General features: G+C 55.8%; 56 protein-coding genes, 2 tRNA genes and 1 pseudogene (2 of these 59 running past the window's edge). 30 read left to right on the forward strand and 29 right to left on the reverse strand.

All coding sequences use genetic code 11. The annotated features are described in order from the left end of the window. A protein-coding gene (locus DW133_RS02330; RefSeq protein ID WP_118274870.1) for a molybdopterin-dependent oxidoreductase crosses the window boundary here: on the reverse strand, positions 1–196 show its 5' portion. 2372 nt of this gene lie to the left of the window's left edge; 196 of the gene's 2568 nt are visible here — the first part of the coding sequence; it begins with the start codon at positions 194–196; the stop codon falls past the left edge of the window. A 302-nt stretch (positions 197–498) separates the two neighbouring features. Here DW133_RS02330 and DW133_RS02335 point away from each other — a divergent pair, with 302 nt between their 5' ends. Both DW133_RS02335 and DW133_RS02345 read left to right on the forward strand, forming a co-directional pair. Then, positions 499–957, forward strand: coding sequence for a helix-turn-helix domain-containing protein (locus DW133_RS02335; RefSeq protein WP_118274872.1), 459 nt, complete (start codon positions 499–501; stop codon positions 955–957). 446 nt (positions 958–1403) lie between these two features. Beyond that, a pseudogene (locus DW133_RS02345) lies at positions 1404–2546 on the forward strand (porin). Between the two features lie 326 nt (positions 2547–2872). Here the strand turns inward: DW133_RS02345 and DW133_RS02350 are convergent. Next, entirely contained in the window at positions 2873–4663 is a 1791-nt protein-coding gene (locus tag DW133_RS02350) for an aryl-sulfate sulfotransferase (protein WP_118274878.1), read from the reverse strand. Positions 4664–4879: 216 nt separating this feature from the next. Here DW133_RS02350 and DW133_RS02355 point away from each other — a divergent pair, with 216 nt between their 5' ends. Continuing rightward, on the forward strand, positions 4880–5833 hold the full coding sequence (locus DW133_RS02355; protein WP_118274880.1) for a LysR family transcriptional regulator: 954 nt from the start codon (positions 4880–4882) through the stop codon (positions 5831–5833). Between the two features lie 13 nt (positions 5834–5846). On the opposite strand, the gene dsbI is transcribed toward DW133_RS02355, so the two are convergent. The 3 genes from dsbI to DW133_RS02370 form a co-directional block, all read right to left on the reverse strand. Beyond that, positions 5847–6518 carry a protein-disulfide oxidoreductase DsbI gene (dsbI, locus tag DW133_RS02360; protein WP_118274882.1) on the reverse strand — a complete coding sequence of 224 codons (672 nt, stop codon included), beginning with the start codon at positions 6516–6518 and terminating at the stop codon, positions 5847–5849. A gap of 153 nt (positions 6519–6671) precedes the next feature. Continuing rightward, positions 6672–7322 carry a thiol:disulfide interchange protein DsbA/DsbL gene (locus tag DW133_RS02365; protein ID WP_118274883.1) on the reverse strand — a complete coding sequence of 217 codons (651 nt, stop codon included), beginning with the start codon at positions 7320–7322 and terminating at the stop codon, positions 6672–6674. Positions 7323–7559: 237 nt separating this feature from the next. After that, positions 7560–9401, reverse strand: coding sequence for an aryl-sulfate sulfotransferase (locus DW133_RS02370; protein WP_118274885.1), 1842 nt, complete (start codon positions 9399–9401; stop codon positions 7560–7562). A gap of 200 nt (positions 9402–9601) precedes the next feature. Here DW133_RS02370 and DW133_RS02375 point away from each other — a divergent pair, with 200 nt between their 5' ends. Beyond that, entirely contained in the window at positions 9602–10561 is a 960-nt protein-coding gene (locus DW133_RS02375) for a LysR family transcriptional regulator (RefSeq protein WP_118274887.1), read from the forward strand. A gap of 3 nt (positions 10562–10564) precedes the next feature. After that, positions 10565–11461, forward strand: a complete 897-nt coding sequence (locus DW133_RS02380) for a DMT family transporter (RefSeq protein WP_118274889.1) — start codon at positions 10565–10567, stop codon at positions 11459–11461. Here the strand turns inward: DW133_RS02380 and DW133_RS02385 are convergent. Further along, positions 11433–12188 carry a metallophosphoesterase gene (locus DW133_RS02385; RefSeq protein WP_158571094.1) on the reverse strand — a complete coding sequence of 252 codons (756 nt, stop codon included), beginning with the start codon at positions 12186–12188 and terminating at the stop codon, positions 11433–11435. The two genes, DW133_RS02380 and DW133_RS02385, sit on opposite strands and share 29 nt — an antisense overlap. A gap of 211 nt (positions 12189–12399) precedes the next feature. Between DW133_RS02385 and DW133_RS02390 the strand changes: the two genes are divergently transcribed. After that, entirely contained in the window at positions 12400–12663 is a 264-nt protein-coding gene (locus tag DW133_RS02390) for a hypothetical protein (RefSeq protein ID WP_147408842.1), read from the forward strand. Positions 12664–12858: 195 nt separating this feature from the next. Here DW133_RS02390 and DW133_RS02395 read toward each other — a convergent pair whose 3' ends face one another. Next, a complete protein-coding gene (locus DW133_RS02395; RefSeq protein WP_118275186.1) occupies positions 12859–14394 on the reverse strand; it encodes a disulfide bond formation protein B in 1536 nt (511 codons plus the stop codon). Between the two features lie 18 nt (positions 14395–14412). Next, complete coding sequence (locus DW133_RS02400) at positions 14413–14580, reverse strand: dihydroneopterin aldolase (protein ID WP_118274895.1); 168 nt, start codon at positions 14578–14580, stop codon at positions 14413–14415. 235 nt (positions 14581–14815) lie between these two features. Here DW133_RS02400 and DW133_RS02405 point away from each other — a divergent pair, with 235 nt between their 5' ends. Both DW133_RS02405 and DW133_RS02410 read left to right on the forward strand, forming a co-directional pair. Further along, a complete protein-coding gene (locus DW133_RS02405) occupies positions 14816–16651 on the forward strand; it encodes a sensor histidine kinase (protein WP_118274897.1) in 1836 nt (611 codons plus the stop codon). A 5-nt stretch (positions 16652–16656) separates the two neighbouring features. Beyond that, the gene (locus DW133_RS02410) at positions 16657–17238 is read left to right on the forward strand and encodes a response regulator transcription factor (protein ID WP_118274899.1); all 582 of its coding nucleotides are present in this window, start codon (positions 16657–16659) and stop codon (positions 17236–17238) included. Between the two features lie 243 nt (positions 17239–17481). Here DW133_RS02410 and DW133_RS02415 read toward each other — a convergent pair. Beyond that, a tRNA-Val gene (locus DW133_RS02415) sits at positions 17482–17556 on the reverse strand. 139 nt (positions 17557–17695) lie between these two features. On the opposite strand from DW133_RS02415, the gene ruvC reads away from it, so the two are divergent. The 3 genes from ruvC to ruvB are packed head-to-tail and all read left to right on the forward strand — an operon-like array spanning position 17696 to position 19935. After that, positions 17696–18292 (forward strand): crossover junction endodeoxyribonuclease RuvC, encoded by a 597-nt coding sequence (ruvC, locus tag DW133_RS02420; RefSeq protein WP_118274901.1) that lies wholly within the window; start codon positions 17696–17698, stop codon positions 18290–18292. Beyond that, positions 18289–18867: a Holliday junction branch migration protein RuvA gene (gene ruvA / locus DW133_RS02425; RefSeq protein ID WP_118274903.1), complete on the forward strand. Its 579-nt coding sequence runs from the start codon at positions 18289–18291 to the stop codon at positions 18865–18867. Before ruvC ends, ruvA begins: the two co-directional genes overlap by 4 nt. A gap of 27 nt (positions 18868–18894) precedes the next feature. Next, positions 18895–19935, forward strand: coding sequence for a Holliday junction branch migration DNA helicase RuvB (gene ruvB, locus DW133_RS02430; RefSeq protein WP_118274905.1), 1041 nt, complete (start codon positions 18895–18897; stop codon positions 19933–19935). A gap of 6 nt (positions 19936–19941) precedes the next feature. Here the strand turns inward: ruvB and DW133_RS02435 are convergent, their stop codons facing one another. Together DW133_RS02435 and DW133_RS02440 are read right to left on the reverse strand one after the other, a co-directional pair. Further along, the gene (locus DW133_RS02435) at positions 19942–20634 is read right to left on the reverse strand and encodes a LuxR C-terminal-related transcriptional regulator (RefSeq protein ID WP_118274907.1); all 693 of its coding nucleotides are present in this window, start codon (positions 20632–20634) and stop codon (positions 19942–19944) included. Between the two features lie 57 nt (positions 20635–20691). After that, positions 20692–21960 carry a Zn-dependent hydrolase gene (locus DW133_RS02440; protein WP_118274909.1) on the reverse strand — a complete coding sequence of 423 codons (1269 nt, stop codon included), beginning with the start codon at positions 21958–21960 and terminating at the stop codon, positions 20692–20694. Between the two features lie 400 nt (positions 21961–22360). Between DW133_RS02440 and DW133_RS02445 the strand changes: the two genes are divergently transcribed. Further along, the gene (locus tag DW133_RS02445) at positions 22361–23632 is read left to right on the forward strand and encodes an amidohydrolase (RefSeq protein ID WP_118274911.1); all 1272 of its coding nucleotides are present in this window, start codon (positions 22361–22363) and stop codon (positions 23630–23632) included. Positions 23633–23720: 88 nt separating this feature from the next. On the opposite strand, the gene DW133_RS02450 is transcribed toward DW133_RS02445, so the two are convergent. Further along, positions 23721–24683, reverse strand: a complete 963-nt coding sequence (locus tag DW133_RS02450; RefSeq protein ID WP_118274913.1) for an AEC family transporter — start codon at positions 24681–24683, stop codon at positions 23721–23723. A gap of 122 nt (positions 24684–24805) precedes the next feature. Continuing rightward, positions 24806–25417 carry a recombination mediator RecR gene (gene recR, locus DW133_RS02455; RefSeq protein ID WP_118274915.1) on the reverse strand — a complete coding sequence of 204 codons (612 nt, stop codon included), beginning with the start codon at positions 25415–25417 and terminating at the stop codon, positions 24806–24808. 111 nt (positions 25418–25528) lie between these two features. On the opposite strand from recR, the gene DW133_RS02460 reads away from it, so the two are divergent. Then, positions 25529–25816, forward strand: coding sequence for a KTSC domain-containing protein (locus DW133_RS02460; protein ID WP_118274917.1), 288 nt, complete (start codon positions 25529–25531; stop codon positions 25814–25816). A 33-nt stretch (positions 25817–25849) separates the two neighbouring features. Here DW133_RS02460 and DW133_RS02465 read toward each other — a convergent pair whose 3' ends face one another. The 7 genes from DW133_RS02465 to mpl all read right to left on the reverse strand — a co-directional run bounded on the left by DW133_RS02465 (position 25850) and on the right by mpl (position 33830). Next, positions 25850–26350, reverse strand: a complete 501-nt coding sequence (locus tag DW133_RS02465; protein WP_118274919.1) for a hypothetical protein — start codon at positions 26348–26350, stop codon at positions 25850–25852. Between the two features lie 18 nt (positions 26351–26368). Then, entirely contained in the window at positions 26369–26890 is a 522-nt protein-coding gene (locus DW133_RS02470) for a glycine zipper 2TM domain-containing protein (RefSeq protein ID WP_118275188.1), read from the reverse strand. A 200-nt stretch (positions 26891–27090) separates the two neighbouring features. Next, a complete protein-coding gene (mgtE, locus tag DW133_RS02475) occupies positions 27091–28542 on the reverse strand; it encodes a magnesium transporter (protein ID WP_369907912.1) in 1452 nt (483 codons plus the stop codon). 411 nt (positions 28543–28953) lie between these two features. Then, entirely contained in the window at positions 28954–29778 is an 825-nt protein-coding gene (gene aroE, locus DW133_RS02480) for a shikimate dehydrogenase (RefSeq protein ID WP_118274923.1), read from the reverse strand. A 61-nt stretch (positions 29779–29839) separates the two neighbouring features. Next, positions 29840–31855 carry a ribonuclease catalytic domain-containing protein gene (locus DW133_RS02485; RefSeq protein ID WP_118274925.1) on the reverse strand — a complete coding sequence of 672 codons (2016 nt, stop codon included), beginning with the start codon at positions 31853–31855 and terminating at the stop codon, positions 29840–29842. Positions 31856–31887: 32 nt separating this feature from the next. Next, positions 31888–32472 carry a YqiA/YcfP family alpha/beta fold hydrolase gene (locus DW133_RS02490; RefSeq protein ID WP_118274927.1) on the reverse strand — a complete coding sequence of 195 codons (585 nt, stop codon included), beginning with the start codon at positions 32470–32472 and terminating at the stop codon, positions 31888–31890. Next, the gene (mpl, locus tag DW133_RS02495) at positions 32472–33830 is read right to left on the reverse strand and encodes a UDP-N-acetylmuramate:L-alanyl-gamma-D-glutamyl-meso-diaminopimelate ligase (RefSeq protein ID WP_118274929.1); all 1359 of its coding nucleotides are present in this window, start codon (positions 33828–33830) and stop codon (positions 32472–32474) included. Before mpl ends, DW133_RS02490 begins: the two co-directional genes overlap by 1 nt. A 229-nt stretch (positions 33831–34059) precedes the next feature. Between mpl and DW133_RS02500 the strand changes: the two genes are divergently transcribed. The 6 genes from DW133_RS02500 (at position 34060) to DW133_RS02525 (ending at position 40077) form a co-directional block, all read left to right on the forward strand. Next, positions 34060–35202, forward strand: coding sequence for a DUF3426 domain-containing protein (locus DW133_RS02500; RefSeq protein ID WP_118275190.1), 1143 nt, complete (start codon positions 34060–34062; stop codon positions 35200–35202). 1 nt (position 35203) lies between these two features. Beyond that, positions 35204–35851 (forward strand): hypothetical protein, encoded by a 648-nt coding sequence (locus DW133_RS02505; protein WP_118274931.1) that lies wholly within the window; start codon positions 35204–35206, stop codon positions 35849–35851. 242 nt (positions 35852–36093) lie between these two features. Beyond that, the gene (gene accB, locus DW133_RS02510) at positions 36094–36567 is read left to right on the forward strand and encodes an acetyl-CoA carboxylase biotin carboxyl carrier protein (RefSeq protein ID WP_118274933.1); all 474 of its coding nucleotides are present in this window, start codon (positions 36094–36096) and stop codon (positions 36565–36567) included. Positions 36568–36592: 25 nt separating this feature from the next. Further along, positions 36593–37975 (forward strand): acetyl-CoA carboxylase biotin carboxylase subunit, encoded by a 1383-nt coding sequence (gene accC / locus DW133_RS02515; protein WP_118274935.1) that lies wholly within the window; start codon positions 36593–36595, stop codon positions 37973–37975. After that, the gene (gene prmA, locus DW133_RS02520; RefSeq protein WP_369907909.1) at positions 37965–38867 is read left to right on the forward strand and encodes a 50S ribosomal protein L11 methyltransferase; all 903 of its coding nucleotides are present in this window, start codon (positions 37965–37967) and stop codon (positions 38865–38867) included. The genes accC and prmA overlap by 11 nt, the downstream gene beginning before the upstream one ends. Positions 38868–39144: 277 nt before the next feature. Next, positions 39145–40077 (forward strand): carbohydrate kinase family protein, encoded by a 933-nt coding sequence (locus tag DW133_RS02525; RefSeq protein WP_158571096.1) that lies wholly within the window; start codon positions 39145–39147, stop codon positions 40075–40077. Between the two features lie 102 nt (positions 40078–40179). Here DW133_RS02525 and pstA read toward each other — a convergent pair whose 3' ends face one another. The 3 genes from pstA to DW133_RS02540 all read right to left on the reverse strand — a co-directional run bounded on the left by pstA (position 40180) and on the right by DW133_RS02540 (position 42887). Continuing rightward, positions 40180–41079, reverse strand: coding sequence for a phosphate ABC transporter permease PstA (pstA, locus tag DW133_RS02530; RefSeq protein WP_118274939.1), 900 nt, complete (start codon positions 41077–41079; stop codon positions 40180–40182). Positions 41080–41106: 27 nt separating this feature from the next. Then, positions 41107–41985 (reverse strand): phosphate ABC transporter permease subunit PstC, encoded by an 879-nt coding sequence (pstC, locus tag DW133_RS02535; protein ID WP_118274941.1) that lies wholly within the window; start codon positions 41983–41985, stop codon positions 41107–41109. A gap of 98 nt (positions 41986–42083) precedes the next feature. Then, positions 42084–42887, reverse strand: a complete 804-nt coding sequence (locus DW133_RS02540) for a phosphate ABC transporter substrate-binding protein (RefSeq protein WP_118275193.1) — start codon at positions 42885–42887, stop codon at positions 42084–42086. A 358-nt stretch (positions 42888–43245) separates the two neighbouring features. On the opposite strand from DW133_RS02540, the gene pstB reads away from it, so the two are divergent. Beyond that, a complete protein-coding gene (pstB, locus tag DW133_RS02545) occupies positions 43246–44022 on the forward strand; it encodes a phosphate ABC transporter ATP-binding protein PstB (protein ID WP_118274943.1) in 777 nt (258 codons plus the stop codon). 83 nt (positions 44023–44105) lie between these two features. Here pstB and DW133_RS02550 read toward each other — a convergent pair whose 3' ends face one another. From DW133_RS02550 to DW133_RS02570, 5 genes are all read right to left on the reverse strand, one after another. Continuing rightward, on the reverse strand, positions 44106–45521 hold the full coding sequence (locus tag DW133_RS02550) for a mechanosensitive ion channel family protein (RefSeq protein ID WP_118274945.1): 1416 nt from the start codon (positions 45519–45521) through the stop codon (positions 44106–44108). Positions 45522–45542: 21 nt separating this feature from the next. Next, the gene (locus DW133_RS02555) at positions 45543–46082 is read right to left on the reverse strand and encodes a YggT family protein (RefSeq protein WP_118274947.1); all 540 of its coding nucleotides are present in this window, start codon (positions 46080–46082) and stop codon (positions 45543–45545) included. Between the two features lie 66 nt (positions 46083–46148). Further along, the gene (gene ampD, locus DW133_RS02560) at positions 46149–46778 is read right to left on the reverse strand and encodes a 1,6-anhydro-N-acetylmuramyl-L-alanine amidase AmpD (protein WP_118274949.1); all 630 of its coding nucleotides are present in this window, start codon (positions 46776–46778) and stop codon (positions 46149–46151) included. Between the two features lies 1 nt (position 46779). Next, complete coding sequence (locus tag DW133_RS02565; protein ID WP_118274951.1) at positions 46780–47028, reverse strand: PP0621 family protein; 249 nt, start codon at positions 47026–47028, stop codon at positions 46780–46782. Positions 47029–47038: 10 nt separating this feature from the next. After that, a complete protein-coding gene (locus DW133_RS02570) occupies positions 47039–47854 on the reverse strand; it encodes an inner membrane protein YpjD (RefSeq protein WP_118274953.1) in 816 nt (271 codons plus the stop codon). Between the two features lie 290 nt (positions 47855–48144). On the opposite strand from DW133_RS02570, the gene ffh reads away from it, so the two are divergent. The 9 genes from ffh (at position 48145) to trmB (ending at position 55138) form a co-directional block, all read left to right on the forward strand. Then, positions 48145–49527, forward strand: a complete 1383-nt coding sequence (gene ffh, locus DW133_RS02575; protein WP_118274954.1) for a signal recognition particle protein — start codon at positions 48145–48147, stop codon at positions 49525–49527. A gap of 13 nt (positions 49528–49540) precedes the next feature. Further along, entirely contained in the window at positions 49541–50320 is a 780-nt protein-coding gene (locus DW133_RS02580) for a class I SAM-dependent methyltransferase (RefSeq protein ID WP_118274956.1), read from the forward strand. Beyond that, positions 50298–50744, forward strand: coding sequence for a ribonuclease HI (rnhA, locus tag DW133_RS02585; protein ID WP_118274958.1), 447 nt, complete (start codon positions 50298–50300; stop codon positions 50742–50744). Before DW133_RS02580 ends, rnhA begins: the two co-directional genes overlap by 23 nt. Before the next feature lie 18 nt (positions 50745–50762). Then, positions 50763–51488: a DNA polymerase III subunit epsilon gene (dnaQ, locus tag DW133_RS02590; RefSeq protein ID WP_118274960.1), complete on the forward strand. Its 726-nt coding sequence runs from the start codon at positions 50763–50765 to the stop codon at positions 51486–51488. Between the two features lie 127 nt (positions 51489–51615). After that, positions 51616–52665, forward strand: coding sequence for a methionine ABC transporter ATP-binding protein (locus DW133_RS02595; protein ID WP_118274962.1), 1050 nt, complete (start codon positions 51616–51618; stop codon positions 52663–52665). Next, complete coding sequence (locus DW133_RS02600) at positions 52655–53308, forward strand: methionine ABC transporter permease (protein WP_118274964.1); 654 nt, start codon at positions 52655–52657, stop codon at positions 53306–53308. Before DW133_RS02595 ends, DW133_RS02600 begins: the two co-directional genes overlap by 11 nt. 128 nt (positions 53309–53436) lie before the next feature. Beyond that, positions 53437–54198, forward strand: a complete 762-nt coding sequence (locus tag DW133_RS02605) for a 4Fe-4S binding protein (RefSeq protein ID WP_147408843.1) — start codon at positions 53437–53439, stop codon at positions 54196–54198. 74 nt (positions 54199–54272) lie between these two features. Then, a tRNA-Gly gene (locus DW133_RS02610) sits at positions 54273–54346 on the forward strand. A 69-nt stretch (positions 54347–54415) separates the two neighbouring features. After that, positions 54416–55138 (forward strand): tRNA (guanosine(46)-N7)-methyltransferase TrmB, encoded by a 723-nt coding sequence (trmB, locus tag DW133_RS02615; protein ID WP_118274968.1) that lies wholly within the window; start codon positions 54416–54418, stop codon positions 55136–55138. A 76-nt stretch (positions 55139–55214) separates the two neighbouring features. Here trmB and DW133_RS02620 read toward each other — a convergent pair whose 3' ends face one another. Then, complete coding sequence (locus DW133_RS02620; protein ID WP_233542086.1) at positions 55215–55658, reverse strand: Hsp20/alpha crystallin family protein; 444 nt, start codon at positions 55656–55658, stop codon at positions 55215–55217. Positions 55659–56297: 639 nt separating this feature from the next. On the opposite strand from DW133_RS02620, the gene DW133_RS02625 reads away from it, so the two are divergent. Further along, positions 56298–56387, forward strand: partial view of a flavocytochrome c gene (locus DW133_RS02625; RefSeq protein ID WP_118274970.1) — the beginning only. 1428 nt of this gene lie beyond the right edge of the window; the window shows 90 of its 1518 coding nt (coding positions 1–90); it begins with the start codon at positions 56298–56300; its stop codon lies off the right edge, out of view.

Raw genomic sequence — 56387 nt, forward strand, 5'->3', positions numbered from 1 at the left:
CCTTGTGCATGGCAAGCATGCCGCAGCGGGCGCCGCACATGCAGCAACCGACCGGATAGGCCTTCCAGCCTTTTTTCTTGAGAGTCTCTACCTCTTTCTTAACCGCCGCCCAGCCCATTGAGGAAGTTGCAGCAGTGGCCCCGGCCGCACCCAGCAGAGCGCGTCTGGAAATGTGAGGAAGTTTGACGTCTGCCATCTTCTTCTCCTGTTTCTTATCGTATATGCGGTGTTCCGATGCGTGTCTCCCGCACCGTTTCCGTCTCTTTATTCCTGGTGCCTCAGCGGGTCGTAGAGCTTGAAAAAAGCCGTGCCGAGACGACGGAAAGCGACACCTAGGTTCGATTGTATGAATTTGAAGAAAACAGCAAAGACCTTAAGTAAACAATGATTGACTAAGTAATTTCTGAGTAATTGCTCCTACGCCGTTTGATCTAATCTGGATTAGACAAAAATCGGGGGTTATACTTTTTGCAACTTTTTAGATTTTGTGTTTTCGTCATGTATCAACCTAAACTCCCCAAGGATTTGCGTTGCCCGTTGGAATTCGCTCTCGAATTCTTCAGCGGCCGCTGGAAGTCCCGCATTTTGTGCCTGCTCTATTCCGAAAACAGCGTCCGTTATAACGACATCAAAAAGGCGCTCGACAGCGTATCGGACACTGTCCTTGCCAACACTTTGAAGGAACTCATCGGCCACGGTTTGATCGAGCGACACCAGTTCCCGGAAATTCCTCCGCGCGTGGAATATTCCCTCACGGAAAAAGGTCGCAGTCTTGTTCCGTTCCTGCGCAACATCTGCCGCTGGTCCGGCCAGTACCACGATTTTGAACAGCTGTCGGAAGACGCGCTTGCTCACTGCAAAAACTGTGTGATCAGCAAGTATCACGCAACTGATCGCTCTTGCGACGAATGCTCGCAGCCTGCAACATGCAACTCCTGCGACCAAGCGTCGTCATAACAAACGGCGGTGATTGCTCTTTAGTGGAACTCCGGTCACAATCGGCACCTTGGCCCCCACCAAAAACGGGCTGAAAAGTCACTAAAAAACAGGGTTCTGAACACTCACGGATTGCTCAGTGAACTCAGTCAGGCGACCAACGGTTCAATCAATACCGGCGTCGCCTTTTTCTTTCAGCACCTCACTGTCTTCCTCAGCAAAGTTCGTTAACTCGCACCTTTGATTTTCAACGCTACCTATTCGACATCATTTCGCGAAAAACGAAAATAGCAAGTTGAGTGAAATGGTTAACTTGCATCGAAAATGCCCATGGACTGTTAGAAGGCCTGCCCATAGAATCGATTGCAGATCAATAGGATCGGCGATCTTGGAAGCTTCATGCAAGGCTTGTTCCGTGCGGTTGCTTGTCTGAGTGTCGAGCATTTCAACCAACCGGGCAAATACAAATGGACAGGAAACATTTACCGGCAGTCGCAGCAATCCTCTGCGCCACCATGACATGCACCGCCCAAGCGGCGGCAGACGTTAAAATCTACGGCAATGTAGCAACAGGCCTTTATTTCAGTCACCAAGAAGGCGGGAAGGATAGTCTGGCGGTTGCCGCTTTCAAACAAACTCCCATGGATACCTACTTTGGTCTCCAAACAAAGGAAACATTTGGAAACGGATGGTATGCGGGGGCCCAACTTGAAACGGGCTACCACGTTGATACCGGCAAGCTAACCGCAGAAGACGGAATTGCCGACCGCGTTGCCTGTGTATTCATCGGCAATGAAATTCTTGAAGTGTCAGCAGGTTGATTGCCTAACTTTACCTGCGCAACTGCCCCCTATTCTTTCTATGGGCGCATGCGTGCCAATCAGACCCGTTCCGGTATGCTGGGACCGGCTCCTGCTTTCATAAGCTACAACACTGGCAGCCTGGATAACACGATTGCGATGTCATCCAATAATTCTTCCGGTTTCGTTTACCAGGCCATGTACTCCAACGGCAACGAGGAAGAAGAAACTGCATACGATTGGGCTGACAACCGTCATGTCGGCCAAGTCGCTCTCGGCTGGGTTGGAGAACGTCTACGCCTCGGTACAGTGCTTTCCTATGAACGTTTCAGTCATGTGGTCGAAGGCAAAGACCGCAAAGACGATGCAATGGGTATTCACCTGATTGCCAGTTACGACATGTCTCCGCTCACGATTTCCGGCATTGTCTACCTGGCAACCAATGAACGCCGTATCGGCAACAAAACCGGGCTGGACGGGCTGCTGGACCTCGGTCCAAATCACAAGTTCGATGACAGATCCGAAGGCCTCGATATGCAAACCGTCTATCTGAGTGCCGGCTATACAATGGGGCCGCATTACTTCGCCGGCTCTATCGGGTGGCTAAACGCAGAACTTAACGGTTCGGCAGAAGGATATCCTCAAGACGATGGGGCTGCTTTTCTCGGGGCGTTGGTCTACTACTACAGTCTGAGTAAACGCACCCAGCTTTATGCCTTCACATCGTTTATGGACGGCAAACAACTTTTGGATGCCGGCACAGATTTCAATCAGACAACAGGTGGCTTTGGCCTGATGCATAAATTCTGAGGCCGACACTTACCGACACCATTGTTAGAAATTTTTGAGCCTTGGAGAATCCTGCATTTTTCTGACGGAAAGGTGCAGGATTCTTTGTTTTCACTAATCCAAAGCAGACTTCTCGATATACAGCTATTTCGCCTCAAATAATCGATAATCCCTGCATTCTTGATTTTGGATGTCCTGTTCTCAGGCTCAAGCATGACTTATTGGATTTGCTGAGAATAGAAAAACTCCCGGACTACCTTAATGATCCGGCAGACCGGGAGTTTGAGACACGAACAGGAGCGGCTGTGAACCGCTCCCGTTTTAATCGCTGTTAAACAACTATCTGATTACTTTCCGAAGGCTTGCTTGAGGTCAACAATGTGGCCCTGATAGTGCGGAGCAGAAGCCTTGTTGTTATAGACGTCAATTTCAACCTTCACGTCCTTGGTCTTGTAATCAACTTCCTGCAAGCGACCGATCGTACCCTTGGTCTGATCGAACAAGCCGACGGAGCCGTAGAAACCGAACATCGTGTCCTTGTCAGCCTGATAGGCGGCGTTGGACGTGATCGGAGCAAAGCTCTCGTAGCCGCGTTCCTTACCATATTCCCAAGTCTGCTGAACCGTCATCTTTTTCGGGTCAATCTTGTATTCGACCAAGCGAGAGTAGTTCATTTCGGGCAAAGCGGGCTGCTCGTAGTGGCGAACCTGGCCGTTATCAAAGACAACGATCGAGCCCTTCTTGGAAGCGCGCGGCCAAGCGGCGTGCTGCGTGTACGTGAAGTCAAAGCCGCCTTCGCAGTCGCCCGTGGGCGAGCACTTGATGGCCTTGCCGTTGGCGTCAACCGGCTTGAGCAGCTTCTTTTCCAGACCGTTCTTCCAGCCCACGGACGGAGCAAGAATCCACTTCACCTGCTTGTCGCGGCCGATCTTCATCACGCCCTGGTGGCGAGCGGAAATGATGATCGAATCATCCGTCGGATCGTATGCAACCGAGTTGACGTGCGCCCAGTTGCGGCCCGTACCGACGCCTGCAGCGTCACCGAACGGTGCGAGCGGTTCGGAACCCACACTCTGACCCTGAGCATCCAGGTCAACGTTCATGCAAACGGCGCCGAGGTCGAGATTCTTGATCAAAGCGTCGCGCGTCGGATCCAAAATGGTGTTCAGATCCCATTCGTCAATCACGTTGCCGGAACGGTCGACTTCGATGATGAAGTCGCGCACGGTCTGAACGACCTGACCGTCAGGACGATGGTAGCGGTACTTGGCAGCACGCAGCAACACATGACCGTTGGGCATTTCCCAGGAAGCATGGCTCAAATCAATATAGCCCGGCGGCAGTTCGTGCTTGGCCACGACGCGACCGGCCAGATTAAGTTCGATCCAGCGTTGGCCCTGAACGAACGTGTAGGTGCCGACCTTGGTCGGGAAGAAACCCATCGCGTAGCCGCGATCGGCAATGTTGTAGTTGATGCCGTCGTAGATGGCTTCGGGTTCGAGCCACCAACGGAATTCGCCCTGCGTGTCAACCACGTAATTCAGAGGAATCGTTTCGAAAGCGAGAGAACCGCCGGAGGGATTAGCCGCACTCTTACTCATCTTGGGCGTCTTGGGCATGATCCAGTTGACTTCGGAGCCCTTGGGAGGACGCGTGCCGGAGTTAACGAGATACAGACGGTTCTTGAACTTGGGATCAAGCTTGGTGACCTTGGGCTGCGGCAGAGCCGTGATGTTGCGGTTGTCCATGTAGGGCATCGTGAGCGCCGGCGTCAGGATGCTGTACGTGTCGGTAATCTTCTTGCCATCAAGCTTGTAGCTCACGACAACCGTGTTGCGATAGTCGGGATAGAGGCCAAACACGGGAATACCGTCGTTGGAAAGCAACGTCGAGCGACCGACGTCGTAGGTGATGTCGATGCCTCCGTTGGGCTTGCCCTTAACAGTCACTTTGATATCCGTCGGCTGCTTGGTGTTGCGATTGATAACAGCCGTCAAAGGCGAGTAGCCGTAGGGGTTGACGATCACATTGCCCAAATGCGTTCCTTTCGGAGTGGGAGCGGGCGCCATGGATTCGGCACTGGCAGCCATTGAGAAGGCAACAGCAGCGGCGGCAATCGTCAAGTGAAGAATCTTCATTTGTCTTTCTCCTCGTGGTCTAGTCGACGCACCGGCTCATTGTTTTTATTGAACCGGTTCCTTGCAAATCAGTCTATAGAGACTTGAATTTCAAGGAAATCGGCTCATACCCAGATTGGATCGCCACGGGTCGCAACGCGCGGTTGCAGGATTTGCAAAGACGCTTAAGATGGAAACTGTTCCTCCTCAAGAACGGCTAAAACAAGGCGGAGTTTTATGCACAATCAAAGCCACCACAATTACCCTGACAACACTGTTCTTCTGGTTCTCTCTTCGCTTTTTAAAACGATGAGTCTCACACTTACCGGAAACGAACTCGGTACTTCCACGGCCACCATCAGCCGTGCCCTGTCAACGGCACGCGAGTTTTTTGCCGACGAACTTTTTGTCAGAAGCGGACCGCGCATGGTACCCACGGCCCGCATGCGTGAGTTATTGCCCGACATTAACGATGTGTTGCGACGGCTCGAGAAGCTTTCGGCGCCGACCGTGTTCGATCCGGCTGATTTATCTCGAACCTTTCGAATTGCGGCAGCGGATAACGGCGTACTCGCCTTTCTTTTCCCTGCTTTCAAACGAATCTTGAAGCAAGCTCCACAAGTCAAGCTTGACGTCATCGGCCTCAACGGCGACCTTTTTGAGGATCTTCGCAACGGACGCCTTGATCTGGCCATGTTCCCGTTTGACCCGATTCCGCCCGAATGCCGCAGCGTTGTACTTGTTGACGAACCCGATGTGTTACTCGTTAAAAAAGGACATCCTTTGGTCGCCATCTACAAGGAAAAGGGAGAATTGTCGCTATCTGATATCCAGGCCTATCCAAAAGTCAAAATCAGCAACGTCACGCACAATTTCTCGGCAGCTGTCGTGCGTTACCATGCCAGCCTCATGGCACATGAAAGCGATGGAGCGAGCATCTCGATGCCCTACTTTTTGGCAGCCCCCTGGATGGTTTTGGAAACCGAAGCCACCGTGAAAATTCTCGAAAAAAACGGCAGGTTGCTTGCTCGCTACCTGCCGTTGGAGGTTTTACCGCTTCCGCCTAGCATTGCCGGCCATTATGAACGCCGCGTAATCTGGCACGAAAACGCTTCGGGCGATCCGGCTTTGAGATGGTTCATCGCCATGCTTCGAGCTTCGTGCCAAGAGCAGGCGCAGCAGTCAACATAACAACCGTCGGAAATTAGGCTTTTTTCACAAAATCACGCATCACCCAGCCGAAGATCATGGCGGCAAGGAAGATGGCCGCAACGATGCAAGCGAGCAGGCAGCAGGAAGCCATGTCCATGAACTTCCACTGCGGAATCAGGTACCAGCCGTCGGAAGACTGATAGAGCTCGATGAACCAGCGCTGCAGATCGCTCAATACGGCGCCGTCAGGAACGACGGGAGCGTCGTAGCCGCAGTCGCCTGTGGGCTGGAACCAGGCCGGAGCCCACTTTTCAAGCGGCAGACCAAACGGAAAGTGCGGTTCCGTCGAGCAACCCTGCATGCCGAACATGGCCATCGGATCGTCGGAATGCACGGCATCGTGAATGCCGATGAGCTTCCACGAGCACATGATTGTGTAAACGAGACCGTAGAGCGAAATCACGTAACCCACAACCTTGGCCCAGAGCGCCTTCGGGTTGATCATTGCGATGATGCAACCCAAGGCCATTACCAGATTGCCGTAGCGAATGTAGACACACTGCTCGCACGGCAGCATGTGCATCCAATCCTGAAACACGTAGTGAGCCAGCAGCACCATGGCGATCATGGCAAAGGCGATGATGCCCCAAGGCCAGCGCGAATCCTGCCAGTCGGCAAGCGTATTGACAGGATCTGTCTTCAGACCACTAAAAAATTTTTTCATCGCAAAAATCCCCCGCCTGCCGCGCTGAAAATTTGGCTTCGGGCTTCAGTGCCGGCTCGGTGTAGAAATCGAAAAAAATACCGGGAGAGACAACCGCGCTTGCAGCCTGCCGCCGTCCCTCCCGCTAGGAGAGAAACAAGAAACTTGTCGGAGTTACTTCATTTCCTTGAGTTCTTTGACCAGATTGACCATACCGTCGAAGTTGCGGATGCTCTTGGTCATGATCAGATACTTGCCGTTGACGACATAAGCCGGGATACCCTGGATCTTGGCCACGTCGTAGGAGGTCTTCCATTCGGCGCACAGAGCCTTGACTGCTTCGTCGTTCTTGGCCTTGTTGAATTCGTCAAGGCTAATGCCCGTTGCGTCCGTCAGGGTCTTCAGGAACGCGGCTTCACCGGACGTCCAGCGTTCGCCCTTCTTGTGATAAGCCTGATAGATGGCGTCCTTGGCCTTCTTAAAGAGCGAATCCTTGGATTCGATCGACACGCCGGCGGCCTTGTCCTTCAGCATGCACATGGCGAGGAATTCGCTCGCAACACGGCCGTACTTGCCCTTGGTTTCCAGATGCACCGGATTGAAAGCAAGGCCCAGTTCCTTTTCGATACGCGGCAGAACCTTCGGATCCACGCCGACGTCGTACTTGAAGCAGAACGGGCAGTCGTAACTGAAGATCTTGGTGAGCTTGCCTTCGGCGTTGACCATGGGCTTGTCGAGTTTCACATAGTCGGTACCTTCGGTAGCGGCCATCGCGGTGGCGGCGATAACCGAAAGACCGAGAGCAAACAAAGTCTTTTTGAACATTTTGAATTTCTCCTCGCTAACTTCAGCCGATGCCCAGTCAGAAAATCGTGCAGGCAATCGCGCTCAATTCTTAACACTCAGTTTAGAAACAAGATGCCTGCAGAACAATCGAGATTTGCCAAAGGGCACCTGCGTGTTCGTGCAATGTCTAGTTGCAGAAATTAAAAAATCCTTCCCGACCGGGCAAAAACAGCTGCAAAACGCCGCCGTTTTTGCCGGTCTCATGCCGTTACGGAGTTACTTGGAGAAAGCCTTGGCCACCGAAACCGGAAGCGCCTGGTAACCCATCGAACCCACGATCACGATCTCAACGGACGGTTCCTTTTCGCCCCACTTGAATTCGTTGATAACAGGCGAAGCGATGCCGGCCTTTTCACCGGGTTTCAGTTCGGACGGACGGCGTCCCATGCCGGCCGTAGCCGAGTAGACCATGATGGAGTTCTTGTCGGCCTCGTAGCGGGTAAGCGACGTCACCGGGCTGTACCACGCAAAGCCGCGTTCCTTGCCGTATTCCCAAACCTGTTCGGCCGTCATCTTCTTCTGGTCGATCTTGTAGACCACGGCGCGGCTGTACTTCATTTCAGGCAGGGCGGGCTGTTCCATACCGCGGGCGTCGCCGTTGTCGAACACCGTAATGTAGATGACGTTCTTGTCAGACTTTTCATCAATACGGAAGGCCGTATGCTGCGTCCACGAGAAGTCAAAGTCACCTTCTACCTGGCTACCTTCGATCTTGAGCTTCTTGCCGTTGGCGTCAACCGGAGCAAGGAGCTTGTCGGCCCAGGGCTTCTTCCAGCCTTCAGGCGAAGCGAGAATCCACTTCACCTTCTTGTCTCGACCGATCTTGATGATGGCCGACTGGTGACGGGACGACAAAATGATCGAGTCATCGGTCGGGTCGTAGTCAACAGAGTTAACGTGCGCCCAGTTGCGGCCCGGACCCGTGCCAACGATATCGCCGAAATGATCACTTGCGTCAAGCTTGGCCAATTCCTCGGCAGACAGCGTCTTACCGGCCTGACTTGCGTCAATGTTCAGGCACACCGCACCCTGATCGAGTACCTTCATCACGTTGTCGCGGTACGGATCGAGAATTTCCCACAGACGCCATTCATCGACCACCTGACCGTTGCCGTCAACTTCGACAATCACGTCGCGCACGGTGCGAACACGCTTGTTGTCGGCGCGACGCAAATCGGCGCTCGCCGCACGGATAAAGGTGTGGCCGTTCTGCGCGTTATCAAGCGAATGCGAGAAGTCGATGTAGCCCACCGGCAGACGGCGGTTGTAAATTTCGCGGCCCATCAGGTCGTACTTGACGTAACGCTGACCGTAACCCCAGGTGATGTTGCCGTCTTCATCCTGCTGGAAGCCCATCATCACGCCCGAGCGATACATCTGCTCGACGTCGTAGATCGGTTCAACGTGCATATACCAGCGCACTTCACCCTTGGTGTCAATGATGGCGTTCATCGGATAGAAGTTCCATTCCATCGCGCCGCCCATCGGGTTGTTCCAAACCATGCGAGTGGCCTTGGCGTACTGCTGCATCAAATTGTTGACAAGGTACAGACGGTCGGAGAACTTCGGATCCATCTTGACGACCTTGGTTTCGAACATATTGTGCGAAAGCGTCGGGTTGCCGCTCACTTCGTGATAAACGGGGGCGGTGTAGATCGAATAGGTTTCCGAAATCTTTTCGGTCTTGCCGTGGAACTTGCGCGTGTAGCTCACCTCAACCTTGTTGTTGTAGTCGGCATAAAGGCCGAAAACAGGAATGCCGGCGTGGGTGAGAAGCTGCTTGCGACCCACCTTGTATTTGATTTCTTGACCGTCTTTCTTGGGCACGATGCGCACTGTAGCTTCGGTGAGTTCGTAACCGCCGTTTTTGATGATGGCGGTAAGCGGAGCAATCTTGTACGGATTGACGACGATTTCGCCGAGCTTGCCTTGTGCGGCAAACGTCACGCGCGGGCCCGACGAGCCGCCGGCTGCGGCAGCCGTCCCCGAGAAAGTGCCCGCAACAAGTGCGGCAATGGTGCCCATGAACAAAGAACGACGACCGATGGTGACAGCCATGATTATCTCTCCCAACAAACAGTTCAAAAACCAAAAAGCCCGAATGAGCTTTCGCCTCTTTGTTCATCGTAAGCAAGGATCGTTTTTGCCGAAATGGCGATTTTCCTTTCCTTTTTCGACAAAAATGACATAAGCTTTTGTCGATAATCGAAAGTCAAACCAAAGAGAACGTCCCAATCATTCTCCGACGGTTCCTACGTATGCTTTCCTTGCGATTCAACCACTTGCTGGTCGTTCTCAAAATTTACGACACAGGGTCGCTTTCCGAAACGGCCCGGCAGCTGAATCTGACAATTTCGGCCGCGAGCCGCTCGCTTCGTAAGTGTCAGGAGGAGTTCGGCGACGAGCTTTTCGTGCGCAACTACCAAGGCATGGCCCCCACCGAAAAGTGTCGTGCGGTTGTACCCATCATCCGCAAGTTGCTGGCAAACTTCAACGATCTGACCGATACCAAAACATTTGCGCCGGCTGACATCACCCGCACGCTTTCGATTGCCGCCGCCGACAATGCCGTCGTGATGATCCTGCGTCCCGTACTGCGGGCGCTTTTGCGTGAAGCACCGCAAATGAACTTCCGCTTGTTGCCTTTGTCGGAGAATGTCTTTCGCGAGCTCGCCGAAGGCAGTGTTGATCTGGCACTTTTCCCGACCTCACTGGGCGAAACGCTTCCCGAACATTTCCACGGTCTCAAACTTTTCGACATTCATCGCGTCTGTTTGCTCCGCAAGGAGCACCCGCTTGCAACAAGTTATGCCCAAGGCAAAAAACTCACACGAAAAGCATTTCTTAAATACCCGAAAATTGCCGTCGAACTGCGTCAGAATGCTCGGGGCCCCGTGTTTGACATTGATACGTCATCCACACACGACCAACGAAAAATCATTGAGGTGCCGCATTTCCTGGGTGCCCCCTATTTTCTCGAGGACACCAACGCTACGCTTGTGTTGCCGCACACCACCGCAGAGTTTTTCGCCCGAATGCTGCCCACGCTCACCGTGATCCCAATTCCTGGCGAAAAGCGCGTCTATTCCACCCGTCTCATCTGGCACGAGCGCAATCACGCCTCTTCGGAAATGCAGTGGATCCGCAGTGTCTTTGTCTCGACTCTGCGCAAAAACGCATCCGAAGAAAACCAAACTGCCCGCTCGGAGGACCTCTGAGCCATGACGGCGCTTTGGATTCTTTTTTCGTCGTTCTGCAGCGCATGCATTCTCGCAAGCATTCAATGCCTACGGGAAACACTTGCGTTCATTGATGTGGCCTTCGTACAGTTCTTGTTCGTATTGGCCGTCACCGTCGTCGTGATGCTCGTTCGCCAGGTTCCGTTCTCAACCCACGTCTGGCACCTGCACCTATTGCGATCCATAATCGGCGTAGGGGTCGTCATAACACAGATCATCACCGCCATGAACATGCCGGTGGCGGCCGCCCAGACGCTGCAGTACACCTCTCCGCTTTTTGTGGCTGGCTTCTCTGCGATCGCCTCTTTTCGCAATGGCGAACACATCGACTGGCGCATCTTGGCGTCCATTACGGCGGCTTTCATCGGCATCCTCGTGATGTTTCATCCTTCGGAGCGCTCTTTTCCGGCCGTCTACGTCCCGATCGGATTATTGTGCGGGTTGTTTACGGCCGCCGCCATTCTGATACTCAAGAAACTGGGAAGCGTCAATGAACCGGTCCCCCGCACCGTTTTTTACTTTCATCTGCACGGTGCCGTCGTATTGGGAGTCTTGGAGTTGTTCTGCGGACAACTTACCGTCTCCCAATTGCAGCAAACGCCTCTGGCTTTGATGCTGATCTTTCTCACATGCGCACAATTTGCCCGGGCGTTGGGCTGGGGCAAAGGCAACACATTCCTCGGTGCCGTTTTCACGTTTTCCGGTGTGGTTTTTGCCGCCTTTATTGACAGCGCCTTTTTCGGCGTCACACCAAGTCTGCGTTCCCTTTTCGGCATGCTCATCATTGTTGCTGCTGCAGCCGCCTGCCTTGGTCTGATTGCCAAAGCTGAAAAAAACGGTAAGTTCGTCCCTACACTTCGATCACAGCCTTCGGATTGAAGTTAAGTTCCTTTCCGGGGCGAACGGTGCCAAGCTGATTGGAAACAATGCGTGTTCTACCGTACTGAACATTTCCCGAAACATGAGAGTGTCCGTGAATCCAAAATGCCGGCTGATACGCGTCAATCAAATCACAGCAATCGGCGATGAAAGCCTCCCGAACGGGCGAATTGACGTAGCGCTCGGGCGTAGCCTGCGGCACAGGGACATAGTGCGTGACCACCACCGTTTTGTTCGGATTGCACATCTGAAGCGTCCGAGCCAAAAACGCTCTGCTTTCCGAATGCAAACGATTGACAATTTCCGTTGAAATTGTTTTGCCATCAAAATATATCTGACGATAGTCAACGACTTCTTCTTCGATTTCCGTCTTTTGCAGAGTGATTGCGGACCAAAGCGTTGTCAGTACCAACGAAACTTCTTCGACGTGAACGCATACGTTGTTGGCGTAGGTCACGTTCGGCCGCACAGGAACCTGAAGCGACGCAAGGCCAAGCAGATTCGATCGATCGGCGTGGTAGTCGTGGTTGCCGGGCACAATCCACGTGTGCTGAAAACTCCGAGCGCACCAATCCCAGAATGCATCAGCTTTGTGCCAGTCGCTCAACAAGGAAATATCGCCGGCAAGAAGCAGGTACTCAGCCGCAGGCTCAAGCGCGCCCGCCAGCACGAAGTCCCGATTGGCCGGTATCTCCAAATGCAAATCGGAAGCGTATTGCAACCGCATGACAAAGCTCCGTTGTTCCGTTCGAAACAACATACCCGAGAAGCAGTAGTGCCGCAACTTTGTCGCCTCCTGTTGCTTTTGCTTGCAGCATCCGGTCGCTGTTTCGGGCAATCCCTAACGAAGGAGCAGGCGCCGTACAGGTATGCTCGAAAAAGCCCCGAGCTCAAATTCTTCTCAAACCGCCCATAGCGACTTGCAAAAGGACAGCACCATGATCGAATCCCGCCGCCTCTTTTTAGCCGCTCTTATAACTGCCGCTCTCGGCCTCGGCACCGCACCGCTTTCCGCTCTTGCGGGTGACGATGATGACGATGATGACGATCGTCGCTTCGGTTCTCGTCGCCACCGTCGAGACGATGACGACGATGATGATGATGACGACTGGGACGATCGCGACGATGACGATGACGATGACGACGACAGACGGCGTCGCCCCGGCTCAAGAAGGCGTCGACGTGACGATGATGACGATTAACTCAAATTTTCTTTCTCAGTTGTGAAATCGTTTGCATCGTCAAGCATCCGGTGCGTCTGCTTGCTCTTGCCTTGTGTAAATCTGCCCGCAGATGGCAAAAACCCGCTGCACACCGGAACATGCAGCGGGTTTCCTATCCCCAAGGAGAGAAATTTGTATCGGTAGCCTGCTTCAGACTGCCGAACTTGTGGTTGATTACGGCATCGTGAGAGTCACAACGCGGTTATGGTCCACCACTTCGAAGGTGTTGCCCTTCTTAACCAAACCGCGGATATCGGTCAGGTCAGACGGCAGCCCCCAAGCTTCAACAACAGCTTCCTTGGCGATGTCAATCACCACGAGTACGTTGTGGTTCTTGGAAACGGCATAGAGCTTGCCGTCTTCGTACACCATACCCGTGACATAGAGTTCACCGAGCGTGCGCTTGGCCTTGAGGTCGGCAGCAGGTTCGAACTCAGCCGAGAGAGTCCAGTCGGCCATCATGGCCTTGGAAACAACAAACTTCGACTTGTTCTTGTTGTCGGGCACCGTGGCAAGGTAAACGTACTTGCCGTCGGTTGCAGACGAGTGCACGTAGCTGAACTTGGCGCGTTCGGTGCCGATACGGGCGCGGCCGAGACCGCCGACGTGTTCAACCTTGTCTCCGCCCACCATGAAGTTCGCCCAGCCCTTGACGTCATCGGCGTTGGGGTTCCAGCGAGCACGCAGCAGCGACTTGTTCGAACCCATCAGGACAAAGGCGTCTTCCTTAAACGGCGTGATGCTGACGATGTCGAGCACATTGGCGCTGTACCACGGATCCATCTGAGCATGCACGACAGGCTTGAGATTGCTGTCCAGCTTCCAGAAGTCGTACTTGCTTGCCACGAAGTATTCGCCGCGAATCTGAGCCAGAGTGTTGACCGGCTGCTTGATGCCTTCGATGACACGGATCTCTTCTAGCTTGAGCATACCGTTAATGGCAACAGGAGCGTCAGCAGCATCGTGCTTAAAGGTGATACCCAGCTTCTTGTCGTTGGCCTTGTAAGCGAAGTCCGGATCCTTCACATCGCGCTTACCGAGGAAGCTGATGCCGTCCCACATACCGTGCCAACTCGCATCAGACCAAATAACGTACTTCGGATTGAAGGAGAAACGGACCGGATCGCCCTGACCCCAGTTGGGCGGCAGACCGGTAGACCACAGCGCCTGGAAGGTGTTGGAAGCCAAAATGAAAGCCACGATGCTGAAGGCGATCTTGTTAAAGCGCGACAGCGGACGGAAGGGTTTGCCCTTCATTTCGGCGATGAGCGCATCAAAGCGCGGTGCCAGGAACACAGCCAGACCGAAGAGCATCACCACGCACCAGAACACGATTTCGGCCCACATCTGAGTGTGAATGCCGAAGACGTCAAGACCGAAGCCCTGACCCACGTCGCGCATGGCGTGATTGCCCAAGTGGCGGAACGACATGTAAAGGCCGAAGGCAGCCATCACAAGCAGCATGCCCAAGTACTTGGGCTTGAAGCCGTAGCGAACCATCATCAGCGCAATGACACCGATATAGGCCATCTGCTGACGTTGTGCCCAGCACAGCGTGCAGGGAGAGTCACCGAGCAGATAACCCAGAATCAAGTTGGCGATGCCGACGGGCAGCAAAACGATGAGAAGACCTCCCCAGCAGACGATGTCGTAGAACGTCTTGGCACGGTTGAGATCGTTGGAATTGATCGGAGCGGAGTAATCAGTCATTTTCTTCATCCTCCCCGATTACAGATTAAGTACGCCAAGAATGCCGGTCGAAACATGACCGACGTACATGAAAGCAACGACCGCCCAGCCGGCAACCGTCAGCCACCACGCCCATTTTTCCTTCTCGGGCTTGAAGATGATGAGCAACACCGCAATGGTGAGCATCAACAGTTCAACGAATTCCATTGAAAGGGACTCCTTATTTGCTTGATCAGCCCGATTCGCCCGAGGCAGACCATCCCCAAAGCAAACCGGCGCGTTCGGGCGATGGTAGGTAAAAACAGCGTTAAGTATCGGATAAGGGTTTTCACCTATAAAGAAAATGTACAGTTATGACTGACAATTCCGTGCTCACAAGAATGGTTCTCAATTCGCCACTAAATATCTTCGGCACTTCAATCGCCCCATAAACTCGAACTTGATGAAATTCGCGACTTTGTGTCTCTGGTTGCTCTCGGCCTTCCACGCATGGGCCGCGCCTCTGCCATCGGCTACGGAAGATTCCGAGGAATGCGAACCGCCGGCCGCCGTTATACGCTCCCCCGAAAGCGTCATTCGCGTGGGATACACCCCGTTCGGCCTGATGATTGATGAGCGGCTCATGCTCAATTCGCTCAAGTCCACGCTCACACCGGAAAAACTTGGCCACCCGGTCACCTTTCGTCAGTACTCGGCACACGACTTGGCCAAAGCTGTTCGGGCTGGAGAAGTTGACATCGTTTTTTCCGAGTCGCCCTTTTATCAAGCCTTGATTTCGGAGGGACTGAGAAGCGTCACAACCTTCGTGTGCGATGTACAGCCCGATCCCAATCGCAACGATGGAACCGCCGTCATTGTCCGAAGCGATTCGCTGGCAAAAACGTTTGAAGATCTCCGCGGAAAAAAGTTAACGGCCGTGTCCCGCGACACCTTCAGCGGGTATCTTTACGCCATTCGCGAACTAGTGCAACGCAAACTCGGCGACCCCGATCACTTCTTTTCAAAGCAAACCTTCGTCGCTGATCGCACGCAAAGCGATGTCAACGAACATGTCTTCAACGATGTCGTGGGCGGCAAGTCCGATGTGGGCTTTCTTCCCCTTTGCGCACTTGAGGAAATGTCCCGACGAGATCCGTCGATTCTCTCGAAAGTTCGCGTCGTTGAGGAGCGTCTCACAGACACCGTCACCGACTGCCGTCACTCCACACCTCTGTATCCGGCGCTGACACTCTCAGTCACACCCCGCATCAGCGCCTCAATGAGCAAAGCCATCACAATGGATCTGCTGATGCTCCCAAAGGGCGAGAACGGCTTTATGTGGTCAGTGGCCAGCGACTTTCAAAGTGCCAACAACGTACTCAAAGACCTACAACTCGGTCCCTACGAATATTTGCGCCAAACTGGACTCAAACGCATCTGGCAGGAATATCGGTCGGCCATCATCACGGCTCTCTTGTTGATACTGGCTTTGATCGCACACGGTGCACGCAGCCAGTGGCTCGTGAAAAAACGCGAAACCGAACTCAAAGCGTCAATCGGTTTGCAGCTTGCTCAGCGGGAGAAAATGGAACGTCTGCAGAAAGTGGGGGCCGTCGGGCAAATTTCCGGTCTCGTTGCACATGAACTGAGGCAACCGCTGTCCGCCATCAGCCTTTACGCCGAAGGTCTCGAAGAGATGGTGCGCAACGACGCCATCGGCAAAAAAGAGATGCTCGACATCCTGCACAGCATGACGACGGATGCAGCACGCGCAAGCGACATCGTTGAGCGCGTGCGTCAGTACGCCAAGCAAAAGGCTGAGCTCAAACCGATTTCCGTTCGAGAAGCTTTTGACAAAGCTGACGAAATGGTGACGCATTTCGGCATCGGCAACGTTCCGACGCATGTCAGTGCCTTTGAAGACTCCACTGTTCTCGTAAATCCTCTGGACCTGCAACTGGTGTTCGGCAATCTCATCAAAAACGCCAAGGAAGCCGCTGCGCAACAAACTGATGAATCCCCCCAACTGCTGGTCAAAGCTCAAGTGATGGAGGGCTTCATCTGTATCGAACTCGAAGACAACGGCCCTCCCCTTTCCGATCGTGAACTAGCCGGCCTCAACGAAGTGGTCACAAGCGCCAAACCCGACGGCCTGGGCTTGGGGCTTTCGATTTCGCGCAATATCGTCGAAGGCGTCGGCGGAAATATCGTCTTTAAACGTCGTTTCCGGAACACCGGCTTACGGACTTGTGTGAAACTTCCCGTCTCAGTCGGAACAGTCAGACCTCTTGGAGACTAACTTTTATGCGACGCGTTTATGTTGTCGATGACGACGAGAGTCTGCGAAAAGCGCTCTCCTTCGTGTTAAAGGGATTGGATTGCGACCCCGTTCCATATCCGAGCGCCGAACATTTCCTGACTTACGTTCCTCACAACGAGCCCGGCATCGTGCTTCTGGATGTGCGCATGGGGCAAATGACCGGACTCGAGTTGCAGCAGCGTCTGATTGACACCGGCATCGATTGGCCCGTTATCTTTCTTTCTGGTCACGGTGACCTTGAGATGGCGGTAGAAACGATGATGAAAGGGGCTGTTTGCTTTTTGCAAAAACCCGTACGTCGAGAAAAACTCAAGGAAGCTTTGGATCGCGCAACAGCTCTGTCCGAAACTAAAGCCAACCAGCGGCAAGCCGCTTACGATGCGCTTTCGTCTCGAGAAAAACAGTTGGTCAAATTGGCCGCACAGGGCGTTGCCATGCGCGCAGCCGCAGAGCGTCTCGGAATCGCTCAACGCACCGCCGAATTTCACAAGGCAAGCGCCATGCGCAAACTCGGCGTACACACGATCACCGAATTGACCGAAGTGCTCAAAGACGTAAAGATCTGATAGACCGCTTCGCAATGTTTTTTTCAAAGGCTCAAACGCCATTCATCCGCCGGCTGACACGGGCGGTCTTTTGACACTAGTCAGATGGAAACTGACTTTTTTCGTCTCACAGGAGGAACATGCACCCATTTTCAGTGATGCAGTCTTTCCCGACTGGACGTTTTATAACCCTTTGTTTTTATTGTTTTTTCTGGCTGAAATCGTTTTTTCCGGGTATAAAAAAACAGCCCTGAGGCTGTTTCTTGGTGCGCGGTACTGGATTCGAACCAGTGACCCCCGCCGTGTGAAGGCGATGCTCTACCACTGAGCCAACCGCGCGCTGAATTTTCAATCTCTTCTCACGAAGAGAATCGGGATTTTACAGACATCTATAAAATTTGCAAGCGTCGCCCAATCGGGCAATACTGGCATCGCGTAAAATCCAGCCTCTTTCCATCCTATCCAGGCATCAAACGGCATGAGCAAGAAACGCATTCTCGGCATCGACCCGGGCCTCAATCGGACAGGCTTCGGAGTCATTGACGCTGACGGCAGCCGCCTGACATTCGTCACTGCCGGATGCATTCATGTGCCCACCGGAACACTAAGCGAACGCCTGGGCACCATTTTCCGAGAACTCTCTGCAGTCATTGCAGAAACCAATCCCGATTGTGCTGCCGCCGAGCAGGTGTTCGTCAACATCAATCCGCGATCCACGCTATTGCTCGGACAAGCCCGCGGTGCCGCGCTAGCTTGTGCGGCACACCACGGTCTTGCGGTAGCGGAGTTTTCACCGTCCGAAATCAAAAATTCGATTGTCGGCACCGGCCGAGCCACCAAGACTCAGGTACAAGTGATGGTCTCAACCCTTTTGAAGCTTTCCGGCGACATTCAGGCTGATGCCGCCGACGCCCTAGCCTGTGCCGTTACGCACGCACACGCCATGCAACTGACTCAGGTTCAAGCGATGGCCGCCGTTCCTTCACGCACCGGCAATCGCACGATGACATCGAAAAAATCAAAACGCAACGCCTGGGCTCAACTTGTCAACAACAAAATCAGGAATCAATCATGATCGGACGCATTCGCGGCACGCTTCTTGAAAAAAATCCTCCGGAAATTCTGGTCGACGTCCACGGCGTCGGCTATGAAATCAACGTTCCGATGTCCACCTTCTACAACCTTCCGGACGTCGGACAGGAAATCACGCTGCTAACGCATTTCATCGTGCGCGAAGATGCCCAACTGCTCTACGGTTTCGGCACGGCAAAGGAGCGCGCCGCTTTCCGACAGCTCATCAAAATTTCCGGCATCGGCGCCCGCACTGCTCTGGCCGTTCTTTCCGGCATGACGGTTGATGCTCTGGCGCAAGCCGTCGCCAAGCAGGAAAGCTCGCTTTTGACGCGAGTGCCCGGCATCGGTAAAAAGACGGCCGAGCGTCTTGTTTTGGAACTTAAAGGCAAGATCTGCGCCGATCTGGATGGTGTGACACTGGCGGCAGCCCCGGGAGACAACCGCGCCGACGTGGTTGCCGCCCTGGTTGCTCTGGGTTATTCGGATCGAGAAGCCACAGCCGCGGCCAAGAGGCTCGCCCCGGACGTCAATGTTTCCGCTGGCATCCGCGAAGCCCTAAAATCCATGGCACACTAATTTTTCGAACGGTAGAAAATTTTTCTCATGCAAAACGTCGAACGCGTCGTCTCCACGGAAGCAACAAGCCCTAATGAAGAAAGCATCGACCGTGCCCTTCGCCCGGTAAGACTGGCCGATTACGTTGGCCAAAAGGCGGTGCGCGAACAGCTCGAAATCTTCATTGCCGCCGCCAAGCAGCGCGGCGAGCCGCTTGATCATCTGTTGGTATTCGGGCCTCCGGGCCTGGGCAAAACGACGCTGGCTCACATCGTAGCCAACGAAATGGGCGTCAACCTGCGCCAGACTTCCGGCCCCGTTCTTGAGCGTCCGGGTGACCTGGCGGCGCTTCTGACCAACCTTGAGAAAAACGATGTTCTCTTCATCGACGAAATTCATCGTCTGAGTCCCGTGGTCGAAGAAATCCTTTACCCGGCACTTGAGGACTACCAAATCGACATCATGATCGGCGAAGGTCCCGCGGCGCGCTCCATCAAACTTGACTTGCCGCCCTTTACGCTGATCGGCGCCACGACTCGCGCAGGCTCTTTGACCAATCCTCTGCGCGCTCGCTTTGGCATCGTCAACCAATTGCAGTTTTACGACACGGACGATTTGGCCCGCATCATCACGCGATCGGCCAACCTCTTAAATGTTCCCATCGAAGAGGCGGGCGCATTTGAAATTGCCCGTCGCTCCCGCGGCACGCCCCGCGTAGCTAATCGTCTGCTGCGTCGCGTGCGCGACTTTGCACAGGTGCGCCATGACGGCGTCATCACGGCCGAGGTAGCCGACGCGGCACTGCGTATGCTCGAAGTCGATGCCATGGGCCTGGACTTCGTGGATCAACGTTTTTTGCTGACCATCATGGATAAGTTTGCGGGCGGCCCGGTGGGCATCGACAACCTGGCTAGCGCCGTCGGCGAAGACCGCGAAACGCTCGAAGATGTGGTCGAGCCCTACCTTATTCAGCAAGGTCTGGTACAACGCACGCCTCGCGGACGCATTGTCACGCAAACTGCCTATCGGCACTTCGGCCGAATCGCCTCGGCGCAAACCGCGCCAATGGCCGACCTTTTCTCGGTTTGATTTGCCTCAGCGCGAATACGTCTGAGCAATCGACCCCTTGTGCCCGGATTCGCTCGCCCACAGCGCCGCTTCCACACGCGTTGCAAAACCAAGCTTTTTGAGCACATGCTTGACGTGCACCTTCACGGTGCCATCCGAAATCTTCAGATGCTCGGAGATCTGACGGTTGCTCATGCCGTTGGCGATGCAATAGAGCACGTCCACCTCACGCGGACTCAGGCGAGAGATGTCACGCGAATCGTCAGCCACGGGCACATTGCGTAGCGACACCGCCAATGCTGCGGTCATCGAGTCGCTGATCACCATTTCGCCTCCGGCAGCCAGATGCACCTGAGCGGCAAGCTGTTGCACCGACAGTCGCTTGGTGATGAAGCCGTCGGCCTGCAAACGAATGGCCGCCATCAAGGATGGCTGCGTGCCGTCGGTGATGAGCATCACGCAACGCGGCGCGTTTTCAAGAAGTTTGATGTCTTTGAGCAACGTCACACCAATGTCGCCGCCGTCAAGATCGATAAAGACCAGATCCGGATGCTCATTTCGCGCCTCTTCGAGCGCATCGTTGGCGTTGTGCGTGATGCGACGCACCGAGCCCGGTACCTGTTCGCCGATCAGTTCGCTCAAAGCCCTTGCAAAAAGCGGACACTGGTCAAAAATTAAAATTCGCGCGGGCTGTCCGTCGCTAAGATCAGTTGTTGTCATTTTTTATTTCTAACGTTTCGGAAGCGTCTCGCGTCTCCGCGTTCCGTCGCAAGACCTTTACGCGTCGTAGTCGCGCACAGTGTGCCAAAGCACGTTGACACCCTTCATGAAGTCTTCAATCTTCATGGCTTCATACGGGTTGTGCGAGCCGTTCTGATTGGCAACGAAAATCATGGCCACAGGCACACCGCTATTGCCGATGACGGCAGCATCGTGACCGGCACCGCTCGCGAGTCGACGCACCGGAATGCCCGCCACCTTTGCCGCCGCCTCGATCCGGTCGGAGAGCGCCGCATCCACCTTGGCCGCATCCGTCACAATTTTGCGGTCGAACTCAAACTTCACGCCGCGCTCCTTGGCAACGGCATCGGCTTCCTTCAGGAGCAACTCATGGAAGCGCTCGCACGTATCGATCGAAAGACTGCGCATGTCGACCGTAAAGGTCGTCTCACCCGGAATCACGGAGATTGCCGAGGTTTCCGAGGTTTTCAAAACGCCTACGGTAAAGACAAGGTCTTCGCCCTTGGCAAGCCACTCGTCCCAGTGCTTGTCCATACGAGTGAGAAGCTCGGCCGTCGCCATCACGGCGTCGTGTCGATAAGGCTTGTCGACTGCGCCCGAATGCGCGGTCTGTCCCAGACAAACCACCTTCTTGTGGCGCACGTTGCCGCGGATACCCGTAACGATGCCAACGCGCTCGGATTCCGAACTGTCAAGTGTCGGCCCCTGCTCGATGTGAAGCTCAATGAATGCCGCAATCTTTTCAAGCTCGACCAAAGGACGACCCGCCGTGATGTCTGCCGGTACGAAACCGCAGGCCGAGATGCATTCGCCGAGTGTCGTGGGCTGTGTGCGGTGCTTGAGAGCCGTATCGGCAAGCGTGAGCTTGCCGGTGAGCGCCAGTGAGCCCACATAAGCCTTACCGAAGAAACTCGACTCTTCGCAGCGCATCATCAGGATCATGTAGTCGCGTTCGGGCACAAACCCCGTGCGGCGCATCCACCAAGCCACGGCCAAAGCAGCGGTGATACCCGCCAATCCGTCGTAATTGCCACCCTGCGGAACGCTGTCGGCATGACTGCCCGCAACGAAGGCGGGCAAATCGCGGTTTTTGCCCGGCAGGCACATCCAAACGTTGCCTGCCAAGTCCGTGTTGATCTCCAGGCCGAGTTCCTGCCCGATCATCTTGAGATAGTCAAGCACTTCCGTTTCGGTTGTGGAATACCCCTGTCGGGTTACACCCAAACCATCGGCGCTCATTTTGCGAACCGTATCAAAAATAGAGCGGCAGAATTTCACGCCGTCTCGCTGCAGATCCCCAGCCATAATGCGACTTCCTTCCTTTGGTCAGTACCATGTCTTTGCCCCTCTGACGGGAGACAAAACACCCCGAGCCCCGAGGGCACAAGCCGACATGATTACCTCTTTATTATTATTCGAAAAACGCCGCGGCAGTTGAAAAGGTCCCCTGAATTTTTGACTTAATGCGAATCTTCGCGATAAAAGCGTCTTCTCCTTTGCCCCTTTTGAGGTATTTTCCTTTTCAAACCTTTCATCGGTTCCGCAACCGATCGAAGGCCTATCATTCTTTCGTACAGAGTGCGGCCTCGTCTGACCTCAGACCGCGCTCGTGCATTGTTACATCTCAATTCGGCACCGCGCTTGCTCACCGGTTGCCGGAAGGCTTTGTGTGCGTGCGTTTTTGTTTGAAAAGGAGCGAGTCGACATGCTCAGCGCTTATCACGATCAATTGATCAACATTCGCCGTCAGCTACACCAGAACCCCGAGGAGGGCTGGTCGGAATTCACCACGACGGCCTTTCTCGTCACCACGCTTCGCGGCTACGGCTACGACGTATTGCTGGGCCGCAAAGTGATCGACCCCGAAGCCTGCCTCGGTCGTGAAGAATCCGTCGTCAAAGCCGGTCTGGAACGCGCCCGCCGCAATGGCGTGAGCGAAGAACTCCTTGCCGAAATGGAAGAACTCACGGGGTGCGTAGCCGTGCTTGATACCGGCCGTCCCGGTCCCACTTTGGCCATTCGCTTTGACATTGACTGTGTGCCGGTAACCGAATGCACGGATGAGACACACGTACCCGCCAAAGAAGGCTTCATTTCCAAGAATCCGGGCTTCATGCACGCCTGCGGTCACGACGCTCATATGTCGATGGGCCTCGCGGTCGCTCACTGGGTAATGGATAATAAGGACAAGCTTTCGGGCAAGATCAAGATTCTCTTCCAACCCGCTGAAGAAGGCGTGCGCGGCGCTGCAGGCATGGCCGCAAGCGGCGTTCTCGACGACTGCGACTATTTCCTCGGCTCTCATGTAGCCATGAGCGCCAAGTCGGGCGAAATCGCCACGAACCTCTACGGCTACCTCTGCACCACCAAGCTCGACGTCACCTTCCACGGCAAACCCGCTCATGCCGGCGCCTGCCCGCAGGACGGCCGTAACGCGCTTACTGCCGCTGCCAACGCCACCGTTCAGATGATGGGCATCTCGCGCCACTCGGGCGGCATGACCCGCATCAATGTCGGCCAGCTCATCGCAGGCGAAGGCCGAAACGTCATCCCGAGCAAGGCAGTCATGAAGCTTGAAGTGCGCGGAGAAACGGGCGAAATCAACCAGTACATGGTTGATCAAGTCACCAACATCTGCAAAGGCGTTGCATTGGGCTTCGGCGTGACGTACGAAATGCGCAAGATGGGCGAAGCCGTCGACCTGACGGCTGATCAGGAACTCGTGGACATTCTCAACGCCGCCGGCCGCGCCACTCCGGGCATCACTGTCGTTGACAAGGCCCTGAACTTCGGCGGCAGCGAAGACGCTACGATCCTCGCGCGCCGCGTGCAGGCGCACGGCGGCAAGGCCGCTTTCTTCCTGTGGGGTTCGGATCGTCCGTCGGGTCATCACACCGCTACGTTCGACATCAAGGAATCGGATCTTGATCCGGCCCTGGAAGTCTGGACACACATCATCCCGTCGATTCTGAAGTGATCTCTGCCAACGGCGGCGTTGTCACAACGCTGCCGTCGCTGCTGAAGGCCGCTGAAACGCGAACAAATGACGTTCCGGCGGCTTTTTGCTACACCAAACGGGCAAAGGTCAAAACCAAAGGCAACGCAACGAGAAGCGCCAACGTCGAGATGCCGATGGCTTCCGAGCAGAACTCTTCGTCGGCGCCATAGTTTTTCGCCAGCACGCCGATAACGGACGACACGGGCATGCTCGAAGAAACGATAAAGACCTGACGTGCTTCGCTCGACATATCGACCCAACCGGTGGCGAAATACATCACAACCGGACGCAGCACGAAGCAGGAAAAAAGGATCAACCAGACTTCCTTGGGAATGTGCTTGATTTTTTCAAAACCGATGTGCTGAATGGTCATGCCGATGAACACCAACGCCAGAGGCGAAGTGACTCGCCCCAGATCACGCGTGATCATCGCGATGGGATCGGGCACGGGCAACGCGAACACCACAAAGAGCACCCCCAACAGAAAGCCCTGCAGCGGAGGCTGGAAGAACATCTTGATGCTGCGCTTGGAAAATAGTCGAGGTTGGGCGCGGCCGGCACGATGCACGCCGTCGAGCTGAATGCCGTATAGGCCGATCGTCCAGATAAAGATCACGTTGGCAAAGAAGTAGACAAGCAGGTAACCGATGGCCGCTTCCCCAAACATGATCGAAATCACCGGGATGCCCAGAAACGTCACGGTGGCGCCCGTAAAACAGGCAATAAAAGCCCCCGCAATCTCCTTTCTCACCCACCCCATCTTCACAATGGCCAGGGACACAAGCCAGTTGAAGCCGACCGTCAGAAAGGGCAGCCCCGCGACCTGTAGCACATTGATGAGATCCTCGTGCGTGAATTTGGACGTGACGTTGTAAAAGAGAAAAAGCGGCAGACACAAATTCACGAGCCGCGCCATCAGGCGGCGGCTGTCTTCGTTGTACCAACCGCGACGCGACGTCTCGAAACCGACGAACGCGATGGAAAAGAGAACAAGAACCGCTTCGGCCGAATGCAAAACCGCTTCGAGCATTTCCCGCAACCGCTTAAAACCACAAAAACCTTTGCCTTGAAGCAATATTTTTGTACTTTAGCGCGCGCCGAGACGAGCGATTTTTGCTTGCGTTTCAATATCTGAAGAAAGATTGACAAATGTCAGCGCCGAGAGAACACCGCCGAGGCAATGCTGGCTACATCAGCGTATTCGAGTTCAACTCCGGTGGGCAGTCCCTTCGAAAGACGTGTCACTCGCACTTCGGGAAAGTGTTTTCTGACGATGCCTGCAATCATGTGCGCCGTCACGTCGCCTTCGGGCGTATAGCTCGTTGCCAGAATCAATTCGCTCACTCGATCCTGATGAATGCGCTGCAGCAGCAGCGGCAACCCGAGCCGTTCGGGATCCGTCCCTTCCAGCGGATTGATGCGTCCCATCAACACGAAATAGCCCCCTTGGTAGGAAAGACTCGCTTCGAGTGCCTTTTGATCAGCGACACTTTCCACAACGCACAAGTGCGTGTTGTCGCGCGTGTTGTCTGAACAGAAGTTGCACAACGGCTCCGTCGTCAGCGTATGGCAACGAGGGCAGTGATGCACGCGGGTCAGAGCCTCCTGCAGTCCGTCTTTGATCGCTTGCGCCTCTGTGCGCCGCGTCGTCAGAAGCTCCGACACCAAACGAGCGGCCGAGCGCGGCCCCAGGCCGGGCAACGAAGCAAATAGCTCCTCAAGCTTGGCGATGCGGGCGTCCGGGTGCGTAGTGGTATCGGCCATTTGTTTTTCAGATTTCTTTGATGGGATCTAAGGGAATGTCCAGGCATTGTAGCGAGGCTGCGGCCCTATAATCGAGAGAGGCATTAGTGCCGCAGTCATCCGGAGAAATCCATGCGAAGAAAGCCTATTCATCGCGGAGGCATTGTCTCTGCCGGCTACGATCCGGTCACTCGAACTCTGGACATTGAGTTCGACACCAAACGCGTGCTGCGTTACGAAGGCATCGGCAGCGAGGTCGCCGAGCGGTTTTTATGTTCCGCCGAGCCCCTGAGCTACTACCGCGATGTCATCGAAGAAGAGTATTCGGCAACCGAGCTCTCGGCAAAGGCACTCGCAGAAACCAAGAAACCCGCCAAAAAAGGAATCCCCGACGAGCTTAGAAAACTCTTCGGGGAATAGGTTTTTAGCAACTCAGTTTCGCGAGCGCTCTTTTCAGTAAGAGCGCTCCTGCGTTTTGGCTGGCGTATCGGACTCCAGCATACGCTCGACAATTTCGTTGGCGCGGCGTGCCTTCTCTCGATTGATCGCTTCCTTCGTCTCGATGTCGCTTCTCTTGGAGCGCACATCCAGACGCTTCATTTCGAGCTCAAGCTCACGCTCCTCATCCTGGAACTTTTCCTGTTTGGCAGCTTTGCGGGCCGCTTCCTTGGCACGAGCCTCAGCGGCTGCCCGTGCGCGAGCCTTTTCACGTGCCTGAGCCTTGGCCTGAGCGGCTTCGCGCTCTTCCTTGGCTCGACGTTCGGCATCAAGCCGCAACTGCGCACGCGCCTTGACGTCCTCATAGTTGCGGCGCACGGCTTCGATCTGTGCGTCCACCGGGTTGGTCGGATACTGCGCGGCCTGCGCAGGGTAGTCGGGCGGCACTTCCCCGATCTGAGCCCAGCTCATGGAACAGGCGGCTGCTAAGGAGGCCGCAAGCAGAATCTTTTTCATTTTGCTCACCCGAAAAAGTTACTTGGATGTCCCGCACCCGTAGGGGTTGTTGGGCTGAATGCGCGTTTCGTTAGGAGCCGGAGAGACCATGATGGCCGTACCCGTCTTGTATTCGCACACGCGTCCTACCTGGGCGGAATTGAAGATCTTGTTGTCGTAGCGGAAAGTAATCTGAACGCCCTCGACAAAGTTTTCCGAACGCCCGCTCATACCCTTGCCGGCCACATTGCCGAGCGCGGCACCGCCCACTGTGCCCGCCACCACGGCGTCGGGCGAATCGCTTACTACTGCACCCACCGCGGCACCGGCCAAGGCACCGAGAATCGTACCCATCGTGGCCGAGTCACTCCGATCACGTCGGTTGTCGACGGTAATACGCGCGGGCATCACGGCGATGATCTGCACCGTCTTCACTTCCTGAGCCTGGTTGACCTGGCCGGCCCAATAAACGTCCGAGCGGTACGCCGTGCCGTCGTTGGCGCAGCCCGCAAGCAAGAGTGCGGCAGAAAGCGCGCCACATGCTGCAATTTTCTTGTTCATCTTTTTTCTCATGTTCTCGTTGCCTCAGAACGTTCGAGGTAACGGTTGTCCAATCCCGGTTTCTTATTGTGACTTTACCGCGTCTGCGGCATTTTGGACAGCGTTTCTGTGGCAAGTTGATGCGCCCGAAAGTAAGACGCTACAACTGCTGACAGTTCTTTGCAAAACGTGTTGTCGTCAAAAGACACTATGGCACACGCTTAACGGAAAAACACCGAGGCGAGTCCCAGAAAAATCAAAAAGCCTCCCGAGTCCGTCATAAACGTCAACAAAACGGACCCGCCCATCGCCGGGTCTTTGTTGAGTGCCTTAAGCACCAACGGAACAGCCAAACCCATAGCCGCGCCCAGCACAATATTAAGTAGCATCGCCAAGGCCATCACTCCGCCGAGCATCATGCCCTGCGCGCTGTCGTGGTACAGCCCCCAGACGCAAAGCCCCGCAATAACGCCCCACACAAGACCGTTCAACAACGCCACCAACAACTCTTTTCTCAACAGTCGGCCTGTGTTGGCGTCCGTCACTTGACCCATAGCCATGGAACGCACCAGAAGCGTCAGCGTCTGATTGCCCGAATTGCCGGCCATGCCCGCAACCACCGGCATAAGCGCCGCTAGTGCCACCACCTTGGAAATCGTGCCGTCAAAGGCGCTGATCACGCGTGAGGCAAAGAAAGCCGTGCACAGATTGACACCGAGCCACACCCAGCGACTTTTGGCGGAATCCCAGACACTTCCGAAAATATCCTGTTCTTCGTCCAGACCGACGGCCGCATACGCATCTTCGGCACTTTCCTCGCGAATCACATCAACGACTTCGTTAACGGTCAATCGGCCCACCAAGCGTCCGGCTTCGTCCACCACAGGCGAACTCACCAAGTCGTAGCGTTCGAAGGCCTGCGCCGCATCGCTCGCATCATCCAACGGGTTAAGCGTCAGGATGTCGGACTGCATCAGAGAAGACACCGAGCGAGTCGGTTCATGCACCAGAATCTGCGCCACCGGCAACGCGCCCAAGAATTTCCCCTGGCGATCAACAACAAACAGCTGATCGGTGTGATCGGGCAAAGACTCGAAGCGACGCAAAAACTTCAGGACGATCTCAAGCGACACGTCCTGTCGAATCGAGATCATCTCAAAGTCCATGCGAGCGCCAACGCTGTCTTCCGGATAGCTCATCGCCGCGCGCAACTGCGCACGTTCTTCATGCGACAAGCCTTCCTGAACCTCGGCCACCACATCCGGCGGCAAATCGTCAACCAGGTCGGCAATCTCGTCCGTATCAAGCCCTTCGACGGCATCGACGAGCTCCTCGCGATCCATCGAGTCGATCAGGGTTTCACGAACGCCTTCGCTCACCTCGACCAGAACATCGCCTTCGTGCTCATGACGCACGAGGTTCCACACCGCCAGACGCTGTTCCGGCGGCAATGCTTCGAGAATGTAAGCAATGTCGGCCGGATGCAGATCGCTCAGAACATCGGTAAGTTCAGTCTCGGCCGTCAGGTCAAGCGCAGCAGCGTCCGGTTCCTCGGGATCGTTACCCGAGACCTTGCCTCTGTCTTCCTGATCTTCAAAGATTTGGGAAATGCGCTCCAAGGCGCGATTGGCCACTTCCGGATCGCGCGACAGGAGATCGTCTTCTGCTGCCAAGAGCTCTTCTTTTTTGTCGTCGGGCTCTGTCACTGCGTTTCTCCCTGCGGATGCCGCGAAAAATGGTTGACGGGGAAGTTCGAAAGGCGTGCCTTCTTGAATCAATGACCGTAAGCGCTTAAACAGTATGGGCGCAACGCCGCCTGCACGGTCAGACAGTCGGCGCATCTTGAAAAAAGCTTACGGGCGGCATTGTACGCCGAGATCAGCGTCTGCCGCCGCTACTTCTTCAGAAGTTAGGCAAAAACACAACTCGAAGATGACAAAGGTTCCTCCGCAACAAGACAGCCGAACTGTATGGCATGCAGTTGCCTATCAAGTCGAAAAACGAACCACCCGTTGCCACAACAAAACAACGGCGAGCCTCCGCAAAAGAAACCCGCCGTTCAATTTTTCGCCAAATACCGGCAATCAGAGCGCTACGCTGGCATCAAATGCTGCACGCAACTTTTCGTACACAGGCTTGGTGTCCGGCATGCGGCCCGTCCAAAGTGCGAAGCTTTCAGCCGCCTGAGCAACCAACATGCCCAAGCCGTCTTCAACGCGAACAGCCCCGGATTCTTTCGCCAATTGCATGAAGGGCGTCGGCAAAGCCGCATACGTCAGATCCACCGCAAGCGAGCATTCGGAGAAGACGCAATTTGGAACAGCCGGGGCCGCCCCGGAGAATGCGGCACTCGTCGCATTGACGATGATGTCGAATTTCTCGCTGATCAAATCCACGAAACTGCCCGACGCACAGCCGAGCGCCGCACCAGCGGAGTGCGCTCTCTCAGGAGTACGGTTGGCGATATAGATACGCGCACACCCTTCTTCCTGAAGAGCTGCCGCCAAACCGCGGCCGGCACCGCCAGCCCCCAGGATAAGCACACGAGCACCGGTCAAGGAAGCGCCGCAACGCTGCGTCACGTCGTTCACAAAGCCCTTACCGTCGGTGGTGTCGCCCAGAACACGATTACCGTCGAAAATGAGCGTGTTGACCGCTTCGCATTTGCGCGCACGCGGCGTCACTTCGTCACAGTACTGATAAGCGTCCATCTTGAAGGGATGCGTCACGTTGGCGCCCTTGGGAGAATCCTCGCGGCGAAGAACTGCCATACCTTCGATGAAGCCGCCAGGTTCGAAATCTCGAGTCTCGTAGCTCATCTCGATGTCAAACTGCGCGGCAAACATCTTGTGGATTTCTGGCGACAGCGAGTGCTTAACCGGATGACCGATCACAAAATATTTATCCATACAACCTCCCGCAGGTAGACAATCTCATAAGAACTGCAAATCACGAGTCCTTTCCTCGATTTTAAACGCTTGGCGCTTCGCCGCCGACAGTTTCGGGCGACTGTTCTGTTACCTGTGCATTCTGCTCGGTCGCCTCGGCGGCCTGCGGCTCTACAACAGCTTCGCTTTCTTCCTCAAGTCCGTCACCTTCTTCAAGCGCTTCCTCATCGGTTTCGTCCAGAACGGCCAGCAGTTTGCCCTCAAAGAGCACGTCAATGTAGTCGAAACCGAGAACACCCAAGAGCACCTTTCTGCCGCGGTCAAGTTCCGGCATTCCGGGAATGCGCTGCACCAACGGCAATCCTTCCACGCGAACCAGATCGCCCTTGATCACCACGGCCTCGATTTCCTTCAAGCCTTCCTGCTCGATCCACTTGAGCGACCAGAAGCGCTCCATCTTGCGTTGGAATTCGCCGTAGATTTCATAAACGGACTCGAACTGGCTCACGATGGTATAGAAGTCCGAATCGTTGCCCATGTAAGCAGGTGCCGTTCCCGCCGCCGCACAAATGATCTGCCGCTGGTTGACCAAGTCCACATACCGGCGCAACGGTGAAGTCGACCAGGCGTAACGCACGACACCCAAACCATCGTGCGGACCAGGACTCGTGCTCATGCGCACACGCCCCATGCGCTGACTGCGGTATATGCCTGCGGTCTTGCATTCCTCAAGCCACAGCCCCCAGGTGCTGTTGGCAAAAATCATCAGCTCGGCCACCATCAAATCCAACGGTTCGCCGCGCGCGCGTCCCTTTCGGATGATGCGCAGGTTCTCGCCCTCGCCTTCAAGTTCCAGGTACCAATCAATGCGGCCCGTCGGCTCGGGACGGCCGCGGCGCTCTTCTCGCTCTGCCAGCCGCGCCTTGGCAAAACGCCACAGAAATCCGATCTCGTGAGCACAAGGCACCTCAAGCGTACCGTCCTCGATCGCTTCAGCAGTGACTTTCTCGTGAATCAGGTCGTAGCGCAGATTGTGCTTGACGGTGATTTTCTCCACGCGCGTTTCGGTGGCCTGAACAGCCATCGTTTCGTCGTCGACCGTCACATACAGCGACACACAGGGCACGCATTTGCCTTCGTCAAGGCTGGTGCGTTCGATCCAGCTTTCCGGAAGCATCGTCGTCTTCATGCCAGGAGCATAGACCGTTGACATGCGACTGCGGGCCGACTCGTCGGCAACGCTTCCGCGAGGCATGATCAGTGCGGGCGCCGCGATGTGAATACCGATGCGGCTCTTGCCGCCTTCAAGGTGTGTGACGCTGGCCGCATCGTCAATTTCCGTGGTCGACGAATCGTCAACGGAAAACGCCTCGACGGCTGCCTCTGGAAGATCGTCAGGTGCCGCGGGCACTTCACTGGCAGCCTGAGTAAACCCCTTGCCCTTGGGGAAATTCGTGCGATAGAAGCTCTCGACGTGCCAGGTAAAGGCGTCGGGCACGGCGCCGAGCTTCATCATCAGGCGCAGCGGACTCATGCGAACTTCGCTAGCGGCATCGTTGAGCGCCTTCCACTCCGTGCTGTTCTTGTCGGGCCTCAGGAGCAGTTCGTAAACGCGACAGGCAATCTCCTGCGGCAATTCTCCGGCAATCATCTGTGCGGACAAATTCTTGCGGCGCTCTTCTTCGAGCCGCTTGCGTTCGACCGCCTGCAACGCGCGCTGCAGGATATCTTCGGGAGCCTTTTTATAGTTGCCCCGGCCCTTGCGGTAAAAGTAAACTGGATTGGAGTGCAGCGCAATCAACGCGGCGCCCTTTTCCACTGCCGTCACCGAAGAAAAGTAATCAGCTGCAATCGATTCGTAGCCGAATTCCTCTTCGGGAGCCACCTCCCACAGGAACATGGGATCCATCTCAGCGGCAGTTTCCTGCGCCTGGGTTAAAAAGGTCGCGGCCGAGGGAGATTCGAATTCGAAAAAAACGTGATTGGCCTTAACCTTGCAGCGACGTCCCGTCGTAAGTTCGACTTGATAGTTGGCTCCGTCTTTTTTCAGAACTGTTCCGGCCTTGAAGTCTCCGGCCTCTTCAAAAAACAAATACATCGAGTTGGCTTTCTTAAATTCTTATGTCTGATTCAGGACCGGTCGGAACCGGCAAGCAGGAAGTCACGCACGCCGACCGCATACTCTTCAAAACACGAGATCCGATGGTCGCTACCGTCAATCACAATGCTCTGCACATCGGAAAAACGTTTTGCGGCGCGTCTCCAGTCGAGCACTTCGTCTCCCGTACAAAGCACCATGAGAACGCGTGCCGGATCGGCAAAGGACTTGGCATCAAGCGCTCGCAGCTGATCGGCATAGTCGGGCGTCACGCGCACGATCTTGTCGCCCGTAAACGACTTGTACTCACCGTTATAGAGCTTGACGATATCCCAAGGTTCGACCGCCGGATTCAAGAGCACGGCACGGATGCCAGTTCGTCCGGCAAGCCAAGCGGCATAAAAGCCACCGAGACTGGCGCCGGCCACGGCCACCGTCCCGACGGCGGCCGCCTTCTCGTACTCCGACCAGATCAGAGCGGCAGCATCTTCGGGCGACATATTAAGGTCGGGCGCCACATAGTTTGCGCCCTCAGCTTCGCACAAGTCGCGCAGCACGCAGGCCTTTTTCGAGCCGGGCCCCGACAAAAAGCCATGCAGATACAAAACGGTCTGCATCAACGGGCTTCTCCGTTTATCTTCAAATGCTCAAGGATTCGTCCGCAGATGCCGCCGAAGCTTCCGTTGCTCATGCAAAGGACGGTATCGCCGGGTTTGGCGTCGCTCGCGACCAACTGGGCCAAGGCGTCAATCTCACCCGAAAACGTACTTGCCTTGCCACCCAAAGGAAGCAGCGCTCCGGCCGGATCCCAGTTGACACCCTTGCCCTTGTAGCAAAATACGCGATCGGCATCCTTGAGGCTTCCGGCCAGGCGATCCTTCATGGTGCCCAGCTTCATCGTGTTGCTGCGCGGCTCAAACACCGCCAGAATGCGTGCATCGCGCCCGACTTTGCCGCGCAAAGCCGCAATCGTAGCCTCGATGGCGCTTGGATGGTGAGCAAAGTCATCAATGACCGTCACGCCGTTTTGCATGCCCTTGACTTCCAGACGACGAGCCACGCCCTCAAAGCTCTTGAGCGATTCAATAGCCTGCTTGGGGTCGACCCCGACGTCATGCGCAGCGGCAACGGCAGCCAGCGCATTTTGCGCGTTGTGCATGCCTGCGGCCGGCATCTCGGCCAACGAGCCCTGCACGGTCGCGCCCAAACGCACAACTCGATCGTCGTCCACGCTCCAACCCGAGGTCGAATTGAACTCTTCAACTCGGCTCCAGCATCCCATGCCCAGCACGCGCTCGAGCGCTTCGCTCTTGGCATTGACAATCACAAGACCATTGCGGGCAATGGTGCGCACCAAGTGATGGAACTGCTTTTCGATGGCAGCCAGATTTTCAAAGATGTCGGCGTGGTCGTACTCGAGATTGTTGAGAATCGCCGTCGACGGACGATAGTGCACAAACTTGCTGCGCTTGTCGAAAAAGGCCGTATCGTATTCGTCGGCTTCGATCACGAAATACTTGCTCTTTCCCAAGCCAGCCGAGGCGTGCGTGCCAAACGGTACTCCGCCGATCAGCCAGCCGGGCTCCAAACCCGCCTTGGAAAGAATATGCAGGAGCATTGAACTTGTGGTGGTCTTTCCGTGCGTACCCGCAACGGCCAGCACGTGCCGGTCTCTGAGTACGTTTTCGCTCAACCACTGGGGACCCGACGTATAGGGCAAGCCACGATCGAGAATTTCTTCCAGAAGCGGATTGCCGCGGCCGATGGCGTTGCCGATCACCCACAGATCGGGAGCAACGGAGATATCTTCGGCGTTGTACCCCTGGGTAAGCTCAATGCCGGCATCCTTGAGCTGATCGCTCATCGGCGGGTAGACGTTGGCGTCGCTGCCAGTCACTTTGTGGCCTGCGGCAGCGGCCAGACGCGCAACGCCGGCCATGAAGGTACCGCAAATACCGAGAATATGAATGTGCATAAAGACGAAAGCCTTTCCAAAAAAGCACCGCTGCCCCAAGACAACGATGCAACACTGTCTCGAATTTTAGCTTTTGCCGCAGCCTTTCTTTGAGGAGACCGAAAGGAAGAATCTCAAAGCGAGGCTTCGAGGCTTGTCGGCAAGTTTCTGTACAATCGTTCGGCTTGACGTCGGAACACTTACCGCTCTTCAACAACACTCTTTTCTACTGTTCATTCGTTTTTTTGATATGACCACGGCATTTGTCACTCGTTGCCCGTATTGCGGCGCTGTCTGGCGTCTTCCCGACCGGGATACTGCAGAGCGCGGCCCGGTGCGCTGTTCTGCCTGCCAGCACAGTTTCGATGCCACCTGTCACCTGCTTGAAGTTCCTCAGGACCGCTTCCCTGATCTTCCGCCGGCCCCCGTTTTCGCCGTTGAAAGCGAAAAACCTGCACCGACTCCCGCTGCCGAACCTGTCGCAGTCGAAATGAAATCGACTCCGGCTGTTCAGCAAAAGCCGACCGATCCGACTCCCTCGGAACTTCCCTCCGCCATTCTTGTGAACGAACAATCACAAGAGAAGCCTGCCGCCGCAAAGCCGTCTGAAAAGCCTGCGGAAGAACCGGACGCAGTCGTTCCTGCCGCAGCACCCGCAGGCACACAAGCGCCTCAGATCGAACCGTCGGTAACAGTGGCCGAATCTCAGACGCAGGCTGCTCCTCTGAAAAACGAAACGCCTGCCGCAAGCGATCAACTGTTGCGTCTGCACGGCATGACGCCCGGCGAAGAGCTTCAGGTGAGCAAGCCCAACGCATCGCTTGCCAGAATCATTCCGGCCAAGAACAAGCCGCAAGCAACCCAGGCCCACAAAATCCGCGTAGCCGAAACACTCACGGATCCCGCACCTCGTCCTCGTGCCCGAACGGGCGCTTTTGCAAGCGTCTTTACCGCCTTTTTGCTGCTGATGATCCTTGCGGCCGCACTTGCCGTGATCTTCAATCAAAAGATCATCGCAGCGTTTCCGCAAACGACGTCGATCTTTCACAATGTGTGCGGCAAAGTTCCCTGCCCGGGATTTTTCCTCTCGGACATTTCGGCTTTTGTGGTGAGCAAGACCAATCTGCGTGCGCTCGACGAATCGGGCAATTATCAGTTGGAGATCACTCTCATCAACGGCTCGGACATGCCGCAGGCCATTCCGTCGCTTGACATTGAACTCGTGGACGATGCCGACACGACGCTGATGCACAAGACGCTCACGCCGGCCGAATATCTGAGCAACCCGCCTCCGGCCAGTCTTGCCGCTGACCGTTCAATCACGGTGCGCTTCAGCATGCAGACCAATGTGACGCCGGCCCGTTGCATCGTCACGCCCGTATACGCCAAATAACATGGTCTTTGAGTTTGCCAACGAGGCTTCGCGCACACGCATTGAACTCGCTCAGCGTATAGCCGCACACATCGTCGACTCAGGCATGTCGTGGTCAGCCGCTCGATCCCGCGCCATTGAGGAGTGTGGAGGCCCGAGATCGCTTCCGGGCAACGCACTTCCCGCTTCCGATGAGATTGAAACGGCCGTGCGCGCGCATTTTGCGCTTTTTGATCCCGAAGGCCACGCACAAACGCTTTTTTGCAAACGCAAACTTGCCCTTTCGGTTCTCGAAAGCCTCCGGGGGTTTGAAGCCTACCTCACCGGCTCAGTTTTAAACGGGGCGGCCACGGAAGACTCTCCGATCTGCCTGGAAGTCTTTACCGACGACGTTAAGTCTCTGTTGGCTGTCTTGATGGATGAGGGATATGAGCTCGAAGCGCTCGACCCGCAGGTAAGCGCCTTTGCACGCGCCAACGAGTCGATGGGGTTTGTCATTCCATGGCAGGGTGCCATGGAAGCCATTCGCATTGACGTTCTGGAACCCCATTTGTCCCGCAGCAACCCCGCTCGCGGCGAAAAGGACGAATATCAGGCCGATTGGGAAGCCGAAGGACGCATCAGCGCCGAAAATCTTCAAAAAGTACTCCAAAATCGTGCAAATTCGTAACCGAGGATCATCCGTGAGGATGATTTTTCGCTTCTTTGATCTTTTTCTTTCTACAATGCGGTACCAACCTGGGCAAAAAGATAGCCCAAGATGCCTTAAAACTAGTAGGAATTAAGCGCAATTGGGCGCATAATCCGCAAATAGGCTACTAAATCAGAGCTTGTTTGCCGCAGGAAACGCTTTAAGCACTGTATTTTCGAACTTCCTGCTTCTCACCGTTTTATCTATCCTGAGCGTACATCATGGATCTTCGCAAACTTAAAACACTGATTGATCTCGTTAGCGAAAGCGGCGTTGCCGAACTCGAAATCACCGAAGGCGACGATCGCGTCAAAATCGTCAACCGCGTCGGTGCCGCCCCCGTGGCCGCAGCCGCTCCCGCCGTGATTGCCACGCCTGTGGTTGCCTCCGCTGCTCCCGCAGCCGCTCCGGCTCCGGCTGTCGCAGCCGAACCTGCCGCCGCTCCTGTTGCCGCTGAAGACACCCGCACCATCAATTCGCCTATGGTCGGCACGTTCTATCGCGCACCGAGCCCCGGTGCCAAGCCCTTTGCCGACGTTGGCCAGAAGGTCAAAGCCGGCGACACGGTTTGCATCATCGAAGCCATGAAGCTTCTCAACGAAATCGAAACCGAATACGACGGCGTCATCAAGGAAATCCTCGTCGAAAACGGTCAGCCGGTTGAATTCGGCCAGCCGCTTTTTGTGATCGCTTGATAATCCTGCTTCTGACGCCTGAACCATGTTCGGAAAAATACTTATCGCAAATCGCGGGGAAATCGCCCTGCGCATTCAGCGGGCCTGCCGCGCCATGGGCATCAAGACGGTCGTCGTGCATTCGACGGCCGACGCTGATGCCATGTACGTGCGCCTTGCCGACGAAAGCGTCTGCATCGGCCCGGCTCAGTCCTCCCAAAGCTATCTCAACATCCCGGCTATCATTTCTGCAGCCGAAGTCACGGACGCTGAAGCCATTCACCCCGGTTACGGCTTTCTGTCGGAAAACGCCGACTTTGCCGATCGCGTTGAGAAAAGCGGCTTTGCCTTCATCGGTCCGCGCGGCGACACGATCCGTCTGATGGGCGACAAGGTCAACGCCAAAAAGGCGATGATCGATGCGGGCGTTCCCTGCGTTCCCGGCAGCGACGGTGCTCTGCCCGATGATCCGAAGGAAATTCTTCGCATTGCCCGCGAAGTCGGCTACCCCGTGCTCATCAAGGCGAGCGCGGGCGGCGGCGGTCGCGGCATGCGCGTGGTGCGTACCGAAGCCGCGCTGCTGACCTCGGTCAACATGACGAAGACGGAGGCCAATGCCGCATTCGGCTCGGACAAGGTCTATCTGGAAAAGTTCTTGGAAAATCCGCGCCACATCGAAATTCAAGTGCTCTCGGACAACTTCCAGAACGCCATCTATCTGGGCGAACGCGACTGCTCCATGCAGCGCCGTAATCAGAAGGTTGTGGAAGAGTCTCCCGCCCCCGGCATTCCTCGCAAGCTCATCGAAAAACTCGGTGCGCGCTGCACGGAAGCCTGTCGCCGCATCGGCTATCGCGGCGCCGGTACGTTCGAATTTCTGTACGAAAACGGCGAGTTCTATTTCATCGAAATGAACACCCGTGTCCAAGTTGAGCACCCCGTGACCGAATGGGTGACGGGCGTTGACATCATCGCCGAACAGATCCGCATCGCCGCAGGCGAACGTCTGCGCCTCAAGCAGCGCGACATCGTTCTTAAAGGCGCTGCCATCGAATGCCGCATCAACGCCGAAGACGGCTTTACCTTCCGTCCGTCTCCCGGCAAGGTGACTCGCTGGCATATGCCCGGCGGCCCCGGCATCCGTCTCGACAGCCACGTCTACGCCGGCTACACGGTGCCCCCGTACTACGACAGCATGATCGGCAAGCTCATCGCCTACGGTGAAACGCGTGACGAAGCGCTGGCCCGCATGCGCGTGGCTCTTTCGGAAACTCTTGTCGAAGGCATCAATACCAACATCGATCTGCACCGTCTGATCATGAGCGACAGTCGCTTCAATCAAGGCGGCACCAGCATCCATTACTTGGAAGAGCGCATGGCCGAGTGGGTTGCAATGCACAAAGACAAGGACATCAAAAATGCTGCGTGAAATTAAGTTTCTGTGTCTGGAGCGCTCGGCCGAAGACTTCGCCGACATGATGATGGATGCGGGCGCCATGAGCGTTTCGATCGAGGATGCCGATCTTGGCAGCCCCGATGAGAAGCCGCTTTACGGCGAACCGGGCACCGAACCCGATACTTTCGCCTGGAACCGCTCCATCGTTTCCGTGCTTGCCGACGATACGTTCGACGCCTCTCAGGCCGCCGCCATCGCCGCTAAGGCGCTCGGCATCGAAACACCGGTCGTGAAGTCCGATACGACGGTACCCGACGAAGACTGGGTGCGCATCACGCAGGCTCAGTTCTCCCCGGTAAAGGTAAGCGACCGACTCTGGATCGTTCCGAGCTGGCATGAGCCCCCCTCAAGCGAAGCCATCAATATCCGACTCGATCCGGGCGTGGCCTTCGGTACGGGCTCTCATCCGACGACGCATCTTTGTCTGCAGTGGCTCGATACTCACGTCACGAGCACCGATACGGTCCTTGACTACGGCTGCGGCACAGGTATTCTCGCCATCGCCGCCGCCAAACTCGGCGCAGCCAATGTCACCGGTACCGACATTGATCCGCAGGCCGTCGAAAGCGCAGCCTTCAACGCCGAACACAACGAAGTGACGGCCAAGTTTGTGTTGCCGGGGGATTTGCCCGCCGGTCGCTATTCCTTGGTTGTCGCCAACATCCTTTCCAACCCTCTCAAGGTACTCGCTCCGGCCCTGCTTGGCCGCGTGGCACCCGGCGGCCGTCTCGTGCTCTCGGGCGTTCTGGCCCGTCAGGCCGAGGAAGTGATTGAGGTGTACCGCAAGACGGATCCGAACATCGAACTTTCCGTTTGGAGAGAAGAAGACGGCTGGGTTTGTATCGCAGGACAGCGACACGCCTGACACATTACGCGTTTCGAGATATAGACCGTCCGGTCTTGCACAGTCCGTTTGCAAAAGGCAACACGCGCGACCGTGTTGCCTTTTGTTGTCTTTGTCTGCGTCGGACGGCCGGCGCCACCCGAAAAACAAGTCGTTTCTCCGTTATCGATGCCTTGTTGTCACTGGGAAAAAACCTGCAATGCTGAGAGGCCTTGCTAGAATCAGTGAAATCCAATACAGACGCGCCTTTTCGCGCCTTTGCTTTTTATTTGAAAACTTAGAAATCTCGAGGTTCATCATGCGCATCATGATCAGCGGCTCGATCGCTTACGACAACATTCTTTCCTATGGCGGACGCTTCAGCGATCACCTCGTACGCGAAAGTCTTGACCACATCAATCTCACCTTCGTCACCGACTCCATGACGCGCAACTACGGCGGATGCGCCGCCAACATCGCGTATGCGCTCAAGTTGCTCGGCGGCCATCCCGTCGTCACCGGCGCCGTGGGTACCGACGGTTCCGACTATCTTTACCGTTTCGAACAGCTGGAAATCGAAACCTCGGTGGCCAAATTCAACGATGTCTTTACGGCTCAGTGCTTTGTAACAACCGACAAGACCGGTTCGCAGCTTGCTACGTTTAACCCGGGCGCCATGTCCCGCTCTCATGAAGCGGCTTTCCCTGAAGGCGAGATCGGTTTGGCTCTCGTTGCTCCCGACGGCAAGGAAGCCGTGATTCAGCGCATGAACGAATGCTTCTCGCGCAACATTCCGGTGATCTTCGACATCGGCCAGGCCATCTCGATTCTCTCTGGCGACGAAATCCGTGAACTAATCAGCAAGACCACATATCTGGCCGCCTCGGCTTATGAGCTTGAACTCATTAAGCGCGCCACGCTTCTGACCACCGACGAAATCGCTGATCTCGTCAAGGCTCTGATCGTCACCTACGGAGAAAAGGGATCAACGGTCTGGACCGAAGGCAAGGAAATCACGGTTCCCGCCTGCCGCGTGCCCAACGCTGTGGACCCGGTCGGTGCGGGTGACGCCTACCGCGGCGGTCTGCTCTACGGTCTTTCCAAGGGCTGGAGCTGGGAACAGACGTTGCGTCTGGCTTCCGTCATGGGCTCGTTCAAGGTCGAAAAGACAGGCGCTCAGAACTACGCTCCAACCAAGGAGCAGATTGCCGATCGCTACAAGGCGACCTACGGCGAAGAAATGCCCGCCTAAAAGCCAAAAAAGTGGCCGGACAGAAGCTGCCCATAAAAGCTTCCGTCCGGCCGGGCACCCGTGCTCAAACAGGTGTTCTTTACGTCAAGCGTCTGTGTCGAATTAGGCCAGGCGCTTTTTCTGCATCTTGTCGCGGATCAAGATGGCAATCAGGTTCATGGCAAACACGAGGACAACCAAGAGCAGCCCCGTACCGTACTGCATCGGGCGAGTCTTTTCGATTTCGGTACCGGCCGTTGCAAGCACGTACATGTGGTAGGGCAACGCCATCACCGAGCTCCAAACGCTCTCAGGCAGCTTCGGCGTATAGAAAACAGCAGCGGTAAACATCACGGCACTGGTTTCGCCCGCGGCACGAGCCACAGCCAGAATGGCACCGGTAAGGATGCCGGGCAGAGCCGAGGGCAGCACGATGCGGCCGATCGTCTGGCTCTTGGTGGCGCCCAATGCAAGACTCGCGTCGCGCCAGGAGCGCGGCACCTGCTTGAGGGCTTCTTCGGTTGTGTTGATGATCACGGGCAGAGTAAGAACAGCCAGTGTGAGGATGCCGGAGAGCAGACTCACGTTAAAGCCCAGGGCCGTCACGAAGAAGGCCAAACCGAACAGACCGAACACAATCGAAGGAACGCCGGCAAGGTTGGCAACCGACAGACGAACGATATCGACCACAGGACCTTGCTTGCCGTATTCGTTAAGCCACACGGCGCAAGCCACCCCAAAGGGCAATGCAATGGCAATGGCACCGGCAGCAAGCAGGAAAGTACCCACAAGGCACGGGAACACGCCGCCCGAAGTCATCATTTCACGCGGCGAATCGAGCACGAACTCAATGTCGAGCGCGCCGATGCCGTTGACAAACAGAAAGACGCAGGCGATCACGAGAGCAGCGCAATTAACGAAGGCGGCCGCACGCAACGTGAAGAAAGAGAAAACCTGCGTGGCCGCGCGCTTGGCGCGAGTCTTTTCGCGAGCCTGACTGCAAATGCTTTGTTGCTGATTCATTTTTTGCTTTTCCTTAATTCAAATGCATCACACGGCGGGCGTCTTGTACTTCTGCGCTAGGCGGAAGGCGATCGCGTTGAAGATGAAGGTCATCACGAAAAGCGCAATGCCGGTTGCAAACAAAGCGTGGTAATGGGGACTGCCGAAGGGAGCTTCTGCCATTTCGGCGGCAATCGAAGCGGGCATCGGACGGATCGGGTCAAAGATCGATTCGGGCACAATGGCAGCGCCGCCCGCGACCATCAATACGACCATCGTTTCACCGAGCGCGCGGGACATGCCGAGCATCACGGCGGTACCGACGCCCGAGAGTGCATACGGGAAGGTCACGTTCTTGAGCGTTTCCCAGGGCGTAGCACCGAGAGCAAGAGAAGCGTCCTTCAGTGAACGAGGCACAGCGTGCAGAGCGTCTTCCGCAATCGAGCAGATCGTGGGAACAGCCATGAAGGCGAGCATCAATGCCGCATTGAAAAGATTCAAACCAGTGGCGATGCCGAGCGTGTTCTGCAGCCAGGGCGCAACGAGCACCATGCCGATGAAGCCGATCACGACAGAGGGCAACGCAGCAAGCAGTTCAATAAAAGGCTTGATGATACGGCGCGTAGTATTGGCAGCCACTTCCGAGAGGTAGGCGGCCGTCATCAATCCGAGCGGAACCGCAAACAGGCTTGCCAGGAAGGTCACGGCAAGCGAACCGGCAATCAGAGAACCGATTTCAAAGTCGGGCTGATCGCCGACCGGATACCAATCGGTTCCGAAGACGAAGTCGAGAAAGCCGGTGCTGGCAAACACCGGAAGGCCTTCACGAAACAGATAAAACACAATGCCTGCGAGCACGGCAAGCGAGAGCAAGGCCAAAGCGGCTAATCCGCCTTCGACAGCCTTTTCTCTAAAGTCATAACGCATTATGGGCCTCTTTATAAACCGCCGGCTTCTTTCGTGCGGCAACTCCAGGTGAGCTGTTGCCGCACGTTCGAGGCCGGCAGACGATGTTCATTTCTAAATTACTTCAGAGGAACGAACCCGGTTTCCTGAACAATCTTCTGGCCGGCAGGAGACACGACGAAGTCTGTAAAGGCCTTGGCATCACCATTCGGAGCACCGTTGGTGAAGAAGTACAGTTCGCGGGAAAGCGGCCATTCCTTGGTCTTGGCGGCTTCAGCCGTAGCGACCTTGCCGCCGAGCGTCAGAGGCTTGGTCTGCTTGTCGAGGTAGCCGATGCCGATATAACCGATGGCGTTCACGTTCTTAGCCACCGTCTGCACCACCGTGCCGTTGGAGGTCTGCAGCAGAGCGCGCGGGGTCACACGTGCACCCTTCATCACGAGGGATTCCCAGGTTTCAAACGTGCCCGAGCTCGAGTCGCGGCTCACCACAACGATCGGGGCGTCCTTGCCGCCGACTTCCTTCCAGTTGCGGATCTTGCCTTCGAAAACGGCCTTGAGTTGTTCCTGCGTAAGATCCTTCACCGTGTTGGCGTTGTTGACAACCGGGACGATAGCGTCAACTGCAACGGCCGTACGATAGGGCTTGACGCCGCGCTGTTCGGCAAGCTTGACTTCGCTCGCCTTGATATCGCGCGAACTCATGGCGATGTTGGTGAGACCGTCAATTAGTGCCTTGACGCCGTTGCCGGAGCCGCCGCCCGAAAGAGCGATGTGCACATCCGGATTGGTCTTAGCAAAGGCTTCGGTGGCCTTCTGAACCACGGGCAGAACCGTCGTGGAACCGTTGATGACCAGATCACCGGCAAAAGAGGTGGCCGCAGCGGCAACCATCGCAGCGGTAAGGCAGAGTTTCTTGAACATTTGCGTTTTTTCCTTCATTGCAATTCAATGAGTGAAGGTCTGCTTTGACTTCCTGATTTGTCAGCGCCCCAACGTCAACGGAAGTCTGACCTTCGAAAATTTTCTCTTCGGCGCTTTTCAGAACCGCAATGCTGAACGTCGTTTGTGACAAACAAGCGAACGTTTTATGACGATTTGATGACAGCGAAATCTTTTTTGTCCTTGTCATCAAACTGTCATCAAAAACGAATCAAACAGTCACGTTTCCTGCCTACGATCCGCCTGCCGCGCAAGAAAGAAAGTGCTTCGCGCGCCTCGACAGAGTGCAACCTCTCGTCCGCCCTCTGCGTATTTCTTCTGCCCATACGAATTGAAAAAAATGAACGTTTCCGAACCCAAAAACGAAATCAAAATCCGTGCCGAACACGTCGATTTCAGCTACGAAAACACCCAAACGCTGTTTGATATCAACCTGGAATTCCGCAATCACGAGGTCACCGCACTGATCGGTCCTTCGGGCTGCGGCAAGTCGACCTTCCTGCGCACGCTCTCGCGCATGAACGAACTCATCTGTGACACCACGCTCAAAGGAAAGATTCTTCTGGACGGAGAAGACATCTACGCTCCCAACTACGATGTGGTGCAGCTGCGCCAGCGCGTGGGCATGGTCTTTCAGAAGCCCACGCCGTTTCCAAAGTCCATCTTTGAAAACGTCGCCTACGGCCTGCGCGTTGCGGGCATCAGCAGCCGTTCGATTCTGGCCGAAAAGGTCGAAGAAAGTCTGCGCCGTGCCGCGCTTTGGGAAGAAGTCAAGGATCGCCTCAATGAGAGTGCCCTGGGCCTTTCGGGCGGCCAACAACAGCGTCTTTGCATCGCCCGCGCCCTGGCCGTGGAACCCGAAGTGCTCCTGATGGACGAACCATGCAGCGCTCTGGACCCGATTGCCACGCAACGCGTGGAAGAAAGCATCCTGGAACTCAAGCAGTCCCTGTGCATCGTCATCGTGACTCACAACATGCAGCAGGCCGCCCGCGTGTCGGATAAGACCGCGTTCTTCTTCATGGGCAAGCTCATTGAGTTCGACGATACAGACACGATCTTTAATAACGCCGCCAACGTCCGTACCCGCGACTACGTCAACGGTCGTTTCGGCTAAACGTCATCATCGTGCCTCAGATGCAGTAAAAAAGCGGCCGACTCGGGCCGCTTTTTTACGTCTGAATGCCGTCGATTGCCCGGCTATGCCGCGGGAGCCTCTTCAGCTGCCCCCGTACCTTTGAGCGTCACTTCGAGCTTGTCGTAAGGAATTTCAATGCCCGCCTCGTTGTATGCCTTGAGAACGGCTCGGAAAATATTGCTCTTGAGTACCACTGTCCCGTCGCGGGGATCGGCAATCCAGAATGCTGCGCGCAGATTGATGCCGCTTGCGGCAAACTCGGTTACGGCAAACCAGGGCTTGTGACCGGGATCGTGCAACACGCGCGGCTGGGCAAGAACACATTCGGAGAGAATACGCAGTGCCTCGTCGACGTTGCTTTCGTAAGCACACGAAACGTCAAGAGTGACAAGCGTTGCCGTATCCGTGTGCGAGTAGTTCATGACGCTGCCGGTAACGAAGTTTTCGTTGGGCACGATCATTTCTTCGCCCGAAGTGTTGCGCAGCACCGAATAGCGAGTGTTGATCTGAGTGATGATGCCGGTAAATCCCGCAGCGTTGACCATGTCGCCGATCTTGATTGACTTGTCGCACAAAATGATGAAACCCGAAATGTAGTTCGAGGCAATTTTCTGCATACCGAAGCCGATGCCGACGCCGAGCGCTCCGCCGAAGACCGAGAGCACCGTCAGATCAATGCCCGCGCTCGACAAGCCGACCAGAACGCCGAGAATTAAAAAGCCCACACGGCACAAACGCGCCAGAACGACGCGGGAATTCATCTCCATCTCGCGCATGTTCATGATGGCCGCTTCGCACAAACCGGAAATGCGGGAGGCAATGCCCAAGGCCAAGAACAGCGTGAGAAAGCCGACGATGAGAGCCCAGACGGTCAGTTTGTCTGTACCGATCGGCAGCTGACAGGCTCGCATCCAGTCAACAATCACCGGCAGCACGTCGATGATTTGCAAAATCGCAAGCACCCAGAAGGCGATGCGCACGGCGTGCCGCAGACCTTTGCCGAACATGCGCTCGCCCAGCAGCACCGTGAAAAACTGCATCAGCACCAGCAGGATTGCCCAGGCATAGAAGATCTGGTAGGCCACGCGCACGAGCACAAGTTCGCTACGGTCGCTTAAAAAGCCGGTTTCCGTGATTCCCCACACGCACAGCGACAAAAGAGCTGCGGCCGTTGCCGAGAACAATATGTCATTGATCGTATTGAGGCACAGCTCGAGAGCTTTGGCCTTCCATGTCTTGCGCCCGATGCGCAACGTCAGCGCCTTGATGTGCGCGCCTGCAATCTTATGCACCACCAGCCCGGCAAAAACCGCCAGCACGATGGCTGCAACCTGCGCAAGAATCACGTAGCCGTGCGTGGTGCCGGTAAAAAGCGCCACGATGTCACCAATGAGCGTTTCCGAAGTGTGGATCACCGCCTGTCCTGCGTTGGCGAGCACGTTGTCCGCATCGGCGGGCAGATTCGTTGTTGTCGTCATCTTGTTACCCCCTTCGTGCTCTTAGAAAACGTACAGACCCATGCTGGCAGGAACCAGAAAGCGCAGCGCCAAATTCAGAAGCAAAAAGAAGAGAATCGGCGACAGATCAAACCCTTTGATCGGCGGCAAAAGACAGCGGAAGGGACGCAGGAACGGATCAAGCAGCGTCCCCAAAAGCGCCATGTATCCCGACCAGCGGTTAGCAAAGAACGACATGATGCAGTAGATGATGGTGCCCCAGATCAGGAGATTGACGAGCCAGCGCAGCGCCATGGCGATAATCGCTACGATGAAGGCCGTCGCCGTCTCGGGCATGCCCATCAATTCGCGTCCGGCCCAAACCTGCACCAATGCCACAAAGATCGTTGCGGCCAGCGTTGGCAAATCCCAATCGCCGCGCGGACGGACCACAAAGCCGAAAGGCGTCACGAGCCAATTGGTGGCCTTCCAAATGAAACCCACCACCGGATCTCGCGGCGTGATGGCAAGCGTCCAGCACCAGGCACGCAGTAATAGAAGACTTCCGATCAGTCCGGTCAGAAAAGAAAAAATCGTGTACATAGCTATTGGCCGAGCTTTGGCAAAAGCAGGCCCGTTAAGGATGAAAGCGTCGCGGCTTTAGAAAACTCAAGCGCGCGCGAAGGATTGTTCGAGAATGCTCAACTGCAGTCGCGCGGCGGCGCCCGCAAACTGCGGACTGCCGAACGCCGATCGGGAGCCGTTTAAGCGCACCCAGTCAAAGTGCGGGCCCGGATCGGTTTTTCGACCCGGTGCAATATCGCTGTGTCCCACAATATACGAAAGACCATATCGGGCGTCAATGGCGCCCAAAAGCTTTACCAGCGCCTGATACTGAGCCTCTTCGAAGGCCACGAAATCGGTTCCTTCCAGTTCGATGCCGATGGAAAAATCGTTGCAGTTGTCGCGCCCGTTAAAACGGCTCACACCGGCGTGCCACGCCCGCTTTGCGCAACTTACGAACTGCTCGATGCGCCCGTCGCGCGCAATAAAAAAGTGACTCGAAACCCGCAGCCCTTCGAGGTCTGTCAGATCAGGGTGGGTCTTGGTGTCGAGCTCTCCCATGAAGAGATCCCGCACAAGCCCCGTCCCAAACCGATTCGGAGGCAAAGAAATGTTATGCAGTACGACGACATGCGGCTCGGCATCTTCGTCCGGGCGTTCGTTGTAATGCGGACTCTCGTGCCGCTCTGCCGCGACAAGCCAGCCCTCGGGGTCAATGACGAGATCCTGCGCCATCTCAGGCCTTGTGAGCGCGCGCCTTCTTGCGGCAGCGCTCCGAGCAATATGCCTTTCCGTCGCCCAGCACCGCCTCATCTTCAGGAAAGTATGCGCCGCATTCCGGACACTCGATCATGGCCGTCGGAAACTTCGATTTCTTGCCGTCAACCTGCTTGTGTGAGTCACCCTTGGTGCGGCGGCTGCGCGCAAACACAAAGGCGGCATAAATGGCGACAATCAGAATCACCCAAAACAGAATTCTTCCCATGATTGACTCGCTAGTGGATCATCGCGTCAAGGATGAAGCGATACACGAGATAAGCAACCGCCAGGAAGACGATGCCGGCCCAGAACCAAGCAAGAGCCTTCTTTTTGCGCCAGCCGAGGAAATAGCGGCCTGCCAGAAGCACGGCAAACACGATCCAGGACAACCACGTCAGAATCGTCTTGTGCTCGAATATGAAGTAGGTCTGGTGCAGTTCGTAGGTGGCCATCGCACCCAGAAGCAGCACGCAGGTCAGGCAGGCAAAGCCACAGGCCACGATGCGGAAAAGAATGCGTTCCATCGCCAACAGACTCGGCATGCTCGACAAAAGACCGCCCCTATTGAGCGTAGCGGGGTTAGCCACTTCGCGTTCCTTGCGAGTAAGCAAAATCGCCTGCACGACGGCAATCGTCATGAAGCTGTAGGCCGCAAGCGCCATCAGAAGATGGACGCGAAAAAGAATCGACCATTCCTGCGCCGGGAAAAGCTCACCCTGAAACACCACGGGCAGGGCCGTACCGAAGGCAGACACCACGATCACGATGCCCATCAAACCGTTGATGCGGTGCACGAGACTTTCAACGAGAACGATCGCCACGGAGATGCACAGCAGAGCCGAGACAGCCATGCCGAAACCGAAGCGAATCGCCCCGGGAGCAAACATGTTCATCAGAACGCCCACGGCGTGCGCGGCAAAGCCCACAAAGCCCACGGTGCGAAGCCAGGCAGGCGCCACCGCTTCGGGTGCGTTCAAAACCTTCACAATGCCAACGCCGCAGACAAGGTAGGCCAGGGCGGCAATCACAAGCAAAATTTCGCTCAGAGCCATCTGAGAGTAATCCCAAAAAGAAAAACAGCACGTCTGAAAGGATGTTTTTCAAACACGGAAACAGACGGCGCAGTGCTTTAAAATATCCGACCGCGTGTCTGCCGCAGACTGGCGAGCCGTCGTCTTTCGGATTGAAAAACGGTCCGCTCACTGATCAAACAGCCTCTCTTTTTTATGCGATTCTAGTCGAGCCTGCCCCGCAGGAACCTTAAGAGCGGTCTGCTTTGCATTGCGTTTGGGCTTTCACTCAAGGTAATTTCCATTTTTTCGCTTTTTCCAGCCGTTTTTTCATGCTTGAGAATCTGAGTTCCCGCCTTTCGCGCATCGTCAAAACCATGCGCGGACAGGCCCGCCTGACCGAACAAAATACGCGCGATATGCTGCGCGAAGTACGCCTTGCGCTGCTTGAGGCCGACGTCGCCCTTCCCGTGGTGCGCGAACTCACCGCCCGCATCAAGGAAAAAGCGCTCGGCGAAGAAGTTGTCGGCAATCTCAACCCCGGTCAGGCTCTGGTAGGTGTTGTGGAACGCGAACTCACCGCAGTCATCGGCGGCGACGTTCCCGAAAAAGATCGCCAGATCAACCTCTCCGTTCAGCCGCCTGCCGTAATTCTCCTGGCCGGTCTTCAGGGTTCGGGTAAAACCACGAGTGCGGCCAAGATCGCCAAGTGGCTCAAGGAAAATCTTAAGAAAAAGGTTCTCACCGTCTCGGCCGACGTGTACCGTCCCGCCGCTATTGATCAGTTGAAGACCGTTTCCGCGCAGGCCGGCGCCGACTTCTTCGAATCCACACCGGATCAGAAACCGCTTGACATCGCCCGCATGGCGCTCGACCATGCCAAGCGTCACTTCTACGACGTGCTCATCGTCGATACGGCCGGACGTCTGGCCATCGACGAAGCCATGATGCAGGAAGTGAGCGACCTCGCCGACTTCCTCAACCCCGCCGAAACGCTCTTTGTGATCGATGCAATGCTCGGTCAGGACGCCGTCAACACGGCCCGCGCCTTCAATGAACGTCTGACGCTTACCGGCGTTGTGCTCACCAAGCTCGACGGTGACAGCCGCGGCGGTGCGGCCTTGTCGGTGCGCATGGTCACGGGCAAACCGATCAAGTTTGTGGGTCTGGGTGAAAAGCTCGACGGCTTTGAGCTCTTTAACCCCGAACAGATGGCCGGCCGCATCCTCGGCATGGGCGACATCGTCTCCCTCGTCAAGGACGTGCAGAAGTCGGTCGACCAAAAGACCGTCGAGAAGCTCGCCAAGAAGATCAAGTCCGGCGACAAGTTCGACCTGGAAGACTTCAAGGGACAGATCTCCCAGATGAAGAACATGGGACCGATCTCGGGCATCATCGAAAAGCTCCCGGCTCAGTTCCAGCAAGCTGCCGCACACGTCAACGACAAGGACGCCGCCAAGCAGATCCGCCGTACCGAAGGTATCATCAATTCGATGACGCCCAAGGAACGCCGCAACCCTGAAATCATCAAAGCGAGCCGCAAGCGCCGCATTGCAGCGGGTGCGGGCGTCACCGTGCAGGAAGTCAACCGTCTGCTCAAGCAGTTCGAGCAGACCCGCGACGTGATGAAGCACATGCAAAAGGGCGGCATGGTCAAGATGATGCGCGCGCTCGGTCAATTGGGCGGCCGTTTCGGCGGCTTCGGACGCCGTTGAGCGTACGACGGTCATGCGCTCGGTCACCTGGGAATCGTTTCTCGCCTCCCCCGCAGGCCGCACCGTATTGGCCTGGGAGGAAGGGGCCTGCGCACGGTTTCTTGCCAACAAATCGGGGAATCGGGCCCTTCAGATCGGTTTCGGCGCATTGAACCCCTTTGCCGCCAGCCCGATCACACACCGCATTCTCATTGACGACGTAGTGCATGCGCACGCCAGCGAGAGTGATTTTCGAGACCGCGTGCTTGCGCAAGCCGACGCACTGCCACTGTGCGACGAATGCTGCGATGCGATCGTGCTCGCGCATACGTTCGATCGACACCCCGAAAAGTTGCAGGCTACGGTAAACGAAGCCGCACGCGTGCTTGCCCCCAACGGCCTTCTCATTGCTCTTTTTTTCAACGCGATGGGAAGCTGGACACTGCGAGAAAAAGTTTTCCCTTCGCGAAAAATTCTGCCCAACGGTTCGGCCTGCATTCCGATCCTGTCCATCAAGGCGGCCATTCAAAAAGCGGGACTTTCGCTCGAAGGCGGCAACTTCGGCGTCTATGCCGTCAGTCCCGACAAGAACTCCGCCAATGTGCGTCTGCCGGGCTGGCTTGATAAGGCCGGAGACCGTTGGTGGCCAACCTTAAGCAACGTCATTTTGCTGTCGGCCCGCAAGGTGACCGTCAAAACAACGCTTGTCGGCAAAGTCAATTTCGCGGCCGCCAAATCCGGAAAAACCGTCTCGGCCACACTGAAAAATTCCGAATCTTTGAAGATCTCCAATGACGCAGCAGACTGTTCTTGAAATCTGGACCGACGGCGCCTGCAAAGGAAACCCCGGCCCCGGCGGCTGGGGTGTTTTGATGCGTTTTGGCGCTCACTCGCACGAGCTCTACGGGGGAGAAGCCCAAACCACCAACAACCGAATGGAACTCACCGCCGTTATTGAGGCCTTGAGCGCCGTCAAGCGTCCCGTGCCGATCGTCCTGCATCTAGACTCGAGCTATGTACGCAACGGCATCACCGGCTGGATCCACGGCTGGAAGAAAAAAGGCTGGCGGACGTCCGACGGCAAACCGGTCAAAAACGTCGAACTTTGGCAGCAGCTCGATTTGCTTGCCGGAAAATTCGACATTGACTGGCGCTGGGTTAAAGGCCATGCCGGAGACCCCGGAAACGAACGCGCCGATGAGCTGGCCAATATGGGTGCGGCGCAATTTGCCGAGTAACCGACACGAGAATTCATCATGCGTCAAATTTGTTTGGATACGGAAACCACGGGACTTTACGCCGATAAAGATGATCGAATCGTGGAAGTCGGCTGCGCGGAAATTGTCGGCCGAACCCTCAGCGACCGACCCGAGGCGTTTTTCCACCGCTACATCAATCCCGAGCGCGACGTGCCTATTGAGGCAGTGAACGTGCACGGTCTTGACAACGCCTTTTTGGCCGACAAGCCTGTCTTTGCCGACATCGTTGACGATTTTCTGAAGTTCATCGAAGGCGCCGAACTCATCATCCATAACGCAAGCTTCGACGTGGGCTTTCTCAATATGGAGCTCGGACGTCTGGGTAAAGGCCGCATCGAAGACTATTGCCTGAAGGTGACTGACAGCCTGAAAATGGCTTCCGACATGTTCCCGGGGCTTCGCAACAACCTTGACGTACTCTGCACGCGCTATGAAATCGATCGTTCGGCCCGTACCCTGCACGGCGCCTTGCTCGATGCGCGACTTTTGGCCGAAGTGTATCTCGCCATGACCCGCAAGCAGGGCGAATTGCTGGGAGACACTTACGAGGCAGGAGAAAAGGGCTTTCAAATTCCGGACAAGAGTCTGTTTGTTCGAGCCGAAGTGCCTGCCGACGAACTGGCAGAACACGAAGCCTTTCTCGAGCGCATCGCCAAAAAGTGCAAAAAAGGGTGTCGCTGGACGCAGGCACTGCACTCCGAAGAAACGACGAATGCGTCCTGAGCACCTCCCCGACCACGGCCTACGCCAAAATACTCAAGAAAAACAAGGCAAAAACCGATAGAATGCGCGGATTACACTCAGGCGCCGTTCCTTTTTGATACGGCGTCCTTTTTTCCGAACTTGCGCGATGATTGATCTACAACACATCACGCAGCGCTATCCCACTCCCGAAGGCGGAGTTTTTTACGCTCTCAAAGACGTTTCGCTGCACATTGAACAAGGCGAAATCTTCGGCATTATCGGCCGCTCCGGGGCAGGCAAATCCACGCTTGTGCGCTGCATCAACTTCCTTAACCGTCCGAGCGAAGGCACGGTCACCGTCGACGGCAAATGCCTCAACACCATGACGGAAGCCGAACTGCGCGCTTCGCGCCGCAACATCGGCATGATCTTTCAGCACTTCAACCTGCTGAGTTCTCGTACGGTGTTCGACAACGCCGCTTTCCCGCTCGAACTGATTGGCATGGACAAGGCCAAGATCAAGGCCAAGGTGGACCCGCTGCTCGATCTTGTGGGGCTTACCGAACACCGCAACAAGTATCCGGCCCAGCTCTCGGGCGGTCAGAAGCAGCGCGTGGGCATCGCCAGAGCGCTTGCCAACGACCCGCGCGTTTTGCTCTCGGACGAAGCCACGAGCGCTCTTGACCCCGAAACCACCATCGCCACGCTCGAACTTCTGAAGCGCATCAACAAGGAGCTCGGCCTCACGATCGTCATGATTACCCATCAGATGGACGTGGTAAAGCAAATCTGCGACCGCGTCGCCGTCATGAACAAGGGCATCGTCGTGGAAGAAGGTTCGGTGATCGACGTTTTCCGTCGTCCCCAGACCGAAACCACCAAAGCCCTCATCGGCAACATCATGGCTCAGGAACTACCCGGCTCCATGCTCGAGCGTGTGCGCGAACAAGTGGCAGGCCTCGATAAGGATTCGGTGCACATCCTGCGCCTGAGCTTCGTGGGCAGCGAAGTGACGCGCCCGGTGATTTCCGAAGCCAGCCGAATGTTCAACATTGACGTCAACATCCTGTTGGGTCAGGTCGACGAAGTGCAGGGTAAGGGCTTCGGCACGCTCACGATTCTGACGAGTTGCAACACGGACACCTTCTCTCAGCTGCTCGAATATCTGCGCAAGCATAACGTCACCGTCGAGGAGGTCACAAGCCATGTCCTCTGATTTGATGCTCATGCTATGGGACTCGTTCGTCGAGACCGTCATCATGGTGGGCTTGTCGGGCTTCATCGGCTCCGTCTTCGGCATCCCGCTGGGCATTCTGCTACATGTCACCGACAACGGCGGCGTGCACCCGATGCCGATCTTTAACAAAGTGCTCGGCTGGATTATCAATGCCGTGCGTTCCACTCCGTTCATCATTTTGCTCGTGGCAATCATTCCGCTTACGCGCGTCATCGCCGGCACCTCCATCGGTACAGCCGCTGCCGTTGTGCCGCTGACGATCGCCGTCGCACCCTTTATCGCGCGTCTGGTGGAAACGAGCCTGCGAGAAGTAGACAAGGGCCTTATTGAGGCCGCTCAGGCCATGGGCGCCACCAATCTGCAGATCGTCATGAAGGTGCTTCTGCCCGAAGCCATGCCCGGCATTGTGGCAGGTCTCACTATCAGCCTCGTGAGTCTGGTGGGCTACTCCGCCATGGCCGGCGCCATCGGCGGGGGAGGTCTGGGCGACATGGGCATTCGGTACGGCTATCAGCGCTTCATGCCCGATGTGATGCTCGCCGTGGTGGTGATCCTCATTGTGTTCGTGCAAGCCATGCAAAGCTTCGGCGACTGGCTGGTGCGTCGCATGAGCCACAAATAAGGTATTTCACCCTGAAGATAACGCCGCGCACTCGCGCGGCGTTTTGCTTTGGAATATCCTTATTGCTGTCGGCGCTCGACTTTCCTTGCCACGCGCCCGCTCCCTTGTTGCAAAAGCCTGATATCGCCATGCCTGTCTACCATCTCTATTTTTCGCCGTGCTCGAGCACTTATGATACGACGTACGCCTTCTGCCGCGCCATCTCGCAAAACGCCGCCATTGAGGTGAACCTTACCGATCGCGAAACCGAAGTCCCGGAAATTCCTGCCGGTTCCGTTGCCGTCGTGGCAGCCCCCGTTTATGCCGGTCGCATTCCGACGCCGATGGCCGACAAGCTCGCGCGCGCTCGTCTAGAAGGCGTCAAGGTCGTCACCTTTGCGGTGTACGGCGGACGTGCCTACGAAGATGCGCTTCTGGAACTCAACGATCTGTGCGAAAAAGCGGGCGCCACGGTTCTGGCAAGCGCAGCAACGATTGCCGCACACGTTTTTGTACCAGATCTCGAACGCGGCCGCCCCGATGCGAACGATTTCGCCGAAATCAAAGACTTCGGCCGCCGCGTCTGCGAAAAATATGCCAAGGGCGAAACCACGCCCGTGATCGTTCCCGGCAACCGGCCCTATCGCCCCGCCTATAAAGCTGCTTTCGTCCCCGAAACCGACACGGCCATGTGCCGCAAATGCGGCGTGTGCGTCGCCGCCTGCCCGACGGGGGCGATTGACGCGCAGGATCCCTCCAAGACGGACATTAACTTGTGCATCAACTGCATGCGTTGCGCCGCAAGCTGCGCCTCAGGGGCCAAAGCGCAGCCCGCTGCCGCCAAAGCCTTTATTACGGCCCGCCTGTCGCCGCTGTTGGGCGGACACAAGCCCAACGAGTTCTACGTTTAAGCACTCCGAGAGGCGCTGAAATTCTTCCAAGCTCTTGGTTTCCTTGTGAGTTTTGGGCATAATTAGCGACTCATGCGGGCGTAGTTCAATGGCAGAACGAAAGCTTCCCAAGCTTTATACGAGGGTTCGATTCCCTTCGCCCGCTCCAAGATTCGACGAAACGGACCGCTTTTGACAACGGTCCGTTTTGGCTATCTACTGTCCTCCTTTTTTCAGCATGTCCGGCAAAGAACTCACACCTGAAGAGCTCGAGGAGCTCAAGAACCGTCATATCCGCAGTTTCGTGCTGCGCCGCGGCCACATTTCCGTCGCCCAGGAGCGCGCTTTCGAGGAAATCTTCCCGAAATACGAAGTCAAGTACGAGGCCAAACCCTTTGACGACGAGGCCGCCTTCGGCCGCAAAGCGCCGTTGGTTCTTGAAATCGGCTGCGGCATGGGCGAAACGACGGCCGCCATCGCTCAGGCTCATCCGGAAGTCAACTTCCTGGGCTGCGAAGTGTTCGTCGCCGGCGTCGGCGCGCTCAGCAAGCGTATCGATGAAATGGGTCTTGAGAACATCCGCATCGCGCGTCACGACGCCGTGGAAGTGGTCCGTGACATGCTCGCACCCGATTCACTCTCGGGCATCCACGTCTACTTCCCCGATCCCTGGCGCAAGGCCCGTCACCACAAGCGCCGTCTGATCCGTCCGGAAATCGTTTCGCTGCTCGCCTCCCGCCTGCAGCCCGGCGCCTATATCCACTGTGCCACCGACTGGGAAAACTACGCCGAACAAATGCTCGAAGTGCTCTCGTCCGAACCGCTTCTGAAAAACCTTCATCCGGAAGGCTTCTCTCCGGTGATGGCCAATCCCTTGTGCGAGCGTCCCTGCACCAAGTTCCAGGCCCGAGGCGAACGACTCGGCCACGGCGTATGGGATCTCGTCTTCGTGCGCATCTGAATTTCCCCGCACCCTCAAAAAAAGCCCCGGCGAGGCTTCGTCCCGTCGGGGTTTTCATTTGCAAAGCGCTTGCCGATCAGGCGATCGTGATCATGCGCTTGGCAGGTTCCTGATGCTCGGGCTGCTTGGGCACTTCGATCGTCAGAATGCCGTCTTCAAAGCCAGCCTTGCAGTCTTTCTCATCCACGCTTTCGCCCACGTAAAACGTGCGGCTGCAGCTGCCGCTGTAGCGTTCCTGGCGAATCAGCTTACCTTCCTCGTTCTTTTCTTCGTCCTGATGGCTCTTGACCGCCGTCACCGTCAGGTAGCCGTCCTTCAACTCGGCTGAAACGTCTTCCTTCTTGAAGCCCGGCAAATCGATGCTGAACTTGTAGGACGAATCCGTCTCGCGAATGTCGGTTTTCATCAGATGCGAGGCGTGCTTGCCGAACACGCGGTTGTGGCCGCGGCCGAAATCGGCAAACGGATCAAATACATCAAAAACACTGTCATCAAACAAACGCGGAAGCATTGCAGACATGATCTTCACTCCTTCTGAGCGGAGTGCCGCCGCACACTATCTTCATGCGGTCGGACGCTTCGCTCGCATTAAATCGCTATGTCACACCGGACGAGGACCTTTTCGGAAACCCTCGTCCTTTCCTACAGTGCTATATGGCTGCGCGTCCGCACCTTTTATATTGGATCAAATCCCAATTGGAATTACGCGATTTAGCCACAGTGTCGCCTTCGTTTTCCACGAGCGCACTTTTTCTTGCCTTTAGCAAGAGACAAAACCCGTATTTACTAAAAGTATTTTTTCTTCTTCAGAAAAAGCTTTTTAAACTATCATTTAAACGATTTAATGTTGCTCTTTCGCAACATTCAAACACCTTCAAGGAAAACCTAAAACACAGAATTTTTATTTATTTTCAACGGTCTAGATGTTGCCGCTCGTCGGTATGTTTCTCTAAAAATTTAAACTCCATCAAAAAGTGTTTAATTTTTTCCCATTTAATCAATTTGACTGAGCCGAACTACGCCATTGAGCGTATCATCCTAAACGTAGAAACGACATTTCGCCGCTTCTGATACATAAAGTCCGGTTGTGCGCCATCAAAACTCCGAGACGAAGTTGCTTGACGTCGTTCAGCCTGACAGAGAGAGGAGAAAAATAAAAATGTTGGATCTTAATCGCCGTTCCCTGATCAAAGGTTCCGTGGCTGCAGGCGTTACCGCACTGTTCGGAACGGCCGCTCAGGCTTCCACG

Origin of the sequence: Sutterella sp. AM11-39 (genome assembly GCF_003472385.1) — a bacterium.
GTDB lineage: Bacteria > Pseudomonadota > Gammaproteobacteria > Burkholderiales > Burkholderiaceae_F > Duodenibacillus > Duodenibacillus intestinigallinarum.

Excerpts from the sequence above, each read along its gene's own strand:
- DW133_RS02500 (WP_118275190.1), top strand. The coding sequence starts at position 34,060 with ATGACCACGGCATTTGTCACTCGTTGCCCGTATTGCGGCGCTGTCTGG.
- DW133_RS02350 (WP_118274878.1), bottom strand. The coding sequence starts at position 4,663 with ATGAAGATTCTTCACTTGACGATTGCCGCCGCTGCTGTTGCCTTCTCA.
- DW133_RS02385 (WP_158571094.1), bottom strand. The coding sequence starts at position 12,188 with ATGCGGTTGCAATACGCTTCCGATTTGCATTTGGAGATACCGGCCAAT.
- DW133_RS02390 (WP_147408842.1), top strand. The coding sequence starts at position 12,400 with ATGATCGAATCCCGCCGCCTCTTTTTAGCCGCTCTTATAACTGCCGCT.
- DW133_RS02525 (WP_158571096.1), top strand. The coding sequence starts at position 39,145 with ATGCGCATCATGATCAGCGGCTCGATCGCTTACGACAACATTCTTTCC.
- DW133_RS02580 (WP_118274956.1), top strand. The coding sequence starts at position 49,541 with ATGCGCTCGGTCACCTGGGAATCGTTTCTCGCCTCCCCCGCAGGCCGC.
- DW133_RS02605 (WP_147408843.1), top strand. The coding sequence starts at position 53,437 with ATGCCTGTCTACCATCTCTATTTTTCGCCGTGCTCGAGCACTTATGAT.
- pstA (WP_118274939.1), bottom strand. The coding sequence starts at position 41,079 with ATGAATCAGCAACAAAGCATTTGCAGTCAGGCTCGCGAAAAGACTCGC.
- pstC (WP_118274941.1), bottom strand. The coding sequence starts at position 41,985 with ATGCGTTATGACTTTAGAGAAAAGGCTGTCGAAGGCGGATTAGCCGCT.
- DW133_RS02335 (WP_118274872.1), top strand. The coding sequence starts at position 499 with ATGTATCAACCTAAACTCCCCAAGGATTTGCGTTGCCCGTTGGAATTC.
- ruvB (WP_118274905.1), top strand. The coding sequence starts at position 18,895 with ATGCAAAACGTCGAACGCGTCGTCTCCACGGAAGCAACAAGCCCTAAT.
- rnhA (WP_118274958.1), top strand. The coding sequence starts at position 50,298 with ATGACGCAGCAGACTGTTCTTGAAATCTGGACCGACGGCGCCTGCAAA.
- DW133_RS02550 (WP_118274945.1), bottom strand. The coding sequence starts at position 45,521 with ATGACGACAACAACGAATCTGCCCGCCGATGCGGACAACGTGCTCGCC.
- DW133_RS02470 (WP_118275188.1), bottom strand. The coding sequence starts at position 26,890 with ATGAACAAGAAAATTGCAGCATGTGGCGCGCTTTCTGCCGCACTCTTG.
- DW133_RS02370 (WP_118274885.1), bottom strand. The coding sequence starts at position 9,401 with ATGGCTGTCACCATCGGTCGTCGTTCTTTGTTCATGGGCACCATTGCC.
- prmA (WP_369907909.1), top strand. The coding sequence starts at position 37,965 with ATGCTGCGTGAAATTAAGTTTCTGTGTCTGGAGCGCTCGGCCGAAGAC.
- accB (WP_118274933.1), top strand. The coding sequence starts at position 36,094 with ATGGATCTTCGCAAACTTAAAACACTGATTGATCTCGTTAGCGAAAGC.
- DW133_RS02410 (WP_118274899.1), top strand. The coding sequence starts at position 16,657 with ATGCGACGCGTTTATGTTGTCGATGACGACGAGAGTCTGCGAAAAGCG.
- DW133_RS02620 (WP_233542086.1), bottom strand. The coding sequence starts at position 55,658 with ATGTCTGCAATGCTTCCGCGTTTGTTTGATGACAGTGTTTTTGATGTA.
- DW133_RS02555 (WP_118274947.1), bottom strand. The coding sequence starts at position 46,082 with ATGTACACGATTTTTTCTTTTCTGACCGGACTGATCGGAAGTCTTCTA.
- DW133_RS02490 (WP_118274927.1), bottom strand. The coding sequence starts at position 32,472 with ATGCAGACCGTTTTGTATCTGCATGGCTTTTTGTCGGGGCCCGGCTCG.
- ruvC (WP_118274901.1), top strand. The coding sequence starts at position 17,696 with ATGAGCAAGAAACGCATTCTCGGCATCGACCCGGGCCTCAATCGGACA.
- DW133_RS02380 (WP_118274889.1), top strand. The coding sequence starts at position 10,565 with ATGACGGCGCTTTGGATTCTTTTTTCGTCGTTCTGCAGCGCATGCATT.
- ruvA (WP_118274903.1), top strand. The coding sequence starts at position 18,289 with ATGATCGGACGCATTCGCGGCACGCTTCTTGAAAAAAATCCTCCGGAA.
- DW133_RS02395 (WP_118275186.1), bottom strand. The coding sequence starts at position 14,394 with ATGACTGATTACTCCGCTCCGATCAATTCCAACGATCTCAACCGTGCC.
- DW133_RS02375 (WP_118274887.1), top strand. The coding sequence starts at position 9,602 with ATGCTTTCCTTGCGATTCAACCACTTGCTGGTCGTTCTCAAAATTTAC.
- pstB (WP_118274943.1), top strand. The coding sequence starts at position 43,246 with ATGAACGTTTCCGAACCCAAAAACGAAATCAAAATCCGTGCCGAACAC.
- ampD (WP_118274949.1), bottom strand. The coding sequence starts at position 46,778 with ATGGCGCAGGATCTCGTCATTGACCCCGAGGGCTGGCTTGTCGCGGCA.
- DW133_RS02460 (WP_118274917.1), top strand. The coding sequence starts at position 25,529 with ATGCGAAGAAAGCCTATTCATCGCGGAGGCATTGTCTCTGCCGGCTAC.
- DW133_RS02465 (WP_118274919.1), bottom strand. The coding sequence starts at position 26,350 with ATGAAAAAGATTCTGCTTGCGGCCTCCTTAGCAGCCGCCTGTTCCATG.
- DW133_RS02485 (WP_118274925.1), bottom strand. The coding sequence starts at position 31,855 with ATGTATTTGTTTTTTGAAGAGGCCGGAGACTTCAAGGCCGGAACAGTT.
- trmB (WP_118274968.1), top strand. The coding sequence starts at position 54,416 with ATGTCCGGCAAAGAACTCACACCTGAAGAGCTCGAGGAGCTCAAGAAC.
- DW133_RS02540 (WP_118275193.1), bottom strand. The coding sequence starts at position 42,887 with ATGTTCAAGAAACTCTGCCTTACCGCTGCGATGGTTGCCGCTGCGGCC.
- ffh (WP_118274954.1), top strand. The coding sequence starts at position 48,145 with ATGCTTGAGAATCTGAGTTCCCGCCTTTCGCGCATCGTCAAAACCATG.
- accC (WP_118274935.1), top strand. The coding sequence starts at position 36,593 with ATGTTCGGAAAAATACTTATCGCAAATCGCGGGGAAATCGCCCTGCGC.
- DW133_RS02595 (WP_118274962.1), top strand. The coding sequence starts at position 51,616 with ATGATTGATCTACAACACATCACGCAGCGCTATCCCACTCCCGAAGGC.
- DW133_RS02570 (WP_118274953.1), bottom strand. The coding sequence starts at position 47,854 with ATGGCTCTGAGCGAAATTTTGCTTGTGATTGCCGCCCTGGCCTACCTT.
- mpl (WP_118274929.1), bottom strand. The coding sequence starts at position 33,830 with ATGCACATTCATATTCTCGGTATTTGCGGTACCTTCATGGCCGGCGTT.
- DW133_RS02405 (WP_118274897.1), top strand. The coding sequence starts at position 14,816 with ATGAAATTCGCGACTTTGTGTCTCTGGTTGCTCTCGGCCTTCCACGCA.
- DW133_RS02600 (WP_118274964.1), top strand. The coding sequence starts at position 52,655 with ATGTCCTCTGATTTGATGCTCATGCTATGGGACTCGTTCGTCGAGACC.
- DW133_RS02440 (WP_118274909.1), bottom strand. The coding sequence starts at position 21,960 with ATGGCTGGGGATCTGCAGCGAGACGGCGTGAAATTCTGCCGCTCTATT.
- DW133_RS02365 (WP_118274883.1), bottom strand. The coding sequence starts at position 7,322 with ATGTTCAAAAAGACTTTGTTTGCTCTCGGTCTTTCGGTTATCGCCGCC.
- DW133_RS02565 (WP_118274951.1), bottom strand. The coding sequence starts at position 47,028 with ATGGGAAGAATTCTGTTTTGGGTGATTCTGATTGTCGCCATTTATGCC.
- dsbI (WP_118274882.1), bottom strand. The coding sequence starts at position 6,518 with ATGAAAAAATTTTTTAGTGGTCTGAAGACAGATCCTGTCAATACGCTT.
- DW133_RS02445 (WP_118274911.1), top strand. The coding sequence starts at position 22,361 with ATGCTCAGCGCTTATCACGATCAATTGATCAACATTCGCCGTCAGCTA.
- aroE (WP_118274923.1), bottom strand. The coding sequence starts at position 29,778 with ATGGATAAATATTTTGTGATCGGTCATCCGGTTAAGCACTCGCTGTCG.
- DW133_RS02450 (WP_118274913.1), bottom strand. The coding sequence starts at position 24,683 with ATGCTCGAAGCGGTTTTGCATTCGGCCGAAGCGGTTCTTGTTCTCTTT.
- DW133_RS02400 (WP_118274895.1), bottom strand. The coding sequence starts at position 14,580 with ATGGAATTCGTTGAACTGTTGATGCTCACCATTGCGGTGTTGCTCATC.
- DW133_RS02435 (WP_118274907.1), bottom strand. The coding sequence starts at position 20,634 with ATGACAACAACTGATCTTAGCGACGGACAGCCCGCGCGAATTTTAATT.
- DW133_RS02355 (WP_118274880.1), top strand. The coding sequence starts at position 4,880 with ATGCACAATCAAAGCCACCACAATTACCCTGACAACACTGTTCTTCTG.
- DW133_RS02505 (WP_118274931.1), top strand. The coding sequence starts at position 35,204 with ATGGTCTTTGAGTTTGCCAACGAGGCTTCGCGCACACGCATTGAACTC.
- dnaQ (WP_118274960.1), top strand. The coding sequence starts at position 50,763 with ATGCGTCAAATTTGTTTGGATACGGAAACCACGGGACTTTACGCCGAT.
- recR (WP_118274915.1), bottom strand. The coding sequence starts at position 25,417 with ATGGCCGATACCACTACGCACCCGGACGCCCGCATCGCCAAGCTTGAG.